This window comes from Streptomyces sp. NPDC091371, from assembly GCF_040684275.1.
GTDB lineage: Bacteria > Actinomycetota > Actinomycetes > Streptomycetales > Streptomycetaceae > Streptomyces.
Map to the genome: position 1 here is coordinate 225,978 of NZ_JBFBFP010000001.1, position 54,052 is coordinate 280,029.

General features: G+C 73.1%; 55 protein-coding genes and 3 pseudogenes (1 of these 58 running past the window's edge). 29 read left to right on the forward strand and 29 right to left on the reverse strand.

Annotated features, from left to right (window positions below):
* Positions 1–899, reverse strand: a pseudogene (locus AB0O21_RS01120) (hypothetical protein); the annotation flags it as partial.
* Positions 900–1,194: 295 nt separating this feature from the next.
* Between AB0O21_RS01120 and AB0O21_RS01125 the strand changes: the two are divergent.
* The gene (locus AB0O21_RS01125; RefSeq protein ID WP_365164649.1) at positions 1,195–3,279 is read left to right on the forward strand and encodes a PhoX family phosphatase; all 2,085 of its coding nucleotides are present in this window, start codon (positions 1,195–1,197) and stop codon (positions 3,277–3,279) included.
* Positions 3,280–3,349: 70 nt separating this feature from the next.
* Here the strand turns inward: AB0O21_RS01125 and AB0O21_RS01130 are convergent, their stop codons facing one another.
* The 4 genes from AB0O21_RS01130 to AB0O21_RS01145 form a co-directional block, all read right to left on the reverse strand.
* On the reverse strand, positions 3,350–4,612 hold the full coding sequence (locus tag AB0O21_RS01130; RefSeq protein WP_365164651.1) for a HAMP domain-containing sensor histidine kinase: 1,263 nt from the start codon (positions 4,610–4,612) through the stop codon (positions 3,350–3,352).
* Positions 4,600–5,331: a hypothetical protein gene (locus tag AB0O21_RS01135; RefSeq protein ID WP_365164653.1), complete on the reverse strand. Its 732-nt coding sequence runs from the start codon at positions 5,329–5,331 to the stop codon at positions 4,600–4,602. Before AB0O21_RS01135 ends, AB0O21_RS01130 begins: the two co-directional genes overlap by 13 nt.
* 104 nt (positions 5,332–5,435) lie before the next feature.
* Positions 5,436–7,430, reverse strand: a complete 1,995-nt coding sequence (locus AB0O21_RS01140; protein WP_365164656.1) for an FUSC family protein — start codon at positions 7,428–7,430, stop codon at positions 5,436–5,438.
* A gap of 53 nt (positions 7,431–7,483) precedes the next feature.
* Positions 7,484–8,311 (reverse strand): hypothetical protein, encoded by an 828-nt coding sequence (locus tag AB0O21_RS01145; protein WP_365164659.1) that lies wholly within the window; start codon positions 8,309–8,311, stop codon positions 7,484–7,486.
* A 110-nt stretch (positions 8,312–8,421) separates the two neighbouring features.
* Between AB0O21_RS01145 and AB0O21_RS01150 the strand changes: the two genes are divergently transcribed.
* From AB0O21_RS01150 to AB0O21_RS01160, 3 genes are all read left to right on the forward strand, one after another.
* Complete coding sequence (locus AB0O21_RS01150; RefSeq protein WP_365165414.1) at positions 8,422–8,895, forward strand: Rrf2 family transcriptional regulator; 474 nt, start codon at positions 8,422–8,424, stop codon at positions 8,893–8,895.
* Positions 8,896–8,923: 28 nt separating this feature from the next.
* Positions 8,924–9,319, forward strand: a complete 396-nt coding sequence (locus AB0O21_RS01155) for a RidA family protein (RefSeq protein ID WP_365164662.1) — start codon at positions 8,924–8,926, stop codon at positions 9,317–9,319.
* A gap of 72 nt (positions 9,320–9,391) precedes the next feature.
* Positions 9,392–9,796: a hypothetical protein gene (locus AB0O21_RS01160; RefSeq protein WP_365164665.1), complete on the forward strand. Its 405-nt coding sequence runs from the start codon at positions 9,392–9,394 to the stop codon at positions 9,794–9,796.
* Between the two features lie 187 nt (positions 9,797–9,983).
* Here AB0O21_RS01160 and AB0O21_RS01165 read toward each other — a convergent pair whose 3' ends face one another.
* From AB0O21_RS01165 to AB0O21_RS01190, 6 genes are all read right to left on the reverse strand, one after another.
* Positions 9,984–10,169, reverse strand: coding sequence for a hypothetical protein (locus AB0O21_RS01165; protein ID WP_365164667.1), 186 nt, complete (start codon positions 10,167–10,169; stop codon positions 9,984–9,986).
* Between the two features lie 65 nt (positions 10,170–10,234).
* Complete coding sequence (locus AB0O21_RS01170) at positions 10,235–10,573, reverse strand: hypothetical protein (protein ID WP_365164669.1); 339 nt, start codon at positions 10,571–10,573, stop codon at positions 10,235–10,237.
* 78 nt (positions 10,574–10,651) lie between these two features.
* Positions 10,652–11,266, reverse strand: coding sequence for a class F sortase (locus AB0O21_RS01175; RefSeq protein WP_365164672.1), 615 nt, complete (start codon positions 11,264–11,266; stop codon positions 10,652–10,654).
* A 372-nt stretch (positions 11,267–11,638) separates the two neighbouring features.
* Positions 11,639–11,818: a hypothetical protein gene (locus AB0O21_RS01180; RefSeq protein WP_365164675.1), complete on the reverse strand. Its 180-nt coding sequence runs from the start codon at positions 11,816–11,818 to the stop codon at positions 11,639–11,641.
* Positions 11,815–12,660, reverse strand: coding sequence for a hypothetical protein (locus AB0O21_RS01185; RefSeq protein WP_365164677.1), 846 nt, complete (start codon positions 12,658–12,660; stop codon positions 11,815–11,817). The genes AB0O21_RS01180 and AB0O21_RS01185 overlap by 4 nt, the downstream gene beginning before the upstream one ends.
* Positions 12,661–13,077: 417 nt before the next feature.
* Positions 13,078–14,301 carry a 3-oxoacyl-[acyl-carrier-protein] synthase III C-terminal domain-containing protein gene (locus AB0O21_RS01190; RefSeq protein WP_365164679.1) on the reverse strand — a complete coding sequence of 408 codons (1,224 nt, stop codon included), beginning with the start codon at positions 14,299–14,301 and terminating at the stop codon, positions 13,078–13,080.
* Between the two features lie 85 nt (positions 14,302–14,386).
* On the opposite strand from AB0O21_RS01190, the gene AB0O21_RS01195 reads away from it, so the two are divergent.
* Positions 14,387–16,294: a hypothetical protein gene (locus AB0O21_RS01195; RefSeq protein WP_365165416.1), complete on the forward strand. Its 1,908-nt coding sequence runs from the start codon at positions 14,387–14,389 to the stop codon at positions 16,292–16,294.
* 7 nt (positions 16,295–16,301) lie between these two features.
* On the opposite strand, the gene AB0O21_RS01200 is transcribed toward AB0O21_RS01195, so the two are convergent.
* The gene (locus AB0O21_RS01200; RefSeq protein WP_365164682.1) at positions 16,302–17,237 is read right to left on the reverse strand and encodes an AraC family transcriptional regulator; all 936 of its coding nucleotides are present in this window, start codon (positions 17,235–17,237) and stop codon (positions 16,302–16,304) included.
* Between the two features lie 87 nt (positions 17,238–17,324).
* Here AB0O21_RS01200 and AB0O21_RS01205 point away from each other — a divergent pair, with 87 nt between their 5' ends.
* Together AB0O21_RS01205 and AB0O21_RS01210 are read left to right on the forward strand one after the other, a co-directional pair.
* Positions 17,325–18,164 (forward strand): NADP-dependent oxidoreductase, encoded by an 840-nt coding sequence (locus tag AB0O21_RS01205; protein ID WP_365164684.1) that lies wholly within the window; start codon positions 17,325–17,327, stop codon positions 18,162–18,164.
* A gap of 71 nt (positions 18,165–18,235) precedes the next feature.
* Complete coding sequence (locus AB0O21_RS01210) at positions 18,236–19,882, forward strand: multicopper oxidase domain-containing protein (protein WP_365164686.1); 1,647 nt, start codon at positions 18,236–18,238, stop codon at positions 19,880–19,882.
* 1 nt (position 19,883) lies between these two features.
* Here the strand turns inward: AB0O21_RS01210 and AB0O21_RS01215 are convergent, their stop codons facing one another.
* Genes AB0O21_RS01215 through AB0O21_RS01225 form a run of 3 tightly spaced genes read right to left on the reverse strand, consistent with a single transcriptional unit; the run spans position 19,884 to position 21,206 of the window.
* Positions 19,884–20,126, reverse strand: coding sequence for a hypothetical protein (locus AB0O21_RS01215; protein ID WP_365164688.1), 243 nt, complete (start codon positions 20,124–20,126; stop codon positions 19,884–19,886).
* A gap of 32 nt (positions 20,127–20,158) precedes the next feature.
* Positions 20,159–20,950, reverse strand: a complete 792-nt coding sequence (locus AB0O21_RS01220) for a CbtA family protein (protein ID WP_365164691.1) — start codon at positions 20,948–20,950, stop codon at positions 20,159–20,161.
* Between the two features lie 43 nt (positions 20,951–20,993).
* On the reverse strand, positions 20,994–21,206 hold the full coding sequence (locus AB0O21_RS01225; protein ID WP_365164693.1) for a CbtB-domain containing protein: 213 nt from the start codon (positions 21,204–21,206) through the stop codon (positions 20,994–20,996).
* A 220-nt stretch (positions 21,207–21,426) separates the two neighbouring features.
* Here AB0O21_RS01225 and AB0O21_RS01230 point away from each other — a divergent pair, with 220 nt between their 5' ends.
* On the forward strand, positions 21,427–21,882 hold the full coding sequence (locus tag AB0O21_RS01230; RefSeq protein WP_365164696.1) for a histidine phosphatase family protein: 456 nt from the start codon (positions 21,427–21,429) through the stop codon (positions 21,880–21,882).
* 18 nt (positions 21,883–21,900) lie between these two features.
* On the opposite strand, the gene pucL is transcribed toward AB0O21_RS01230, so the two are convergent.
* The 3 genes from pucL to AB0O21_RS01245 all read right to left on the reverse strand — a co-directional run bounded on the left by pucL (position 21,901) and on the right by AB0O21_RS01245 (position 25,239).
* Positions 21,901–22,818 carry a factor-independent urate hydroxylase gene (pucL, locus tag AB0O21_RS01235; protein WP_365164698.1) on the reverse strand — a complete coding sequence of 306 codons (918 nt, stop codon included), beginning with the start codon at positions 22,816–22,818 and terminating at the stop codon, positions 21,901–21,903.
* A 230-nt stretch (positions 22,819–23,048) separates the two neighbouring features.
* Complete coding sequence (locus tag AB0O21_RS01240) at positions 23,049–24,410, reverse strand: aspartate aminotransferase family protein (RefSeq protein ID WP_365164701.1); 1,362 nt, start codon at positions 24,408–24,410, stop codon at positions 23,049–23,051.
* A gap of 88 nt (positions 24,411–24,498) precedes the next feature.
* Positions 24,499–25,239 (reverse strand): SDR family oxidoreductase, encoded by a 741-nt coding sequence (locus tag AB0O21_RS01245; RefSeq protein WP_365164703.1) that lies wholly within the window; start codon positions 25,237–25,239, stop codon positions 24,499–24,501.
* Between the two features lie 137 nt (positions 25,240–25,376).
* On the opposite strand from AB0O21_RS01245, the gene AB0O21_RS01250 reads away from it, so the two are divergent.
* The 5 genes from AB0O21_RS01250 to kdpC are packed head-to-tail and all read left to right on the forward strand — an operon-like array spanning position 25,377 to position 29,720.
* Positions 25,377–25,553 (forward strand): hypothetical protein, encoded by a 177-nt coding sequence (locus AB0O21_RS01250; protein WP_365164706.1) that lies wholly within the window; start codon positions 25,377–25,379, stop codon positions 25,551–25,553.
* A complete protein-coding gene (gene kdpF / locus AB0O21_RS01255) occupies positions 25,550–25,639 on the forward strand; it encodes a K(+)-transporting ATPase subunit F (RefSeq protein WP_365164708.1) in 90 nt (29 codons plus the stop codon). The genes AB0O21_RS01250 and kdpF overlap by 4 nt, the downstream gene beginning before the upstream one ends.
* Positions 25,640–25,645: 6 nt before the next feature.
* On the forward strand, positions 25,646–27,325 hold the full coding sequence (gene kdpA, locus AB0O21_RS01260; RefSeq protein WP_365164710.1) for a potassium-transporting ATPase subunit KdpA: 1,680 nt from the start codon (positions 25,646–25,648) through the stop codon (positions 27,323–27,325).
* Positions 27,322–29,061 (forward strand): potassium-transporting ATPase subunit KdpB, encoded by a 1,740-nt coding sequence (gene kdpB, locus AB0O21_RS01265; RefSeq protein WP_365164712.1) that lies wholly within the window; start codon positions 27,322–27,324, stop codon positions 29,059–29,061. The genes kdpA and kdpB overlap by 4 nt, the downstream gene beginning before the upstream one ends.
* A gap of 23 nt (positions 29,062–29,084) precedes the next feature.
* Positions 29,085–29,720 carry a potassium-transporting ATPase subunit KdpC gene (kdpC, locus tag AB0O21_RS01270; RefSeq protein WP_365164714.1) on the forward strand — a complete coding sequence of 212 codons (636 nt, stop codon included), beginning with the start codon at positions 29,085–29,087 and terminating at the stop codon, positions 29,718–29,720.
* Here the strand turns inward: kdpC and AB0O21_RS01275 are convergent.
* Together AB0O21_RS01275 and AB0O21_RS01280 are read right to left on the reverse strand one after the other, a co-directional pair.
* Positions 29,714–30,088, reverse strand: coding sequence for a hypothetical protein (locus AB0O21_RS01275; protein ID WP_365164716.1), 375 nt, complete (start codon positions 30,086–30,088; stop codon positions 29,714–29,716). The genes kdpC and AB0O21_RS01275 overlap by 7 nt on opposite strands.
* A 113-nt stretch (positions 30,089–30,201) precedes the next feature.
* Positions 30,202–30,405 (reverse strand): cold-shock protein, encoded by a 204-nt coding sequence (locus AB0O21_RS01280; RefSeq protein WP_073917174.1) that lies wholly within the window; start codon positions 30,403–30,405, stop codon positions 30,202–30,204.
* Between the two features lie 290 nt (positions 30,406–30,695).
* Here AB0O21_RS01280 and AB0O21_RS01285 point away from each other — a divergent pair, with 290 nt between their 5' ends.
* From AB0O21_RS01285 to AB0O21_RS01295, 3 genes are read left to right on the forward strand one after another with little or no spacing between them, the layout of a single operon-like run.
* The gene (locus tag AB0O21_RS01285) at positions 30,696–32,045 is read left to right on the forward strand and encodes an alpha/beta hydrolase (RefSeq protein WP_365164718.1); all 1,350 of its coding nucleotides are present in this window, start codon (positions 30,696–30,698) and stop codon (positions 32,043–32,045) included.
* Complete coding sequence (locus AB0O21_RS01290) at positions 32,042–32,554, forward strand: RNA polymerase sigma factor (RefSeq protein WP_365164721.1); 513 nt, start codon at positions 32,042–32,044, stop codon at positions 32,552–32,554. The genes AB0O21_RS01285 and AB0O21_RS01290 overlap by 4 nt, the downstream gene beginning before the upstream one ends.
* Positions 32,554–33,012 carry a hypothetical protein gene (locus AB0O21_RS01295; protein ID WP_365164723.1) on the forward strand — a complete coding sequence of 153 codons (459 nt, stop codon included), beginning with the start codon at positions 32,554–32,556 and terminating at the stop codon, positions 33,010–33,012. Before AB0O21_RS01290 ends, AB0O21_RS01295 begins: the two co-directional genes overlap by 1 nt.
* A 10-nt stretch (positions 33,013–33,022) precedes the next feature.
* Here AB0O21_RS01295 and AB0O21_RS01300 read toward each other — a convergent pair whose 3' ends face one another.
* Positions 33,023–33,763 carry a protein phosphatase 2C domain-containing protein gene (locus AB0O21_RS01300; protein ID WP_365165418.1) on the reverse strand — a complete coding sequence of 247 codons (741 nt, stop codon included), beginning with the start codon at positions 33,761–33,763 and terminating at the stop codon, positions 33,023–33,025.
* Between the two features lie 57 nt (positions 33,764–33,820).
* Here AB0O21_RS01300 and AB0O21_RS01305 point away from each other — a divergent pair, with 57 nt between their 5' ends.
* Complete coding sequence (locus tag AB0O21_RS01305) at positions 33,821–34,204, forward strand: hypothetical protein (RefSeq protein WP_365164725.1); 384 nt, start codon at positions 33,821–33,823, stop codon at positions 34,202–34,204.
* On the opposite strand, the gene AB0O21_RS01310 is transcribed toward AB0O21_RS01305, so the two are convergent.
* On the reverse strand, positions 34,201–35,151 hold the full coding sequence (locus AB0O21_RS01310) for an alpha/beta hydrolase (RefSeq protein WP_365164727.1): 951 nt from the start codon (positions 35,149–35,151) through the stop codon (positions 34,201–34,203). The genes AB0O21_RS01305 and AB0O21_RS01310 overlap by 4 nt on opposite strands.
* Positions 35,152–35,279: 128 nt before the next feature.
* On the opposite strand from AB0O21_RS01310, the gene AB0O21_RS01315 reads away from it, so the two are divergent.
* The 3 genes and pseudogenes from AB0O21_RS01315 (at position 35,280) to AB0O21_RS01325 (ending at position 39,136) form a co-directional block, all read left to right on the forward strand.
* Positions 35,280–35,915 carry a TetR/AcrR family transcriptional regulator gene (locus AB0O21_RS01315; protein ID WP_365164729.1) on the forward strand — a complete coding sequence of 212 codons (636 nt, stop codon included), beginning with the start codon at positions 35,280–35,282 and terminating at the stop codon, positions 35,913–35,915.
* Positions 35,916–36,123: 208 nt separating this feature from the next.
* A pseudogene (locus AB0O21_RS01320) lies at positions 36,124–36,705 on the forward strand (AfsR/SARP family transcriptional regulator); the annotation flags it as partial.
* A 1,471-nt stretch (positions 36,706–38,176) separates the two neighbouring features.
* Entirely contained in the window at positions 38,177–39,136 is a 960-nt protein-coding gene (locus tag AB0O21_RS01325; RefSeq protein WP_365164731.1) for a hypothetical protein, read from the forward strand.
* Between the two features lie 89 nt (positions 39,137–39,225).
* On the opposite strand, the gene AB0O21_RS01330 is transcribed toward AB0O21_RS01325, so the two are convergent.
* The 4 genes from AB0O21_RS01330 to AB0O21_RS01345 all read right to left on the reverse strand — a co-directional run bounded on the left by AB0O21_RS01330 (position 39,226) and on the right by AB0O21_RS01345 (position 43,060).
* A complete protein-coding gene (locus tag AB0O21_RS01330) occupies positions 39,226–40,041 on the reverse strand; it encodes an ABC transporter permease (protein ID WP_365164733.1) in 816 nt (271 codons plus the stop codon).
* Positions 40,042–40,099: 58 nt separating this feature from the next.
* Positions 40,100–41,065 carry an ATP-binding cassette domain-containing protein gene (locus tag AB0O21_RS01335; RefSeq protein ID WP_365164735.1) on the reverse strand — a complete coding sequence of 322 codons (966 nt, stop codon included), beginning with the start codon at positions 41,063–41,065 and terminating at the stop codon, positions 40,100–40,102.
* Positions 41,066–41,207: 142 nt separating this feature from the next.
* Entirely contained in the window at positions 41,208–41,855 is a 648-nt protein-coding gene (locus AB0O21_RS01340) for a response regulator transcription factor (protein ID WP_365164737.1), read from the reverse strand.
* Positions 41,840–43,060 carry a sensor histidine kinase gene (locus tag AB0O21_RS01345; RefSeq protein ID WP_365164739.1) on the reverse strand — a complete coding sequence of 407 codons (1,221 nt, stop codon included), beginning with the start codon at positions 43,058–43,060 and terminating at the stop codon, positions 41,840–41,842. The genes AB0O21_RS01340 and AB0O21_RS01345 overlap by 16 nt, the downstream gene beginning before the upstream one ends.
* Before the next feature lie 109 nt (positions 43,061–43,169).
* Here AB0O21_RS01345 and AB0O21_RS01350 point away from each other — a divergent pair, with 109 nt between their 5' ends.
* Complete coding sequence (locus AB0O21_RS01350) at positions 43,170–43,949, forward strand: ABC transporter ATP-binding protein (protein WP_365164741.1); 780 nt, start codon at positions 43,170–43,172, stop codon at positions 43,947–43,949.
* Positions 43,949–46,348, forward strand: coding sequence for an ABC transporter permease (locus AB0O21_RS01355; protein ID WP_365164743.1), 2,400 nt, complete (start codon positions 43,949–43,951; stop codon positions 46,346–46,348). Before AB0O21_RS01350 ends, AB0O21_RS01355 begins: the two co-directional genes overlap by 1 nt.
* Before the next feature lie 6 nt (positions 46,349–46,354).
* On the opposite strand, the gene AB0O21_RS01360 is transcribed toward AB0O21_RS01355, so the two are convergent.
* From AB0O21_RS01360 to AB0O21_RS01370, 3 genes and pseudogenes are all read right to left on the reverse strand, one after another.
* Complete coding sequence (locus tag AB0O21_RS01360; protein ID WP_365164745.1) at positions 46,355–47,254, reverse strand: NAD(P)-dependent oxidoreductase; 900 nt, start codon at positions 47,252–47,254, stop codon at positions 46,355–46,357.
* A 224-nt stretch (positions 47,255–47,478) separates the two neighbouring features.
* Positions 47,479–47,826: pseudogene (locus AB0O21_RS01365) on the reverse strand (MazG nucleotide pyrophosphohydrolase domain-containing protein); the annotation flags it as partial.
* Positions 47,823–49,145 carry a beta-ketoacyl-[acyl-carrier-protein] synthase family protein gene (locus AB0O21_RS01370; protein ID WP_365164748.1) on the reverse strand — a complete coding sequence of 441 codons (1,323 nt, stop codon included), beginning with the start codon at positions 49,143–49,145 and terminating at the stop codon, positions 47,823–47,825. The gene AB0O21_RS01370 and the pseudogene AB0O21_RS01365, both read right to left, overlap by 4 nt.
* Positions 49,146–49,407: 262 nt before the next feature.
* On the opposite strand from AB0O21_RS01370, the gene AB0O21_RS01375 reads away from it, so the two are divergent.
* The 7 genes from AB0O21_RS01375 to AB0O21_RS01405 all read left to right on the forward strand — a co-directional run.
* Positions 49,408–50,061 (forward strand): XRE family transcriptional regulator, encoded by a 654-nt coding sequence (locus AB0O21_RS01375; RefSeq protein WP_365164750.1) that lies wholly within the window; start codon positions 49,408–49,410, stop codon positions 50,059–50,061.
* A gap of 354 nt (positions 50,062–50,415) precedes the next feature.
* On the forward strand, positions 50,416–50,997 hold the full coding sequence (locus AB0O21_RS01380) for a diiron oxygenase (protein ID WP_365164753.1): 582 nt from the start codon (positions 50,416–50,418) through the stop codon (positions 50,995–50,997).
* Positions 50,916–51,272: a diiron oxygenase gene (locus AB0O21_RS01385; RefSeq protein ID WP_365164755.1), complete on the forward strand. Its 357-nt coding sequence runs from the start codon at positions 50,916–50,918 to the stop codon at positions 51,270–51,272. Before AB0O21_RS01380 ends, AB0O21_RS01385 begins: the two co-directional genes overlap by 82 nt.
* Positions 51,269–52,201 carry an iron-sulfur cluster-binding domain-containing protein gene (locus tag AB0O21_RS01390; RefSeq protein WP_365164758.1) on the forward strand — a complete coding sequence of 311 codons (933 nt, stop codon included), beginning with the start codon at positions 51,269–51,271 and terminating at the stop codon, positions 52,199–52,201. The genes AB0O21_RS01385 and AB0O21_RS01390 overlap by 4 nt, the downstream gene beginning before the upstream one ends.
* A 34-nt stretch (positions 52,202–52,235) precedes the next feature.
* Positions 52,236–53,051: an arylamine N-acetyltransferase gene (locus AB0O21_RS01395; protein ID WP_365164761.1), complete on the forward strand. Its 816-nt coding sequence runs from the start codon at positions 52,236–52,238 to the stop codon at positions 53,049–53,051.
* Positions 53,039–53,608: an alpha/beta fold hydrolase gene (locus tag AB0O21_RS01400; protein WP_365164764.1), complete on the forward strand. Its 570-nt coding sequence runs from the start codon at positions 53,039–53,041 to the stop codon at positions 53,606–53,608. Before AB0O21_RS01395 ends, AB0O21_RS01400 begins: the two co-directional genes overlap by 13 nt.
* Positions 53,598–54,052: the beginning of an MFS transporter gene (locus AB0O21_RS01405; RefSeq protein ID WP_365164766.1), read on the forward strand. Its footprint extends 769 nt past the window's final position; the window shows 455 of its 1,224 coding nt (coding positions 1–455); it begins with the start codon at positions 53,598–53,600; its stop codon lies beyond the right edge, outside the window. Before AB0O21_RS01400 ends, AB0O21_RS01405 begins: the two co-directional genes overlap by 11 nt.

Genomic DNA, 54,052 nt, shown 5'->3' on the forward strand with positions numbered 1-54,052 from the left:
TCGGGCTGCTCCGCAGCAGCGGCGACGGGCTCGGCCTCTGTCTCGGCGTCAGCCGCGTCCTGCGCCTGCGGCGCGTCGTCCTGCTCCGCAGCGGCTGCGACCGGCTCGGCCTCGGCGGCCACCGGCTCCGGCTCCGCCTCGGGCTGCTCCGCGGCAGCGGCGACGGGCTCGGCCTCTGTCTCGGCGTCAGCCGCGTCCTGCGCCTGCGGCGCGTCGTCCTGCTCCGCAGCGGCGACGACCGGCTCGGCCTCGGCGGCCACCGGCTCCGGCTCCGCCTCGGGCTGCTCCGCAGCGGCGGCGGCCGGCTCCGCCTCCGGCGCGCTGGCTTCGGCGGCCGGCTGCTCGGTCTGCTCGGCGGCGACCGGCTCCGTGGCCGGGGCGTTCGCCAGCGGCTCGGCCGTGGGCTCGGCAGCGGCCTGCTCGGCCTGCGCCAGCGGCTCGGCCTCGGGCTGCGCCGCAGCGGCGGGGGCCGGCTCTGCCGGGGGCTCCTGCTGGTCTTCGGCCGCGGCAGCGGCCAGCGGCTCCGCCGCGGCCGGAGTTTCGGCGGCAGCCGTGTCCTGCGCCTGCGGCGCGGGGGCTGCTGCGGCGGTCTCGGGCTCGGCGGTAGCCGGAGCGGTGTCCGGGGTGGGCTTCGCCGCAGGCGCGCGGCGGGCCTCCGGGACCGTGGGCTCCGCCGTGGGGGCGGGGGCCGTGAGGAGGGCGCCCGGTCCGCCGTCCCGCGGAGCGGACTGCGGCGGAACGGACGGGTTGTCGAACGACGCCGCTACCAGTTCGGCGGCCACGTCCAGCGGCGTGCGTTCCGCCTGGTTCGGGACAGCCGCCGAAGGGGCGTCCGTGGTCTCCGGAACCGGTTCCGCAGACCGTCCGAACACCTTGCGCAACAAGCTCCGAATACCCATGGGCCAGGCCTTTCGCATGAGTGCGTGCGTCATATGTCCGTGCTGCGCGGATGATCCCTGCCCAGAGTGGACACGTAAGGTTATCGGCCGCCCGGCTCGATCTTCGGCAGGGGCGCCCTTCGTGGCGTCCGCCCCTCCGGCGCCCGGAAACCGCCCCTCGAACTCCCGCTCCGACGTGCCGGGTTCACCGATCGTTCATCCCTCCGCCGCCGCATCGGCGCAACCCGCGCCTACCGTCACGGCTGGATTGTTCCGACACGTTGTCGGCGCCCACGCAGCTACTCGGAGGACACTCGTGCGCAAGCTTCTGCCGCTCATCGGCAACCCGCATGGGAGCGGTCGGTCCGCTCTCACCTGTCGCTACCGCTGTGGCGACGCATGCTTCCACGAGGTGCCCAACACCAGCGACAACGAGTACGCCGGCGACGTCATAGCCAAGGCCTACTCCCGCCGCTCGATGCTGCGTACGGCCGCCGTCGTGACCGTCGCCACCGCCGGCGGTACGGCCATCGCCCTCAGCGGCCCCGGCCAGAGCGCCAACGCCACCCCGGCCGGTGAGGCCGCCGCCGCGACCGAGGGTGCCGGCCAGGCCGCCCGCGGCCTGCGCTTCACCCCGGTCGCGCCGAACACCGCCGACCAGGTCACCATCCCCGCGGGCCACGACCAGAACGTGGTCATCCGCTGGGGCGACCCGATCATCAAGGGCGCCCCGGGCTTCAACTCCGACAAGCAGACCGCCGCCGCCCAGGCCGGTCAGTTCGGTTACAACAACGACTTCCTGAGCCTCCTCCCGCTCGGTGGGAAGTACGAGCGCCAGCAGCTGCTCGTGGCCAACCACGAGTACACGGACGAGAACCTCATGTTCAAGGGCTACGACCCGGCCAACCCGACCCGCGAGCAGGTCGAGATCGCCTGGGCCGCGCACGGCCTGTCCGTGGTCGTCGTCCAGGAGGACCACCGCAGCGGCAAGCTGACCGCCGTCTCCCGCCACGAGCTCAACCGTCGCCTCCACACGACGAGCGAGTTCAAGATGACCGGCCCGGCCGCGGGCAGCGCCCTGCTGAAGACCTCGGTCGACCCGAGCGGCACGAAGGTCCTCGGCACGCTCAACAACTGCGCCGGCGGCACCACCCCGTGGGGCACCACCCTCCACGGCGAGGAGAACTTCAACCAGTACTTCGGCAACGCCGGCAAGGTCACCGACCCGACCGCCGCCGCCCGCCTCAAGCGCTACGGCGTGACCCCGGGCGAGACCGAGCGCAAGTGGGAGCGGTTCGACAAGCGCTTCGACGTGGCGCAGGAGCCCAACGAGTCGCACCGCTTCGGCTGGGTCGTCGAGCTCGACCCGCACGACCCGAACTCGGTCCCGCGCAAGCGCACCGCGCTCGGCCGCTTCAAGCACGAGGCCGCGCAGCCCCGCCTGACCGAGGACGGCCGTCCCGTCGTCTACATGGGCGACGACGAGCGCTTCGACTACTTCTACAAGTTCGTGTCGAGCAAGCAGATGAAGAAGGGGAACAGCCGCGCGGCGAAGGAGCACAACCTGACGCTCCTCGACGAAGGCACCCTCTACGTCGCCAAGCTCACCGGTGACTCCCCGGCCGCCCAGGTCGACGGCTCCGGCAAGCTCCCCACGGACGGCGAGTTCGACGGCGCCGGTGTGTGGATCAAGCTGGCCACCGGCAACGTCTCGCACGTCGAGGGCATGACCGCCGAGGAGGTGTACATCTTCACGCGCCAGGCCGCCGACAAGGTGGGCGCCACCAAGATGGACCGCCCGGAGGACGTCGAGCCCTCCCCGCGCACCGGTCGCGTCTACGTCGCGCTGACCAACAACAAGGACCGCGGAGCGGCCGGCAAGGCCCCTGCCGACGAGGCCAACCCGCGCAACGGCAACAAGCACGGCCAGATCCTGGAGCTCGCCGAGTACTTCGACGACCCGGCCGGTGACGCCTTCGCCTGGAGGCTCTTCCTGGTCGCCGGTGACCCGAACGACCCGGCCACCTACTTCGCGGGCTTCCCGAAGGACAAGGTCAGCCCGATCTCCTGCCCGGACAACGTGGCCTTCGACCCGCACGGCAACCTGTGGATCTCCACGGACGGCAACCAGCTCGGCTCCCACGACGGTCTGTTCGGTGTCGCCACGTCCGGTGAGCGCCGCGGTGAGCTGAAGCAGTTCCTGACGGTCCCGCGCGGCGCCGAGACCTGCGGCCCGATCATCCAGGACAAGCGCGTCCTGGTCGCGGTCCAGCACCCGGGCGAGATCGACGGGGCCTCCGTCGAGAAGCCCCAGTCGGTGTGGCCCGACGGACCGGGCAAGATCGTCCGCCCGGCGGTCGTGTCGGTCTGGCGCAAGGACGGCAAGAACATCGGCGTCTGACCGATGCGTTGAGGGTTGACCGTTTCACGTGAAACATCCGATCCCGTGGATGTTTCACGTGAAACACTCCTCAACTCCCTTCGAGCAGGCGGCCCACGGGAAGCCGGAGCGTGGTGATCGCGCCCCCGTCCGGTGCGTTGGCGAAGCTCAGCTCGATCTCCAGTACCGCCGCCTGCCCGGCCACGATCGTCAGCCCCAGACCGTGGCCGCGTCCCCGCCCGGGGTCCCCGGTGCGGAAGCGCTGCGGGCCGTGCTCGATCAGTTCGGCCGGATAGCCGGGCCCGTGGTCGCGGACCACCACGACGGGCCCGTCCACGGTCACCTCCACCGGGGGCCGCCCGTGCCGGTGGGCGTTGGCCAGCAGATTCGCCAGGATCCGGTCCAGGCGGCGCCGGTCGGTCAGCACCGCCGCGTCACGGACCACCCGTACCGAGGCGGCCGGCGGCCTGGTCCCGGCGACGGCCCGTTCCACCGCCCGGCCCAGTTCCACCCGGGCCAGGTCGGCCCGTTCCACTCCGGAATCCAGCCGGGAGATCTCCAGCAGGTCCTCGGTCAGCCGGTGCAGGGCCTTGAGCCGGTCGTTGATCATCTCCTTGGGGCGCCCCTCCGGCAGCAGTTCCGCCGCGGCCAGCGAGCCCGTGAGCGGGGTCCGCAGCTCGTGCGCGACATCCGCGGTGAAGCGCTTCTCCGCCTCCAGCCGCTCCTGGAGCGACCCGGCCATCGAGTCCAGCGCCTGCGCCACGTCCCGTACCTCGTCCCGTGAGCGGGGCTGGCGGGGACCGTCGCTGTCGGCGGGGAAGTCCACGCGGGCGTCGAGGTCGCCGGCGCTGATCCGGCGGGCCACGGCGGCCGTGGTCGTGAGCCGCCGGCTGATCCGGTTGGCGAGGAACAGCCCGGCCAGGGCCACCACCCCGGCCGCGACCACCGAGGAGGCGAGGATCGCGGTGTCGATGTCCCGCAGCCGGTTCCGGGTGTGCTCGTAGGGGATCCAGACCGCGAGGGCCTTCTTGTCGGCGGGCCCGGCGGCCCACATCACGGGCTCGCCCTGGTGCTCGCCGACCATGCTCCCGGTGTCCCCGCGGGCGACGAGCGCGCGCAGCGGACCGGGCAGGTCCGGCGGGTCCAGCGCGACGTTCACATCGCCGTGCGTGGTGCCGTACTCGTAGTGGCCGAGGGCGTGGTCCAGGTCCCGGTCCACTTCCTTGCGGACCTCGCCGACGATCTGCCGGGCGACCACGTTGTGCACCAGGATCCCCAGCGCGGCGGCGACCATGCAGCACACCAGCGTCGTGGTCAGGGCGATCCGCCAGCGCAGGCTGCTCAGGGCGCGCATCGCGCCCCGCCTCCGTCGGTCGGCGTGTCGCCGCCGGCGCCGGGGCCGGGGCCGGGGCCGGGGCATTCGTCGAGGGTGAGCTGGGACAGGTTCATGGTCCCGGTCTCCGGATCCCACACGTAGTCGGAGACGGCGACGTACGCGGGGTTCGAGGTCGGCTCGCGGACGGCGAGGTGCTCGGCGGCCACCTCCACGCCCTCCAGCACCGCGTGCCGGGACAGGATCCGGGCCACGCGGCCGTCGTCCTGGACGGTGTAGACGCGGAGCTCGCTGAGCCGGCCGTCGAGGTCCAGGGCGGTGATCAGCTCCTCCCGGCCGTCGCCGGTGAGGTCGTGCAGGACGGGCGGGCGGACCGGGCAGCCGGGACCGCCGTCCACAGCCTGTGTGCAGAGCGCGAGCCGCTGGGGGGCGCGGGGGTCGACGAGACGGCCGGTCCCGCCGTCCTGTGCGACGGCGGCGGTGACGTCGGCCCGTACGACGGACAGGGCGTTCACCCCGCGCATGCCGGGGCCGGCCACCTTGGGGATCCCGGGCACGACGGCGGCCGTTCCCGGCTGCTGGCCGGGCTCGGGCGGGTCGGGGCGGAACTCCTTCCACAGGGTCTGCGGGGCGTGAACGGTGCCGAGGTCGCCGGCGTCCTTCAGGCCCTCCACGTCGGCGCAGCCCGTCAGTACGAAGAGAGCCAGGAGCGCTCCGACGTGCTGAGGGATGGGTCGCATGCTCTGATGCTCCCGCGTGGGGTGGGACCCGGCCCGGCCGTGGGGCCGTTCGGGGGACCCCGGGCGGTCCGTCCCCGGTCCTCAAACGCCGGACGGGCTGGGGGTCAGGGGGCCGGGCGGGTGATGGCGCGGGCTGCTGCTACCTCCTGGTGGACCGGGGCCAGGACGCTTGATTCGTCGGCCTGGGGCTCCACCTCGACCCGGAGCGGGATCGTGCTGCTGCGTACGCCCTCGGCAAGGGACCGGAGCTCGCGCGCGATCCAGTCGACCTCGCTCGCCGCAGGCGGCACCGCGCCGTGGTTGACGCGGACGCGGGCGGCCGTGGTGGCGTCCACGATCCGTTCGACGGCCACCACCAGCGGCCACCACGCGGCGGCGCGGGTGCCGGTCGGCGGGGGTTCGGTCAGGGCGCGCTGGAACTCGCTGCGCACGCCCGACAGGTCCCGGTAGATCCGCCGGCGGGCCTGGAGGCGGGACTGCCGGGCCACCCGGAGCGCGGCCTCGTCCGCGACCGGGGCGAAGGCCCGCTCCACGTACCGGGCGGCGTCGTCCACGGCGTCGGCGAGCCGGTCCCCGATCCGGGTGTGCCAGCTCTCGGGCCAGAGGAGGTAGCCGAAGACCAGCGTGATGGCGCAGCCGATCAGGCTGTCCAGCAGGCGCGGCCGGATCAGGTCGAAGCCGGAGTGGTTGAGCAGGTCCGAGAGGAGGAGGATGACCGGGGTGATCGCCGCGGTCTGGAAGGCGTAGCCCTTGGCGGAGAACGCGGGGATCAGGGCCGCCAGGACCATCATCACCGGTACGTCCCACCAGCCGCGCGGGACTTCGGCGAGCACGGCGGCCGCGATCACCAGGCCCGCCGCGGTGCCCAGCGCGCGCAGTACCGCCCGGGAGAACACCGACCCGAAGTCGGGCTTGAGGACGAAGGTGACGGTCAGCGCGACCCAGTAGGACCGCTCGACCTCGATCAGGGAGACGAGGGACTGCGCGAGCCCGATGCACAGGGCGAGCCGCAGGCCGTACCGCCACGACGCGCCGGACAGCATCATGTCGCGGACCGCCCGCCGGGCGCGCACCCGCAGGGCGGCGGGCCGGCCGAGGCGGTCGTCGACGTTGTAGGGGTCGGGCTCGGCCAGCAGCACGATGGTCGCCGCGTGCCGCAGCGCGGCGTCGACGGCCCGCTCGTCCGGGGTGTGCGGCTCGGGCAGGTCCAGCACCGGTGTCCCGGTGCGGCCTTCCTCGATGGCCGTCGCCAGTTCCCGTACGGCCGCCGGGATCTCGGGCGGTACCGGCCGACGGCGCAGGTGCGCGGCGGGCACGGCCTCCACCAGCGGGATCACCACGTTGAGCTGGGCCAGCATCCGCACCAGCGCGGGACTCCGGCCGTGCACCCGGGCCCGTCGGCCGAGCACGAGGTCGTAGGCCTGGTTCAGCGTCTGGGTGACCCGCTGACGGCGCTCGTCGAAGGCGGCGCCCGGCCCGCCCGCGGCCTCCAGGGCGTCGGCCAGGGCCCGGTAGGTGGCGGCCACGGCGGCCCGTTCCGGCTGCCGGCCGCGCAGCGGCCAGCCGAGCAGGGTCAGCGCGAGGACGAACAGCCCGCCCGCGGTCAGCAGGAGCGGGGCCGTCCACCAGGGCTGGGGCATCGGGAGCCCGGCGCCGACGACGGCGTTGAGCAGGAGCAGCAGCCCGGACGCGGAGGCGACCGTGCCGATGGAGGAGATCATCCCGGAGACGAGGGCGATGAGGGTGAGGGCGCCGACGGCCACCCAGCCGTGCCCGAAGACCAGGGTGCCCAGCGCGATGCCGACGGCGCCGAACAGCTGCGGGACGGCGATGTTCAGGACCCGCATCCGGTACGCGTCGGCGGTGTCGCCGATCACCCCGGCGAGGGCGCCCATCGAGACGAGCGCGCCGTACTCGGGCTCGTCCAGCGCGAAGCCGACCGCCAGCGGGGCGGCCAGCGCGATCGCGGCCCGGACCACCGCGGCCCAGGGGATCGGGGCGGAGGTCGGCTTCAGTCCCGAGAGCAGCCAGTCGGGCGGGGCCAGCGAGTGGTGCCGGGCCCGCCGCGACGCTATGTGTTCGGTGCGTTCGGTGCTCATTCCCGTTTCCGTGCCGCCGCTCGCGAATCGGTTCTTCTGGGTACCTTCCGAGCTTATGGGGTGCGGCGGACTCGGCCCGCCACCCAGGCCGTCAGCGCGGCGGCGAGGCCGACCGCCAGCACCACCCAGGCGGTGGTGCGCAGGAACGCGGTGAGGGCGTCGTACACGGCCCCGGCGGCCGCCCGGTCGACGTCGGCGGGCAGATCGTCGAGGGTGAGCCTCCGGCACAGGTCCACCGCGATCCACAGCAGGCCCGCGCCGATCGCGAGCCCCAGCCCCGTGGCGATCACCGCGCGGCGCCGCCGGACGGCGACCGCGATGGCGGCCACGGCCAGGGCGAGGGTCAGCACGGGGAGCCAGACACCGGCGATCTGGAGCATGCGGAACCCCTTCCGGAGGGCGCCGAGGTTGTCGTACTCCATGACCTCCACGGACAGGTGGGTCACCGGGATCCGGTCGGCGAAGGGCACGCCGTCGTCGACGAGTTCCTCCTTGACCTGCGCGATGACGGGGGCGAGGTCGATGGTGACGGCGTTGCCGTCGCCCGTGGTGAGCGCGTCGAGGAAGGCGGCGTGCGCGGCGCGGTTGGCGGCGTCCCAGGCGGTCCGGTAGGCGGGGGTCCCGGCGAAGGAGCGCAGGGCCTCGCCGAGCAGGGCGTCGACCCCGCTCTGGAAGGGGCCCGCGTCGATCTGTCCGGCGAGCGCGCGGGTGGCCTGGGTGACGACGAGGTCCTGCACGGCCGGGTCCTCGGCGAGCGGGGACATCGTGGCGGTGTAGCGGTCGGCGTCCCCCAACTCGCGGTCGGCCCAGTACGCGACGGCGCTCGCGGGCACGAGCAGGGTCACGAGCACGATGAGTACCGCCGACAGGATGGTGCGCACGTCACCAGGGAAAGCGAGTGCGGGCCCCGGCGCGAGCGGTGTTGCTGCGGGCGGGTGGCGTGGTGCGCTTGCGCGCTAGATCCTGGATATTTAATATCCAGAATATGAAGATGAGCGAGGGCGTCGAGTGGGCGCTGCACAGCTGCGTCAACCTGGCCTGGAGCGGCCCCGATCGGGCCGTGTCAGCGGCCCGGCTGGCCGCCTGGCACGAGCTGCCCGCGGCCTACCTCAACAAACAGCTCCAGGCGCTGGCCCGGGCGGGCATCCTCACCTCCGCCCCGGGCCCCCGCGGAGGCTTCCGGCTGGCCCGTCCGCTCACCGCCATCTCGCTCATGGACGTGGTCGCCGCCGTCGAGGGGCCGGAGGAGGCCTTCCGGTGCGCGGAGATCCGCGGGCAGGGCCCCGGCGCGGCGCCGGAGGAGGGGAGGGGCGCGGAGTGCGCCATCGCGCACGCCATGACCCGCGCCGAACTGGCCTGGCGGCGGGCCCTCGCCGCCCAGAACCTCGACGAGATCCGGCAGCAGGCCGAACGGCAGGCGCCCGAGGCCCCCGAGCGGCTCCGCGCCTGGCTCGCGGAGCAGTAGTCAGTCCACGGACAATCAGGAGATCGGCATGACGCGCAGCATCATCAACCCCGCAGGACTCCACAACCCGACCGACTACGGATACAGCCACATCGTCTCCGCCCCCGGCGAGCAGGTCTTCATAGCCGGCCAGTACGGCTCCGACGAGAACGGGCACGTCGTCTCCGAGGACTTCGCCGACCAGGTCGAGCGGGCCTTCGCCAACCTCCTCACCGCCCTGGCGGCCGTCGGTCTCGGCCCCGGGGACGTGGTCCGCATCGGCACGTACGTCGTGGGCCACGACCAGGGCAGGCTGGAGGTGCTCCTCAAGCAGCTGCACGCGACCTGGGGCACCGAACTGCCCGCCCAGACCCTGATCGGGGTCGCCGCCCTCGCCCTGCCCGACATGCTCTTCGAGATCGACGCCGTGGCCGTGCGCGGCTGACCCGCACGGGTGATCCACTTGCCGGTCGGGGGTGCCGGGTGTGCCCTGGATGATGGGAGAGAGGAGCCCGTCATGGCACATGCGGCACCCGCTGCCCATCGGCAGCACCGGCAGATGACGGACATGACCCACCTGAGCAAGTTGGCCTACGCCGGGCCCCTGCTCCTCGGACTCGTCTACGGAGTCTGGGCCGCCTACATCGAGCGGCAGGCGGGCCCGGTCGACGCGGCCAACGTGTTCTACGGGATCCTGTGCGGCGTGCTTTTCGCCGGGATCGCCTTCGGCCTCGACCGGATGGGCCCGAGCGTCATGCAGGAGGTCCGCGCCGCGGCGTACGGGGCCTTCGGCGGCATCGCCGTGGGCTACCTGCACAGCCTCACCAACCAGTCGATCCTCAAAGCCGTCGTGGTGGGCCTCTTCGCCGGCATCGGCGTCGGCGTGGCGGCGTTCTACCGCTTCCACACCCACGAGGACTGAGACGGGTCTCGTAGGCGGCGGTACTTTCGGCCGGGGCGGGTCGGTACTTCCGCCCGAGGCGGCCGGGGGTCCGCACAGCACAGACTGAACAGTGGCGCCGGTTCCCGTGCCGTGGTCGAACCTCACGTGACCACTCTCCGTTGCCGAGGGCACGGGAACCGGCGCTCTTCACCGTCCTGCGACGGGTCTACGCGGCCGGGTCCCCGGCGGCGGCCTGCCGCTGTTCACTCTCGGGCGCCGCGGTCGCCGCGGGTGCTGCCGGTGCGACGGGCTCGGCCGGACGCACCGGCTCGGTCTGCCGGACCGGCGGGGTGAAGCGGGCGGCCTCGGCGCGGAGCATGGCGTTCAGTGCGGCGTACGGGTCGATGGGCATGACGGAACCTCACGGTGTGGGGGTGGGGGCGAAGTGGGGGGATGCTGCGTCAGGGCTCGGCCCGGTCAGCAGCGCAGGACCACACTTCGCGCCGTCCCCGTGGACGGCACCGCTCCGATCGGCCCGCGCGCGGGGGCCGCGGCATGTTTCACGTGAAACACCGGAGCCGGCCTCAGCCGTACGCCCGGGATCCCGCGCGCGACCAGCCGTACGGCGGCTCGTGCCTCGGGATCGGCGGCCGGATCGGACGGCCCCTCGGCGGGTTCCGCGGGGGCGCTGGAGGCGGGCCGCGGCTCGGCGGCCATCGCGGCGGCCGGACCGGCGCCGAACACGCACAGCAGCACGACGCAGGCCGCGGTCAGGGCCCGGGTCAGTGCCGTTCTGGCGTAGTGCCTCCCGCTCATGCGAGGGGTGTGCCCAGGTATCCACGGCGACTCCCGGACACGCCGCGAGAAGCCCCCGACCGGGGGAGGAAGACCCCCCTAGCGGGTGCGGCGCTGACCCGTCAGCCGGGCCAGTACGGCGGTTTCGCCGCCGGTCAGGCGCAGTTGGGGCCGCCCGGCCGGGCCCTCGTCCCCAGAGGCCTCGCCGGGGGAGACCCGTACGACGGTGAACACGGCCGTACGACCGTCCGCGCGCGGGATCTCGACGGTCCGGCCCGGCCGCAGTTCGCCGAGGCGGAGCCCGGCCCCGGTGACCACGGCGGTGCCGGCCGACCCGGGCGGCGGGCCGCCGGCGTCCCAGGAGGGGCCCGGGGCCGCCCCTTCGCCCTCGGCCAGCGGCACGTCGACGTGCAGGCTCGGGATGCGCAACCGCAGCGGCCGCGCGGGCCGGAGCGGACCGGTGACCGCCCGCAGCGGTCCGGGGGCGGTCCTCGGCGACCGGGCCCCCTTCCCGGGGGCGTGCTCGTCGGGGCGTTCCAGTTGCCGGACGAGACGGCGGTGGCCGGACAGGCCCAGGGCCCGCGAGGGCAGCGAGTCGTCGGTCGTCGCGGTCGAGGCCGAGGGGTGGGCGCCCTCGGTGCTCTGCAACACCCCGATGCCGGTGCACAGCAGAGTCACCGTCAGCGCGGCGACGACCCACTTGGCGCGGGGCATGGCGATCCCTCCTGTCCGGCGCGGGCGGCCGGGTCATGTGAGCAGTGGACACCTCCTCTGCCCATCCACACCCTGTGAAACACCAGGGACTGACGGGGCGTCACGGGCGTGTCGTCCCTTGGCCGGGGCGTCTTCGCAGATGGCGCCCGTTCCGCCGGTCGGGACGGGGTGTGGGGGATGTACGCCCGAACGGGTGAGATGCGTGGTGACGCCTTCGGGCGTGTCGGGGCGGTGGCACGTTCTGCCACATGCGAAAACCTGTCAAACAGGGGTGCCGGGAGTGGGGTTGGCGTGAGTTGCGGGGGTCCGTTCATCCCCCTTTCGTTGAGGCATGAATGATCCTTTCGCATATGCCCTTGCCATGGGCGCCCCTCACTTCGCGCCGGAGTCCGGGCCCCGCTCCGGCCCCGGCGACGCCATAGCGGGGGCGGCGGTCTTCGGTGCCGTCGCCGCCCCGCTGCCCAGGACCCGTTCCGCGGCCGCCTCCCGCAGGGCGCCCGCCAGGCCGTCCACCACCCGCCGCTCCCGCCAGGGGTGCCCCGCCGTGCTCATGCGGGCACCGCTGAACGCAGCGCCGGCAGAACCGGAGCCGCAGCCCGGGTGAGGTACCCGGCAGCGACCGGCGGCAGGGTGATCGCGGTGGTGGGCGTCGTCGGCTGGAGGGCCGAGAGGCGCCGCAGCAGCCGGGCGCCCAGCTCCGGACCGACCGCTTCGGCCACCACCTCGGCCGGGGTGGGCCGCGAGTGCACCCAGCCGATCCGGCGCAGCCCCGACCAGCCCGCCTGCTCGCCGGCATCGGCCAGGGCCCGCGCGGTGGCGGAGAGCGGCAGCAGGTTCACCGCCGCCGGTACCGCTGCGAGGGCCTCCCCGGCGGCCTCGCCCGGGGCGGGCCGGGTCGCCTCGGCGACGGCGATCCGGGTGAACGGCGGCCGGGGCAGCTCCGGATGGTCGGCGAGGTCGCTCACGGTCGGGGCCAGGCAGTGCACCCCGGCCGGGAACCCGTCCCGTACGGCCGCGGCCGCCACCGCCCGCCCGGCCGGACCCGCGTCCCCATCGGTGACCAGGTGGAACGCCGTACGCCGCTCCCCTCCGGCGGCGAGCGGCAGCAGGGCGGCCACGGCCCCGGCCGCCAGATCCACGCACCAGACGGCGTCGAAGCGGGCGGTGGAGCGGGGATCCAGGGCATCGGCGGCCCGCCGCGCGTCGAGGCGGACCGCGAGGAGGTCGACGTACGCGGGATACAGCCCGGTCAGGGTGAGCTGACGGGCCAGCAGGAGGCGCGCCTGCCGTACGTCGGTGGCGGTGAGCAGGGTCAGGTGGTGGCCGCGGCCGAGGAGTTCCGCGGCCAGGCGGATTCCGGTGGGACCGGCCGCGCCGGCGAGGGCGATGTGCACGGCTGACTCGTTTCGGAGGTGGAAGCGGTGCGTCTACGCGGTGGCGGTGGCGGAGACGGCTACGGGGGCCCGCCCCGGCCCTCCTGGGTGGCCCAGGCGGGCCGGGCGGGCCGGGCGGGCCGGGTGACCTGGGCGGCCCGGGTGGGTCGGGTGACCCGGTTGGGCCAGGCAGCCCGGGCAGGCCGGGCAGGTCGGGCAGGCCGGGTGGGTCAGGCGGGCCGGGTGACCTGGGCGGCCCGGGTGGGTCGGGTGACCCGGTTGAGCCAGGCGGGCCAGGCGGCCCGGGTGACCCGGGCGGGCCAGGAAGGCCGGGTGACCCGGGTGGGCCGGGCGGGCGAGGTGGCCCGGGCGAGCCGGGTGGCTAGGGTGGCCCGGACCGTTCGGGTGGGCCTGGTGGGCCGGTGGGTTGGGTGTGAGTCAGGATGTTGCCGCGCTTGCCAGGCGGGTTGCGGGGGCGTCCCCGGGCCCCGTCGTTCGCGCGGCGAGCGCCACGGCCGGGACGGGCGGCAGCGGCTCGGTCACGGTGACCTCGCCCGCGATGGCCACCCGGGCGAGGAAGGCCCCGCGCTCGGGGCCCGCGCCGATGACGGAGAAGGCGGCGGTGTCACCCTCGCCGATCAGGCCGTTCACCACGTCCGTGTAGAAGAGCACCGGGGTCGCCGACGTGACGAGGTTGCCGAGCTCACGGGCGTGCGCCGGGGCCTTCGTCTCGTCCAGACCGGCGAGCTGGTGGTAGTCCTCGACCAGCGCCGGGCCCGCCTGGTGCGTGTAGATGCGCCTGACCTCGTCGACGAAGCCGGGCCGGTGCGCTTCCATCGTCAGCTGGTTGAGCATCATCCCGCGCGAGTAATAGCGGGCCAATTCCGGACCGTTGAGGCCGAACGCGGAGAGTTCCGCGGAACCGGGGAAGCCGGGCGGGTGCGCGGCGCCACCGCCGGGGTAATGGATGAGCGGATCGCTGAATCCCGGCTCGCCGCCGAATTCGAGGGAATCGCGCGAATAGAAGCCGAGCCCGTCGAAATCCTCGTCCCGCTCCAGGACGAGCGCGGTGGCGGCGTCGGAGAACAGCGCCCCGGAGCACCACAGGGTGTGCGCGAAGGGGTGCTCGCCGTTCCCGCCGCCGTAGGAGGCGATGATCCCGTTGTCGTCGATCCCGATCGGGCTGGCCGCGTTGTAGGTGACGACGAGGGCCCGCTTGGCGTCCGTCCGGGCCAGGTGCGCGGCCACCCGCGACAGGCCGCCGCAGCCGGCGCCGAGCTGGAACGGGGGCACGCTGTCCGGGATGCGCAGGTGCCGCAGCAGGTTGAAGGCGTCCTGGTCGAGCATGATCTCGTACGGGGTGCAGGTAGCGACGAAGACGGCGTCGATGTCCGCGGGCTCGGCGTGGGCGGAGCGCAGCGCCTGCCGCGCCACGGGGACGACCGCGTCGAGCGCCCCGAACCGCTCCCGGTCCCAGCTCTTGGACACGACCCCGAGGATCCGCTCGACGTCGGCGCCCCGGAGCTCCTCGCCGAGGCGGCGGCGGTGCGGGATGTGGGCGAGACGCGCCCAGTCGTCCACGGAGATGATCTCGCCTATCTGGGCTCCGATTCCGGAAATCCGGTACGGAAAGTCGTATGCGTGGGTCGTCGCGGAAGTCATGGTTCTCCGGTCCGTCGTTATTCCGAAGGGGACGGATTCAGAGAACACCAGGGCGTGGACCGGAAGAAGGAAATGCGTGACCGGAATGGTGAAAGCGTTGAACGGCGGCGACGCGGGGGATGGCGGCGGCGGGGGTGGCCGGCGCCGGCGGGCGCCGAACGACAGGCTGGCGGCGCTGCTGGCCGAAGCCGGGTGCACGGGGGCCGAGCTGGCCCGGAGCGTCAACGCCCTCGGGACCCTCCAGGGGCTCGCCCTGCGCTACGACCGCACCGCGGTGGCGCACTGGCTGTCGGGCACGCGCCCGCGTCCGCCGGTGCCGACGCTGATCGCGGCGGCGCTGACCGACCGCTGCGGGAGGCTGGTCACACCGCAGGAGGCGGGCCTCGCGGAGGCCGGGCCGGCGGACGGCGCCGCGTCCGGCGAGGGCTCCCCGACCGGTGACGCCGGTGCGGGTGCCGCCGCCGGTGCCGGGGCCGGGGCCGACTCGGAGGGGCTGCACCGGCTGGCCGTCCAGACCCTCGCGGACACCGACCCGCGCACCCGCCCCGGGCTGTTGCGCAGCCCGTACCGGCCGGGACCGGTCGTGGCCTGGCGGCCGGCGCGGGCGACCCCCGCACCGATGCCCGGTACCGCGCTCGCGCAGCTCGCGGCCCGGCGCCACCTCGCGGGGCACGCGGAGCAACTGCGCGCGCTCGTCCACAGCTTCGCCGGGCTGTACCTCACGCACGGCGGCGTCCACACCCGCGCGGCCCTGGCCGCCTGGCTGGCCCAGGACGCGGGCGCCTTCGCCGCACGCTGCCGGGCCCTCCCGGGGGGCTCGCCGGCCCACGGCCCCGGTCCGTCCGGCGCCCAAGTCCCCGGGGGCGGCGCTCCGCCGGCGGGTCCCGCTGCGCGGGCGGGGCGGGTGGCCGGTCCGGGGCTCGGGGCCGGTTCGGGTGGTGCCCGGGGTCTCGGTGGCGGGCTTCCCTCGGCGGGTGCCGGTGCGCGGGCGGGGCGGGCGGCCGGTTCGGGGCCCGGGGCCGGGCTGGCTCGGGATGGGGGTCTCGGCGGCGGTGGGGTTCCGGCGGCGGGTGCCGCCGGGCGGGCGGGGCGGGTGGCCGGTCCGGGGCTCGGGGTCGGTTCGGGTTGGGACGGGGGGCTCGGTGGCGGGGTTCCGCCGGCGGGTCCTGCCGCGCGGGCGGGTACGGGCGGCAGGGGGGCCGGGTCGGGGTCGGCCTCCGGGGCCGGGGCTGGGGCCGGGGCCGGGGACGATGCTCGGGAGGTGTTGTGCTGCTATGCCCAACTCGCGCACCTGCTCGCCGATATGACCGCCGACGCCGGGCACCACGGCCTGGCGCAGGAGTACCACGCCATATCCCTCGGGCTGGCCCGGCAGGCCGGGGACCGGCGGATGTACGCCATCACCCTGCGGGCCATGAGCACGCACGCGGGCCGGCTCGGGCAGCCCGCGCACGCGGACCGGCTGGCCCGGCTCGCCGTGGACACCGCGACCGGCGACGGGGACCCGGCCGTGCGGGCCTACCTCCTCGCCCAGCGCGCCGCGGCCCGCGCCCACGCGGGGGAGCGCTCCGCCGCCCTCGCCGATCTGGCGGCCGCCGACGAACTGCTCGCCCGCGCCCCGCAAGAGCCCGGGCCCTTCGACTCGTACGGCAAGGCCGACCTCGACTTCGCCCGCGCCCGGACCCACCTCGCACTCGGCGAGTACCCGGCCGCCGCCGACGCGCTCGAACAGTCGCTGCGCGCCCGGCCGCCCGGCCACCACCGGCCCACCGCGCTCACGCACGCGCTGCTCGCCGAGACCGTCCTGCGGCTCGGGCACCTCACCCGCGCCTGCGAACACTGGCGGGCCTTCCTCACCGCGCTCCCCGCCGTCCACTCCCGCGCGGCCCGCGAGGCGCTCGGGCGGCTGCTGCGCGACCTCACCCCGTACCGGCACGTCCGCGAGGTGGTCCCCACCCTGGCCATGGCCCGTGCCTTCGCGGAACGGCTCTGAGCAACGGCTAACGCCCGCGGTAGCGCCCTGGCGGTGTCCCGTACGCCCGCTTGAACGCGTGGGCGAAGGCGTACTCCGCGGTGTAGCCGGAGCGGCTCGCGATGACCGAGAGGGGAGTGTCGGTGGTGCGCAGCAGGCGCGCGGCCGTGGTCATGCGCCACCACGTGAGGTACGCGAGCGGGGGCTGCCCGACGCGTTGGCGGAACCGGCGGGCGAAGGCGGCCCGGGACAGCCCCGCCCGCGCGGCGAGGGCGGCGACCGTCCAGGGGTGGTGCGGCTCGCCGTGCATGGCCGCCAGGGCAGTGCCGACGGCGGGGTCGGCGAGCGCCGCCGCCCAGCCGCTTCCGCCGGGTGAGCTCCCGCCGGGCGAGCCCGCATCGTCCACGTGTGCCCGCAGTACGTACAGCAACAGCGCGTCCAGCAGCGCCGGCAGCAGCGTGTCCGTCCCCAGCCCGGGCGCCTGCGCCTCCCGCGCCAGCAGGGCCACCGCCTCGGCCACCCCGGGCCGCCCGCCGGGAAGGTGCAGCACCTCCGGGAGTTCCCGCAGCAGCGGGTGCGCGTGTTCGGGGTCGAGGCGGTAGCCGGCGCACAGCGTGACGGTCGCCGGTCCGTCGCCGGGTTCCCCGACGGTGTCGCGGACCAGCAGGGCGGGCCGTCCCGCGGGCAGCACGGGCGGCCCGGCCACGGCCGCGGAGGCGTCGGAGGCCAGCGCGTAGCCGTGCCCGTGCGGCAGGAACAGCACGTCCCCGGCGTTCAGCCTCAGCCGCACGGGACTCGCGGGAGCGTCCGCCACCAGCAGACAGCTGCCGCTCAGCACCACCTGCACCCCGGCCGACCCGGGGACCGCCGGGAACATCTGGCCCCAGGGCGCGTGCCACCGTACGAGCGCCGATGTGGGCTCGCCCGTGCGCATGAGGGCGATGACATCGCTGAGTACGTCCACGGCGCGCAGCCTAGCGGGAGACGATCACGCAGGAATCGGAGACCCTCACGCATGGATCGTCCACATCCCGGCCCCTAGCGTCGAGGCATGAACGAAAACGGCACCGACACCACCATGCGAGCGGCCCGCTTCCACGCCTACGGGGGCCCCGCCGTCATCCGCTGCGAAGAGGTCCCGCGCCCGGTCCCGGCCCCCGGCGAGGTGCTCGTGGAGGTGGCGGCCACCTCCTTCAACCCCTCCGAACTCGCCTTGCGGGCGGGGCTGTTGCGGACCGTCCTCCCGCTGGACCTGCCGCACACCCCGGGCTGGGACCTGGCCGGCACGGTCGTCGCCACCGGCGAGCGGGTGATCGGGCGGCTCGACGGGGGCGGCGCCGCGGCCCGGTACGTGGCGGTGGACCCCGAACTCCTCGTCCCGGCACCGCAGTCCGTCCCGCTCACCGCGGCGGCCGCGATCCCGGTGGCCGGACTGACCGCCTGGCAGGCCCTGTTCGAGGGGGCCCGGATCGGCGCGGGGGCCCGGCGCAGCCGGATCCTGATCGTCGGGGCGAGCGGCGGCGTCGGATCATTCGCGGTGCAGCTCGCGCGGTGGGCCGGGGCCACGGTCCTCACGGCCCCGGACGGCGAGCCCCTGGACGTCGTGCTCAACCTGGCCCCGATCACGGCCGAAGCGGCCGCGGCCCTGCCCGCGCTGCTGCGCCCCGGCGGGACGGCGGTGTCCGTGGCGACCCCGATCCCCGGCGGGATCCACCTGGTGGCCCGCCCGGACACCGGGCAGCTGTCGCGCCTGGTCGCGCTGGTCGACGCGGGCGAGCTCGCGGTGAACCCCGCGGCGGTCCGTCCGCTGGCCGAGCTGGCCGACGTACACGCGGAAGCGGAGGCGGGAACTCTCCCGCGCGGGAAGACGATCCTGGTCCCCGTCCCGTAGGGGCCGGGTCAGGGGTGGACCGGGGGAGGGCCCGGATGGCCGGGCGGGAGGCCGTCCGTAGCGTCGTGGACATGCCGAATTACGGGAAGACCGGGAAGAGTGAGAGCGAGAACGGCGCGCACGGCGAGGGCGGCGCGCACGGCGAGAGCGGCGCGCACAGCGGGAACGGCCCGCACCGGGCGGACGGACAGAAGCGCCGGATGCCGCGCTGGAAGAAGGCACTTGTGGCCCTCGGAGCCGTCGCCGGCGTGTTCGTCCTCGCCATCGGCGGGCTTTTCACCTGGCTCTACACCGGAGCCGAGGTGTCCACCGTCGGCGCCGTGGACTTCCACAACGCGCTGCGCGTGCCGCCGCTCGCCCCGTCCACCGTCGACGCCGACGGGACGCGCGTCTTCGACCTGCGGATGCAGCAGGGGCGGACGGAGTTCGAACCCGGCGTCCAGACCCCCACCTGGGGCTTCAACGGCAGCTACCTCGGCCCCACCCTGCGCGCGGCGAAGGGCGAGAAGGTCCGGGTCAAGATAGCCAACACGCTCCCGGAGGAGTCCACGGTCCACTGGCACGGCATGCACCTGCCCGCCAAGATGGACGGCGGCCCGCACCAGATGGTGCCCGCGGGCGGCAGCTGGGCACCGGAGTGGATGGTCAACCAGCCCGCCGCCACCCTCTGGTATCACCCGCACCCGCACGGTGCCACCGAGACGCACGTCCAGCGGGGCCTCGCGGGCATGTTCCTCCTCGACGACGAGGAGAGCGGCAGGCTCGGCCTGCCGGGCATGTACGGGGTCGACGACGTGCCCGTCATCGTGCAGGACGTGCGGTTCGACGGCGCGCGGTTCGACCACGGCCACCAGCTCATGCGGAACGTCGGGTTCCTGGGCGACCGGACGATGGTCAACGGCACCCTCGACCCGTACCTCACCGTCGGCGACGAACTGGTCCGGCTGCGGCTGCTGAACGCCTCCACCGCCCGCGTGTACACCTTCGGCTTCGACGACGGCCGCCCGTTCCAGCAGATCGCCTCCGACGGCGGCCTCCTCGAAGCCCCGCACACGACCGACCGGCTGCGGCTGTCCCCGGGGGAGCGCGCGGAGATCGTCGTACGGATGGAGCCGGGCGGGCGGACCGTCCTGCGCTCCTACCCCCTGGACGCCGGACTGGACTTCTGGAACCAGCGCTTCGGGGGCGGCGACGACTCCTTCGACGTCATGGAGCTGCGCGCCGCGCCCACCCTGCGCCCCTCGCCGGCCGTCCCGGCGGCGCTGACCCGGTCGGCCCTGCCCACGGGCGGGGACTCGGTCCGCAACCGCTTCTTCGAGCTGAAGATGTCAGGGATCAACGGCCGGAAGATGGACATGGCCCGGGTGGACGAGACGGTCACCCGGGGCACCGCCGAGACCTGGACGCTGCGCAACGAAGACGGGATGCCGCACAACTTCCACGTCCACGACGTGCAGTTCCGCATCCTGGATGTCGACGGGAAGACCCCGCCGCCGCACCTGCGCGGCCCCAAGGACACCGTGTTCATCCCGTCCGGTTCGACCGTCCGCATCGCGATGCGCTTCGACGGGCCTGCCGATCCGGACGTCCCGTACATGTACCACTGCCACCTGCTGTACCACGAGGACGAGGGAATGATGGGCCAGTTCGTGGTCGTGGACCCGGGCGGCACCGCGGGCACCCCGAAGCCGCCGGCCGGCGGCTCGCACCAGCACTAGCTCACATCACGACGAGGGCCACCGCCGCCCCCATCGCAACGGCGGCGAGGTGCACGGCGGGGTGGCCGTAGTCGCCGGACCAGAGGTGGCGGGCCAGGCCGCCGAGCGCGGCCAGAGCGGCGATGACACCGATCTGGCCGAACAGGGTGACGGCGGTGAAGGGGGCCAGGAGCAGCAGGAGCGAATTCAGCCAGAACGGGGCGGCGCCCGTCCATCCTCGCCATTCCCTGATCGCCGTCGGCATGTACTACCGGCCCCCTCGATGTGGAGTTGTCGTCAACTCGCAGGCTGCAAAGCCTCCTTGGGAGCGGCCGACGGCACAAGAGCGCGTTCGGCGAGAAAACCGAAGGCGAGGCCGAAAGTCGTCCACAGCGCGGTCTGGATGGCCAGCGACGCGAGGCGGAACTCCCAGATCAGCGCGGCCGGGAAGTCCGCCGGGACCTCGTTGATGCCGGGCAGGACGGCGTACGAGATTCCGACGAGCAGGACGAAGCCCAGGCCGGCGACGACCGAGGCGTTCCAGTTGCCGAGCTTCGGCGCGAGCCGCCGGCCGAGGATCAGCGCACCCGCCGCGAGCAGTGCGCTCAGGGCGATCATCAGCAGGTACAGGGCGGTCCGCCGGGCGGCCGTGTCGGGGTCGCCGACGGCCGGCGGGTTGGCCGGGTACTTGAAGAACGGCACCAGGGTGACCGTGACGAACAGGCCGGTGGTGACCAGCGCGGCCGTGGCCCGCGGGCCGAACCGGCCGATGCGGCCCAGGGCGTAGCAGTAGACGAGCGCGGCGATGCCGCCGAGCGCGACCCCGTAGAGCAGGACGCCCGTGCCGAGGCCGGCCGTCGCCTGGAGGGCCCGGCTGACCGGGGCCTCCTCGCCGTGGCTGTGGGCGGCCGCGGCGTCGGCGGCGTGCTCGTGGGCGGAGGCGGCGGCCTGGCCGGCCTCCTCGATGGCGATGGCCGCGTCCACCTTGGCCTCACCGAGGAGGTAGGCGACGAGGAACGCGACCGCGCCGGCGAGCAGGCCGGCGAGCATGCCCCGGACCAGCAGGGTGCGGGGGGAGACAGGGTTCATGGAGTTGTGTTCCCTTGCGGAGACGGGGGATCAGGCAGGGGAATCAGTGGCAGGGGAAGCCGAGCAGGTGGCGGCCGTCGTGCAGCCACTCGTGCACGGTCTCGCCCTCGAAGACGGCGGTGGCGCCCTGCTCGATGCCGATGAAGTACAGCAGGACCAGCATGAGGACGGCGACGAAGGCCGCCCAGGGGGCGAGCGCGGAGAGCGAAATCGGGGCGACGGCGGGAGCCGTCGTGGGCACGGCGGAGTGGGCCATGGCTGAAACCTCCAGAGGGAACACGCGTCCCGGTCAGTGGTGCTCGCGACGACGGTGGCGGGTCTGACTTACCTCCCCCTCCGGGAGGATTCACAGTGGCGCGACCGTGCCGGATTCTCACCGATGCTTCCGTCGTACCGTCGTCATGTAGTTATGTCGTCCGAGACCGTACCGCGCTTACGCTCCCCTTATGAACCCCCCATCGGTACGAGTTCATCTCGTGAGACCCCCACTGGACGCGGCTGCCCGCCAGGGACGCTTCGGAAACCCTGAATCCGGCGGCATCGCGGGCCCCGACGGGCTGCGCGGCCTGGACGCGGGGGAGTGGGCGGGGCGGACGCTGGAGGAGGTGGCGGCCGCGGATCCGGCGGGGGTGCACGCCTGGCTGACGGATCCCGCGTACGCGCCGCCGGGCGGCGAGTCGGTGGCCGCGCTGATCGCGCGCGTCGGGGCGGAGCTGGCCGGCCTGGCGCCGGGCACGCACCGGTTCGTGGTCGAGCAGGCCGTCGTGCGCGCGGCCGTGGTGCACGCGCTGGAGCTGCCGGCGCCGGCCTTCTGGCGGCTCGACGTACGGCCGGAGTCGGTGACCACCCTCACCGGGCGGGCGGGCCGCTGGAACCTGCTGGTCGGACAGCAGAACGGCCCGGACCCCGCGACGCGGTCCGGGCCGAACTGAGGTTGCCGAGCAGCGGTCCTAGGCGACGATCCAGTCGGAGGTCGCGATGACCGGCTGGACGCCGTCACGGTGGATGGTGCCCTCGATCAGGCCGTACGGGCGGTCGGCCGCGAAGTAGACCTCGTTGTCGTTCTTGAGGCCGAAGGGCTCCAGGTCGACGAGGAAGTGGTGCTTGTTGGGGAGGTTGAGGCGGACCTCGTTGACCTTGGGGCAGGTGTCGAGCACGCGCTCGGCCATCTGGTTCAGGGTCTGCTGCAGGGAGTACGAGTAGGTCTCCGCGAAGGCCTCGAGCATGTTCTTGCGGACCTTCTTGTACGACGCGTCCCAGTCGTACTCGGTGTCGTCCGCGGCGAGCGCCGAGTGGGCCCAGCGCGCGGTGACCTTGGTCGCCAGGATGCGGTCGTACGCCTCCTGCAACGTCGTGTACTTGTCCTTGATGTAGCCGTGGAACTCGGAGTTCGTCGAGTTCATCACGGTCAGGTCCTTCAGACCCGAGATGACCTGGAGACCCGTGGACTCGCTGTAGGTGATCTGCGCGGTGCGCACTTCCTGGCCCTTGCGGGCGAAGGAGTGCTGCTCCTTGCGGGTGGGGACGGGGAGCCGCTCCCAGGCGAACTCCTCGATGCGGATCTGCGCCTCGCGGATCGGCGACTGGGAGGAGACGAAGTGCTTGGCGAGCAGGATGCCGAACGCCTCGGGAGAGGAGATGCCGTGCTCCTTGCCGAACGCGTACACCGTGTTCTTGGTGGTGTCGGTCGGCAGGCAGTTGGCGTTGTCACCGGTCAGGTGGACGTCGCGGAACTCGCCGCGCAGCGCCACCGAGACGTTGAGGTCGCGGATCTCGTGCCAGGAACCGTCGCTGCCCTTGCGGGTGACGTGGACGATGCGGTTCTCGGCCTTGCCGTACTGGTTCTGGCCCAGGACGTGCTTGCTCATGGCTGTCTTCCTTCGGGTACACGGAGTCCGACTGACTGGATCCCGTACGCCCGGCGTCCAGCGGAAGGCCCGCTCCCCGCCGTTCGGTCACGGAGGACCGCCCCGGGACTGACGTGCATCCCGGTCCGTAGGTGCTCTGTCGGATTTCAGCACGTTCACGTGGTGTTCGTAATGGCGCGGAACGTCCAAGACAGGCACCCACGGCTTGGGCGACCCTACATTTTCGCAGGTCAGGCCATGTGCGCATCGGCCACGGAGAGGGCCTCGTCGAGGATCTCCAGACCGCGCGCGACATCCTCGGCCGAGATGTTGCAGGGCGGTGCGACGTGGATCCGGTTGCCCGCGATCAGCGGCCAGAGCCCGCCCTTCTTGCAGGCGGCCCCGAAGGCGGCCATCGGCGCGTTGTCGGCCCCGGCGGCGTTGTACGGGACGAGCGGCTCGCGCGTCTCCGCGTTCCGTACGAGCTCCAGCGCCCAGAAGGTGCCCAGGCCCCGGACCTCGCCGACCGAGGGGTGCCGCTCGGCGAGCGCGCGCAGGCCGGGGCCCAGCAGCTCGGAGCCGGTGCGGGCGGACTGCTCGACGACGCCCTCCTCGGCCATGACGCTGAGGGTGGCGACGGCGGCGGCGCAGGCCAGCACGTGCCCGGAGTACGTCAGTCCGCCCGGGTAGGGGCGGGTGGCGAAGGTCGCGGCGACCGCGGGCGAGATGGCCACGCCGCCGAGGGGCACGTAGCCGCTGTTGACGCCCTTGGCGAAGCAGAGCAGGTCGGGGACCACGCCCCAGTGGTCGGCGGCGAACCAGGCGCCGGTGCGGCCGAAGCCGACCATGACCTCGTCCAGGACGAGCAGGATGCCGTAGCGGTCGCAGAGGGCGCGCACGCCGGGCAGGTAGCCGTCGGGGTGCACGAGGACGCCGGGGGCGCCGCCGACGGTCTCCAGGACGATCGCGGCGATGGACTGCGGGCCCTCGAAGACGATGGTGTCCTCGAGGTGGCGCAGGGCGCGCTCGCACTCCTCGGCCTCGTTCGCCGCGTAGAAGGGCGAGCGGTAGGCGAAGGGCCCCCAGAAGTGGACGACGCCGGCGGTGGCGGTGTCGTTGCCGAAGCGGCGGGCGTCACCGGTGAGGTTGATCGCGGTGGAGGTGGCCCCGTGGTAGGAGCGGTACGCGGACATCACCTTGGGCCGGCCGGTGTGCAGCCGGGCCATGCGGACGGCGTTCTCCACGGCCTCGGCCCCGCCGTTGGTGAAGAAGATCTTGTCGAGTTCGCCCGGGGTGCGTTCGGCGATCAGCCGGGCCGCCTCGGAGCGCACGTCGACGGCGAAGCCGGGCGCGACGGTGCACAGCTTGGCCGCCTGCTCCTGGATGGCCGCGGTGACCTTGGGGTGCTGGTAGCCGATGTTGGTGTAGACGAGGGCGCTCGAGAAGTCGAGGTAGCGGTTCCCGTCGTAGTCCCAGAAGTACGATCCCTCGGCCCCGGCCACGGCGAGCGGGTCGATGAGCTCCTGCGCCGACCACGAGTGGAAAACGTGCTTCCGGTCTGCAGCCTTGACTGCGTCTTTTGCGGCGGCGAGGGCGTCGGCGACTGTGTTCATAAAGAGAGGGTAGTCGTCCAGGATGTGGACACGGGGTCGTGTCCACACCACGGGACGGCCCCGGGCGCCGCCGATCTGACCAGGGGGGTCACACGATGTGTCGGCCGCCGTCGACGGTGAGGACGTCCCCCGTCGTGTAGGCGGCGTTGACCAGGTAGAGGGCGGCTTCCGCGACGTCCTCGGGGGTGCCGACGCGGCGCAGCGGGGTGTTCTCGGTGATCCAGTCGCGGGAGCTCTCCCAGACCTGCTCGGCGTCCTCGTACCAGGGGGTGTCGATGAGGCCGGGGGCCACCGCGTTGACGCGGATGGCGGGGCCGAGCTGGGAGGCGAGCAGGCGGGTCATGTGGTTGACCGCGGCCTTGCTGACGGCGTACGGGACGGAGCTTCCGAGCGCGCGGGCGGCCGAGACGGAGGAGATGTTGACGACCGAGGCCGATCCGGACTTCCGCAGGTGGGGAGCGGCGGCGGTGATCATCTGCCAGGCGCCGATGACGTTGACGTCGAAGATCTCGCGCCAGGCGCCGGCGTCCGCGGCCTCCAGGTCGTCGAGCGGGATGAAGCGGGTCACGCCCGCGTTGTTGACCAGGATGTCCAGGCGGCCGTGGGCGTCGACGGCGCTCTGCACGATCCGCCGGGCGTCCGCCGCGTCGGCCACGTCGCCCTGTACGTAGACGGCTCCGGGCAGCTCGGCGGCCAGTGCCCGGCCGGCGCTCTCGCTGCGGGCGGAGTTGATGACGACGCGGATGCCTTCGGCGCTCAGCCGGCGGGCGATGGCGGCGCCGATTCCGGACGAGGAACCGGTGATCAGGGCGACGCGGATCTCGGCCATGGGTCTTCCTCCTGGGCAGTCCTTGATCGTGGCGGGCGGACGCGATCTTAACTTACCGCATCGCGGAATTTTGTTTCCGAGATGTGAAAGTTCTGGGGTGGGCGTCAGGGAGTCGTCAAGGGCGGGTCCGTGGGCGTATGAGGCCCGTCAAGGGGAGCTGTGAGCGCCGGAAAAGGAGGTCCACTCGGAGTTGTCCGATTTTCACCCCTCGCACCCTCCGGGAGCTCACGATGGCCGACCTGGCCTTCGTCGCCGCCACGATCGCGCTGTTCGCGCTGGTGGCCCTCATCGCCAAGGGGGTGGCCAAGCTGTGAGCGTCGAAAGCGTCGTCGGTCTGCTGGTCGCCGTCTCCCTCCTGGGCTATCTCGTCCTCGCCCTCGTGTACCCGGAGAGGTTCTGAGCACTGATGAGTCCCGTCCTCGCCGGGGTGCTCCAACTGCTCGCGCTGGTCGCGGCACTGGCCCTCGCCTACCGCCCGCTGGGCGAGTACATGGCCCGCGTCTACTCCTCGCCGAAGCACTGCGCACCCGAGAAGTGGATCTACAAGGCGATCGGCGCCAACCCCGACGCCGAGATGCGCTGGCCGGCGTACCTGAGGAGCGTCCTCGCCTTCTCCGCGGTGGGCGTCCTCTTCCTCTACCTGCTCCAGCGCGTGCAGGGCGTCCTGCCCGGCTCCCTCGGCTTCGCCTCCGTCAAGCCGGACCAGGCCTTCAACACCGCCGTCTCCTTCGTGGCGAACACGAACTGGCAGTCGTACGCCGGTGAGCAGACCATGGGCCACGTCGTGCAGACGGGCGGCCTGGCGGTGCAGAACTTCGTGTCCGCCGCGGTCGGCATGGCCGTCGCCGTGGCCCTCGTACGGGGCTTCGCCCGCTCCCGCACCGGCGAACTGGGCAACTTCTGGTCCGACCTGGTGCGCGGCACCTTCCGCATCCTGCTGCCGCTGGCCGTCGTCGGTGCGGTCGTCCTGGTCGCCACCGGCGTCATCCAGAACTTCGCCGGCATCCACGAGGTCGGCCAGTTCTTGAATGGGCACAGCGCGGGCGGCACCCAGCAGTGGAACGGCGGCGCGGTCGCCAACCAGGAGGTCATCAAGGAGCTGGGCACCAACGGCGGCGCCTACTTCAACGCCAACTCCGCCCACCCCTTCGAGAACCCGACCCCCTTCTCGAACCTCTTCGAGATCTTCCTGATCCTGCTGATCCCCTTCGCGCTGACCCGCACCTTCGGCCGCATGGTCGGCTCCGTCAGGCAGGGCTACGCGATCCTCGCCACCATGGCCACCATCTGGCTCGGCTTCACCGCCCTGATGATGTGGACGGAGTTCGCCCACCACGGCCCCGCGCTCCAGGCCGCGGGCGGCGCCATGGAGGGCAAGGAGACCCGGTTCGGGATCGGCGCGTCCGCGATCTTCTCGGTCGCGACCACGCTCACCTCGACCGGCTCGGTCAACTCCTTCCACTCCTCCTACACCGGGCTCGGCGGCGGCATCCAGCTGCTGGGCATGCAGCTCGGCGAGATCGCGCCCGGCGGCGTCGGCTCCGGCCTCTACGGCATGCTGATCATGGCGGTCATCGCGGTGTTCATCGCAGGCCTGATGGTCGGCCGCACTCCCGAGTACCTGGGCAAGAAGATCGGCACCCGCGAGATCAAGTTCGCGGCCTGCTACATCCTCGTCACCCCGGCGGTCGTCCTCGGCCTCACGGCCCTCGCGATGGCCCTGCCCACGCCGGTCCACTCGATGGCCAACGGCGGCGCGCACGGCTTCTCGGAGGTCCTCTACGCCTACACCTCCGCCGGGAACAACAACGGCTCGGCCTTCGCGGGCCTGAACGCCGACACCCAGTGGTTCAACACGACCACCGGCATCGCGATGCTGCTCGGCCGCTTCCTGCCGATGGTCTTCGTCCTCGCGCTGGCCGGCTCGCTCGCCGAACAGACGCCCGTCCCCGTCACGGCGGGCACGCTCCGCACCGAGAAGGCGCTGTTCACGGGCCTGCTCGTCGGCACCATCCTCATCGTCACCGGCCTCACCTACTTCCCGGCCCTCGCGCTGGGTCCGCTTGCCGAAGGGCTCGCCTCATGAGCACCATCACCCCCACCCGCGCGCCCCGCCAGGACGCACCCTCCGGCCACGCGGAGCCCGACCAGGGCCGGGTCGGCGGGGGCCTGTTCGACCCGAAGCAGCTGCTGAAGTCCTTCCCTGACGCCGTGCGCAAGCTCGACCCGCGCGTGATGGTCAAGTCGCCGGTCATGTTCGTCGTCCTGATCGGCTCGGTGGTCACGACCGCCCTCGCGCTGAAGGACCCCACCGACTGGTTCGGCTGGGCCATCACGGCCTGGCTGTGGCTGACCACGATCTTCGCGAACCTCGCGGAGGCCGTCGCCGAAGGCCGCGGCAAGGCCCAGGCGGACACCCTGCGCAAGGCCAAGACCGACACGGTGGCGCGCAGGCTGACCCGGGACGGCACGGGCGAGGAGCAGGTCCCCGGCACCGAGCTGCGCATCGGCGACCTGGTGGTCTGCGAGGCCGGCGACGTCATCCCGGGCGACGGTGACGTCGTCGAGGGCGTCGCGTCCGTGGACGAGTCCGCCATCACGGGCGAGTCCGCGCCGGTGATCCGCGAGTCGGGCGGCGACCGCTCGGCCGTCACCGGCGGTACGAAGGTGCTGTCGGACCGGATCGTCATCAAGATCACGACGAAGCCGGGCGAGACCTTCATCGACCGCATGATCAACCTGGTCGAGGGCGCCGCCCGGCAGAAGACCCCCAACGAGATCGCGCTCAACATCCTCCTCGCCTCGCTGACCATCGTCTTCCTGCTCGCGGTCGTCACCCTCCAGCCCTTCGCGATCTACGCGGGCGCCAAGCAGTCCATGATCGTGCTGACCGCCCTGCTGGTCTGCCTCATCCCGACCACCATCGGCGCCCTGCTCTCCGCCATCGGGATCGCGGGCATGGACCGCCTCGTGCAGCGCAACGTCCTCGCCATGTCGGGCCGCGCGGTGGAAGCCGCGGGCGACGTCTCGACCCTGCTGCTCGACAAGACGGGCACCATCACCCTCGGCAACCGCCAGGCCTCCGAGTTCGTACCGGTCAAGGGCACGACGGCGGCGGAGCTCGCCGACGCCGCCCAGCTGTCCTCCCTCGCCGACGAGACGCCCGAGGGCCGCTCGATCGTGGTCCTGGCGAAGGAGAAGTACGGGCTGCGCGAGCGCCATCAGGGCGAGCTGGCCCACGCCACCTGGATCGAGTTCACCGCCCAGACCCGTATGTCGGGCGTCGACGTCGACGGCAGGCAGACCCGCAAGGGCGCCGCCGGATCCGTCATCAGCTGGGTGGGGGAGCAGGGCGGCGAGGTCGCCGAGGACGCGGAGCTCCTCGCCGACACGATCTCCGAGGCCGGGGGCACCCCGCTCCTGGTCGCCGTCAAGGACGACAGGGGAGCCAGGATCCTCGGCGTCATCCACCTCAAGGACGTCGTCAAGGAGGGCATGCGCGAGCGGTTCGACGAGCTGCGCCGCATGGGCATCAAGACCGTCATGATCACGGGTGACAACCCGCTGACCGCCAAGGCCATCGCCGAAGAGGCGGGCGTCGACGACTTCCTCGCGGAGGCGACTCCCGAGGACAAGATGGCCCTCATCAAGCGGGAACAGGCCGGCGGCAAGCTCGTCGCGATGACCGGCGACGGCACCAACGACGCCCCCGCCCTCGCCCAGGCCGACGTCGGCCTGTACGGCGTGGGCGGCCTGATCGCCCCGTTCATCGGCATCAAGCTCATCGACCTGCTCCTCTCCCTCATCCCCGGGCTCGCCTGAATTTAGGAACGTGCTGATCTGCGATGAACAACTCTGTAGGAAACACCGTACGGTTGATCGGCGCGGGCCTTCGCGCCCTGCTCGTCCTGACCGTCCTGTGCGGGGTCCTCTACCCCCTCGCCGTCACCGGCATCGCCCAGGCCGCCTTCGCCGGCAAGGCCAACGGCTCCGAGGTCAAGGACAAGGGCGGCCGGGTCGTCGGCTCCGCCCTCATCGGCCAGACCTACGGTGACGACCCGCGCTGGTTCCAGCCGCGGCCCTCGGCCGGACTCGCCCGGAACACCAACAACACGCAGTACGAGCTGCTGGTCTCCGGCGCCTCCAACAAGGCCGCCGACAACCCGGACCTGGTGAAGGCGGTGAACGAGGCCAAGGCGAAGGTGCTGGCCGACAACACCGTCCCCGGCTACGCCCCCGAGGCCTCACAGGTCCCGGCCGACGCCGTCACCTCCTCCGGCTCCGGCCTGGACCCGAACATCTCCCCGGCCTACGCGGAACTCCAGGTCCACCGGGTGGCCGTACGCAACGGCCTCCCGCCGGCCCGGGTCGGGCAACTGGTCGCCGAGCACACCGAAGGCCGCACGCTCGGGTTCATGGGCGAGCCCAGGGTCAACGTCCTGGAGCTGAACACGGCCCTGAAGGACCTCACCGGTCAGTGATCCTGATCCGAATACCTGAAGTCCCCCACGGTCCAGGCGTCGACGTCCCCGACGGCGATCCGGTACATCCCGCCGGTCTCCGGGATGCCCAGCGTGCCCTGGAGGATGCGGGCCACGTGGAAGTGCAGGTGGGAGGGCGGCGAACCGGTGCGGTCGGATTCGCCGGGGGCGCTGAAGATCTCGGAGAACGGTCCCAGCTGATCGGAGTCCCGGAGGACTTCCGCGACGCGCTGGCGCCAGACGCGCTCCGGTGCGAGCCGGCCGGTGATGACGGCGCCGTGGACCACGACGGTGAGGGACATCTGATTGGTTTGCTCCGACTCGACCATCGCGGCGAGATCGATGAGCAGCTCATCAGGAATCGACATGGCCAGGCACTCTAGCGGGATTCGGGGGCGCGGGCAGCGCAAACCGGCCGGGGACCGCACCGAATGGTGCGGTCCCCGGCCGTGGTGCGGGCGTTTCCGGTGTTTCAGATGTTTCAGGCGGGAACGATGTTCTCGGCCTGCGGGCCCTTCTGGCCCTGGGTGACGTCGAAGGTGACCTTCTGGCCTTCCTGAAGCTCACGGAAGCCGGACGCGGCGATGTTCGAGTAGTGGGCGAACACGTCGGCGCCGCCACCCTCCTGCTCGATGAAGCCGAAGCCCTTTTCCGCGTTGAACCACTTCACGGTGCCAGATGCCATATGAATTCTCCTTCAAAAGCACAATATCTTTGGGCCGCGATTGCGGATGTCGGCACATTAGCACGGGGAGGGTCGCGGCTGCGGAAATCCGAAGTCAAGGAATTCCACACCTGCGGTAATTAAAATCCGCGTGTGAAAGTCCTATGAACTGGGCCGTCGGTGGTAAAGGGGGCAACGCGCCTGCCCGCAGCCGCGGGCGCGCCCTCTTGCCCGCACGTGACGCAGGTCACGGGGAATGTCCGGCCGGTCCGCTGCCTCTTCCCTCCTGAGACGCCGTCAAGGAGGAGCCGATGAGAACCCCGTGGATCCGTACGTGGACAGCCGCGCGGACCGGAGCGGTCAAGCGCCGGTGCGGCGCGGTGGCCGCCGCGCTGGTGTTCGCCGGGAGTGCCGCGCCCGCCGCCGCGGCCCCCGCGGAGGAGGTGCGGGTGCGGGAGGCCTACGTCTCCCTGCGCGGCGCCGACGCCCCCGGCCCGGCCGCCGCCGACCGCATCCGGGTGCTGAAGGCGGGCTCCCCCCGGGCGCGCCAGGTGTTGGTCCTGGAGCCGGGACAGTTCGCCGCCGCCGGCAGCCTCGCCCCGGTGGCCCGGGAGTTGGCCGCCCGGCTGCCCGACACCGAGGTGTGGGCCGTCGACCGCCGGGAGCAGAACCTCGCCGACCTCGACGGCTTCCGCCGCCCGCCGGACCGCGCCGCCGACCACTACCTCGGCGGGCACTACCGGTCGCGGACCCCGCAGAGCGTCCCGTACGTCGGCGAGTGGGGCCTCGCCCTCGAACTGGCCGACCTGCGCGAGGTCGTGTCGGCGGCGCGCGACGGCGGCCGCCGCCGGGTGGTGCTCGGCGGCCACTCCTGGGGCGGGACCATCGCCCTCGCGTACGCCGGCTGGGACTTCGACGGCCGCCCCGGCTACCGCGACCTGTCCGGCCTCGTCCTGCTCGACGCCGGCGTGCACGACGCGTTCGCCGGGGAGGGCGTCACCTACCGGCTGACCGCCGAGCAGGCGCAGGCCTGGCGCGCCAGGATCGAAGGCGGCGAGGTCTTCGACGAGGCGCTGAACATGGGCCGCACGGAGACCTACGCCATCCTCATGCAGCTCGCGGGCGGTTACGCGAACGCCGCCCCCGACCGGCCGTCGACGCTCGTCGCGCACCTGCCGTCCTGGCTGCGCCCGCCGGACGGGACCGCGGTGACCAACCTGGGCCTGGTCGAGTGGCTCTACGCCACCCACCCGATGGTGCCGGACATCAGCATCAACCCCGAGTTCACCCCGCCCGCCACCCTGGCCCGCGCCCTGGCGAGCCCCGAACCCGCCCTCTACCAGTGGTACTGGCCCAGCCGCCTCACCCTGGACCTCCAGGCCGCCGACCCCTTCGACGACACGGCCGTCGCCCGCGGACTGGGCCTGCGGCTGCGGCACACGCGGGAGATCGACGTACCGCTGTACTCCTTCCAGACCGGCCTGACGCACGGCACGGTCAACACCTCCGCGCGCTGGGTGGTGGGGCAGTCGCGGATCACCTCGGCGACGTACGCCGAGAATGAGTCCATGACGCACCTGGACCCGCTGTTCGCCGCCCCGGGCCGGAACACGTTCGTCGACACGGTCGTCCCCTTCCTGACGGGGCTCGGCCGCCGGTGACCACGACCACCGAACCCGAGGCGGTGGCCGGGCTCGTACGGGCCGCGCAGCGCGGCGACCGGATGGCCGTCCAGGAGCTGCTGGACCTGCTCACCCCCTACATCGGCCGGCTCTGCGGCCCGATCGCCCTCCAGGACGGCCCGGACGCCACCCAGGAGGCGCTGATCGTGATCTTCCGCAGCCTCGGCCAACTGCGGGAGCCCGCCGCCCTGTTCGGGTGGGCGCGGGTGATCGCCGTACGGGAGGCCGTGCGCATCGCCCGCAAGGCGGCCCGGAGCGTGCCGGACCCGCTCGACGACGTGCCCGCGCGGGACGATCCGCAGCTCGCCGCCGACGTGCGCGACGTACTGGAACGGCTGACACCGGCGCACCGGGCCGTACTGGTCCTGCGCGACCTCGAAGGGCTGGACGAGCGCTCCGTCAGCGCGCTGCTCGGCGTGCCCGAACCCACCGTACGGACCCGGCTGTTCCGGGCCCGTCGCAACTTCCGGAAGGCGTGGGGACGTTGATGGAATCCTGGCCGGTCGCCGAACTCGACCCCGTCCGCAGGCTCCGCGTGATCGCCCGCACCACACCCGGCACGGGGTACGCCGAGCACCTGATCGACGCCCCCTTCGACCGGGTCTGGGCGCTCGCCTCCGACCTGGAGCGGCAGATGCCCATGCTGATCACCGACATCAGCGCCTTCACGGTCACCGAGGCCGACGGCGACCGCCTCGAAGCCCGGGCCCGCAGCCCGCTCGGCATGCGGGCGCGCTTCGACGTCGTCCTGCGCCCCGGCTGGTGCCTGATGCAGAGCCGCTTCGTGATCGGCGGGATGGCCGCCGTACCGGAGGGGGAGGGGACCCGGTTCGCCTTCTTCGGCGGCCTGCGGCTCCCGGGCATCCGCCTCGTCGACGGGGCGCTGCGCCCCCTGCTGGCCCCGCTGGGCGCGCGGGCGCTGAAACGCTTCACGGACCAGCTCTGAGGGCCCCGGGCTACGCGTTGACCCGTACCAGCGCGAGGGTGATGTTGTCGGGGCCGCCGGCCTCGATGGCGGCCTTCCACAGCTCGAAGGCGGCCTTGCCGTCGTCGTGGACCCGCAGCAGCCCGTCGATCTCCTCGTCGGGCAGCGGGTCGGTCAGCCCGTCGCTGCACAGCAGGTAGCGGTCGTCCCCGGACAGCGGGAAGGCCGCCATGTGGGGGGTGACCGAGCTGTACCCGCGGCTGCCGCCGAGCACCTGCGTGACGAGGGAGGTGGTGCGCCGTCCCGGCTCCGGCGGCGGGCTGTCGTCCACGCTGACCTGGCGCAGCCCGCCCTTGTCCGCGTGGTACACCCGGCTGTCGCCGACGTTGAAGGACAGCAGGGACTCCCCGACGAGGAGCGTGCCCGCCACGGTGGTGCCCATGGAGGTCAGCTCGGGTCGGCCGTCGGCGGCCGAGTACACCATGCCGTTGCACAGGTTCAGCGCGTCACCGACGCTCTCCTCGTCCTCCAGGGAGGGGCCGAGGGAGGCGAGCTGGCGCACGACGAGCGCACTGGCCACCTCGCCGGCCGGCTGCCCGCCCAGCCCGTCGGCGACCGCGACGACCAGGGGGCGGCCGAGCGGGAACAGGAAGGTCTGGGGGCTCTCGGTCACGGTCCCGCACAGCGTCCACGGCCCGACGACCAGGCTGTCCTCGTTGTGGTCGCGCACCAGCCCGGTATGGCTCAGGGCGGTCACGGCTACGTACGACACCACGGCGTCCCGCCTCTCCTCGGCAGAAGCGTTCCTCACCCCCATTGTCCGCTCGGCATGCGCGGTGCCGCCCGCCGGAGCACCCTGGTCGTGGAGCTGCCCGTCCCAGCCGGGCCGCCCGGCCAGGAAGGGAAGCCGGAGATGTTCGCGAGGCTCAGCACCTACCAGGGATCTCCGCTCCCGGCGGAAGGGGACGTGGCGGCGCATTCGGAGGCGATCGTCGAGCAGATCCGCGACGCCCCCGGCTTCCGGGGCGCCTACTACCTCGTCGACCGGGCCTCGGGGAAGGCGAAGTCGCTGACCCTGTGGGAGGACGAGGAGACCATGCTGGCGAGCGAGGACCGCGCCGCCGCGATCCGGGCGGAATCCGCCCGGCGCGAGGGGCAGCGGATCATCACGGTCGAGCGCTTCGAGGTCGGCTTCGCCCACCTGGAGCCCTAGGAGGCGGCCGGCCCCTGGGCGGTGGCCGGGTCGAGGGAGTCGGCGTCCTCCATGAAGCCCAGCATCCGGGCGTTGACCACGTCCGGGTGGTCGATCTGCGGTCCGTGGCCCGTCGCGGTGATGATCTCGGCGCGGGCCCCGGCGACGAGGCGCGGTACGCGTTCCAGCTGGCGCTTCGGGTGCACGAGCAGGCTGTGCTTGCCCATGATCACGTAGAGCGGGGTCCGGATGGACCGCAGCGCGTCCTCGGCCAGCGGCAGGGGTGCGGGGCGGCGGATCCGGTACGCGCGGGCGCCGAGCTGGATCCACTTGCGCATCTCGGGAACGGCGATGACCGGCTGGTCCAGCCACTTGGCGAGCCGGGGGCGCAGCGCCTTGGGAGCGAAGGTGGCGAACAGGCTGATGAAGACCCAGGCGAAGAAGCGCAGGCCGACCTTCTCCAGGCCGCCGGGGTCGAGGGCGGTGACCGAGGCGAGCCGTCCGGGGCGGCGGTGGGCCTGGTTGAGCACCAGCCAGCCGCCGTAGGAGGAGCCGACGAGGTGGACCCGGTCGAGGCCGAGCGCGTCGAGGGCCTCGTCCATCCACTGGGCGGCCCGCTCGGGCTGCCACATGGGCTCGCGGTGGACGCTGCGGTTCGCGTCGCCGGGGGTGTCGAGGGCGTAGACGGGGCGGTCGAGGCTGAGCCCGGGGGTGTTGGGGTACCACATGGCGGAGGAGTAGCCCGCGCCGTGGATCAGGACGATCGGCGTGCGGGACTCGGCTGCGGGGTCCGTGGGGCCGTACCGGTAGACGTGCGTGGTGCCGAAGCTGGTCTCGACGTCCGTCTCGGAGCGCAGGGGCGCCCCCATCGCGTAGAGGACGTCGGCGGCGGCGAAGTAGCGGTCGCGCAGCTCGTCGTTGACGTAGCGGCCGACGTCGCGGCGCACACGGGTCGTGTTCTCGGGCACGGGGCACCTCCGGGAAGATCATCCGTTCTTCGTGATACGACCGTACCATGATGTTGGTATGGCGGTACCATAAAGAGGTCCGGGGAACGGACCGCGAACCCACCACCGACGGGCGGAGACACCGGAACATGCCGAAGCGTGTGGACCACGAGGAGCGGCGCGCCCAGATCGCCGAGGCGCTCATCCAGGTCGCGGGACGGCGGGGGCTGCACGCCGTCGGCATGCGCGACGTGGCCGCGGAGGCCGGCGTATCGCTCCGGCTGGTGCAGTACTACTTCGAGACCAAGGAGAAGCTGCTCTTCTACGGACTCCAGCACCTGACCGCACGCTTCACCGCGCGGGTCGGCGCCCGCCTCGCCGCCGCCGGACCCGACCCGGGCCCGCGCGCGACCATCGAGGCGCTGCTGCTGGCCTCCCTCCCCACCGACGGGGAGAGCCGCACCTTCCACCTCCTCTACAGCTCCTACTCGATCCTCTCCGTGACCGACGAGGCGCTCGCCGCCCAGCCCTTCATCGACAACCCCGACGCCGCCGAGAACGCCCTGACCGGCCTGATCGAAGGGGCCCAGGCGGCCGGCCTGGCCGACCCGGGCGCCGACGCGCGCACCGAGGCCATCAGCCTGCTCGCAATGGCGGCGACGATGGGCACCAGCATCCTCGTCGGCCAGCGCGGCCCCGAGTCGGCCATCGCGGTGCTCCGGCACCACCTCGACCGGATCTTCTCGAACGGTGAGACGCCCGCGAACGGGATGGGCCGGGCCTGACCGGGCGCGGGGCCGTCCGGCGCCGAATGCCCTTTACCAGGGGCATGAGTTGGGTGATGCTGACCCGGCGTTGGAAGCAAGATCGACACGGTAGGGGCCGGGTCGGTCGGAGGGGGAGGCCGCCGTGTTGCGCGTGGAGCTGCTGGGACCGGTTCGGGCGTACGCCGAGGACGGGACACCGGTGGAGGTGGGCGGCGCACGGCTGCGGATGCTCCTCGCCCGGCTCGCCCTCGAAGAGGGCCGGACCGTGTCCGCCGACTCCCTCGTCGACGGCCTGTGGGGGGAGGAGCCGCCCGCCGACGCGGCCAACGCGCTGCAGGCACTGGCCTCCCGGCTGCGCAGGGCGCTGCGCGGGTGCGCGACGGTGGAGTCCGCGGCGGGCGGCTACCGGCTCTCGGTACGGCCCGAGGACGTCGACGTACACCGCTTCGAGGACCTGACCGCCCGGGGCCGGCGGGAACTCGCGGCCGGGCGGCCCGGCGAGGCGGCAGCACAGTTCGGGGCCGCGCTCGGACTGTGGCGGGGTGCGGCGCTCGCCGACGTCCCGGGCGCCCCCTTCGCCGGGCCCGTCGCGACCCGGCTCGACGACCTGCGGACCGCCGCGGCCGAGGACCGCTGCGATGCCGAGCTGCGCCTCGGTCGGTACGGAGAGGTGCTGGCCGACCTCGAAGCGGCCGGCGCCGAACGGCCGCTCAGCGAGCGGGTCGCCGGGCTGCGGATGCGGGCGCTGTCCGCCGCCGGACGGCAGTCCGACGCCCTCGCCGTGTACGAGGCGATACGGGAGCGGCTCGGCGACGAACTCGGCGTCGACCCGTCGGCCGAGCTGAGCGAGATCCATCTGACCTTGCTGCGCGGCGAGTTGGAGACCCCGGCCGAGCGGGCCGAGGCCGCCCCGAGCCGGCTCCCGGCCCGGCTCACCAGCTTCGTCGGCCGCGACGGCGAACTGAGCGGGCTCGCCGGGCAGTTGGCCCACAGCCGGCTCGTCACCATCGTCGGCCCCGGCGGCGCGGGCAAGACCCGGCTCTCCCTCGAAGCGGCCACGCGGGACCGCGCCCACGCGCGCGGCCGCGTCTGGTTCGTGCCGCTCGCCGGTGTGAGCGCCCCCGACCAGCTGGCCGACGCGGTACTCGGCGCCCTCAGCTCCACCGACGGCCGCCTCTACGAAGCCGGGCCGGGGCAGCGGGCCACCCCCGTCGAGCGCATGGCCGGGCTCTTCGGCAGCGGCGACGCCCTGCTCCTGCTCGACAACTGCGAGCACCTCGTCGAGGCGGCCGCCGAACTCGCCGCCGAACTCCTCGACCAGCTCCCGGAACTGCGGATCCTCACCACCAGCCGCGAGGCCCTCGCCATCACCGGCGAGGCCCTGTGCCACCTCGGCCCGCTCGACGTCCCGATGGGATCGCCGGAGCCCGCCGAGGCCGCGCAGTCGCCCGCCGTCCGCCTCTTCACCGACCGGGCCGCCGGCGTCCGGCCGGACTTCACGCTGGACGACTCGACCCTCGACGCCGTGGTCGAGGTCTGCCGCCGGCTCGACGGCATGCCGCTCGCCCTCGAACTGGCTGCGGCGAAGCTCCGCTCGATGAGCGTCGAGCAGATCGCGCGCCGCCTCGACGACCGCTTCCGCCTCCTCGCCTCGGGCAGCCGCACCGCCCTGCCCCGCCAGCGCACCCTGCTCGCGCTCGTCGAGTGGAGCTGGGACCTGCTCGACGAGCCCGAGCGGATCCTCGCCCGCAGGCTGTCGGTGTTCCCGGGCGGCGCGACCGTCACCGCGCTCGAAGCGGTCTGCGCGGACGACTCGCTGCCGGCCGCCGACATTCCGTACGTCCTGGACGCCCTCGTCGAGAAGTCGCTGGTCACCGCCGTCGACGAAGGGACGGGCGAGCCGCGCTACCGGATGCTGGAGACGGTGCGCGCGTACGCGGGGCGGCAGCTCGCCGCGGCCGAGTCCGGGGACGCCGTCACCCGGCGCTTCGCCGCGTACTTCCTGGCCCTCGCGGAGGAGTGCGAACCGCGCCTGCGCACCAGGGAACAGCTGCGCGCGATCGAGGTCTTCGACGCCGAACACGACAACCTCGTCCTCGCGCTGCGCTCGGTCGCCGACACCGGGGACGGGGACCTGGCCGCGCGCTTCGCCCGGGCGATGTACTGGTACTGGGGCATCAGGGGGATGAGCACCCACCTGGACACCCACCTGGCGCAGGCGCCCGCGCCGGCCGAGGGCGAGTCCGCGCGAGTTCCACCCGGCCGTCCTGCTCCTGAGGATGTCCCAGGTCTCCTTCGCCGGGAGCGCGTCGGGACCGGGCTCCGCCGCGCACCAGGACCCCCTCGAATCACCCGACCCCTGGGTCCGGGCCAGTGCCCACCTGGCACGGGACTTCGCCCTCACCGAACAGGGCGACCTGGTCACCGGCGCCGGGTCCCGGTCCGAGGCGCTGCGCGGCTTCGAGGAGGTGGGCGACCGCTGGGGACTCGTGATGAGCCTGTTCCCGATCGGCCGCGACCACTCCCTGCGCGGCGAATACCCCCAGGCCATCGCCACCTTCGAGCGGACCGTGGCACTCAGCTCCGAACTCGGCACCGAGGACTACCTCTACCTCAGCAAGGCCCGGCTCGCCCGCGAACGCCGCCGCAGCGGCGACCTGGAGGGCGCCTTCCGGGACCTGCACGCCGCGCACCGGCAGGCCCGCGAGCGCGGACAGCTGCGCCTGGAGGCCAACATCCTCGTGGGCCTGGCCAACGTGCACCGCAGGGCCGGCGACCTGGCGCAGTCCGACGCCACCCTCGACCGGCTCGAGGCGCTGAGCGCCCGGCGCCCGTCCCTCAGGGAGCTGGCCCGCGACCTGATCGTCAGCACCCGCATCGAGAACCGTCTCGCCGAGGGGGACGCCGCGGCGGCCAGGGCCCTGCTGCCCGAGGCGGCCGGCGCCCTGTTCGGCCAGGGCGCGGGCGCCGCGCTCGCCTGGGTGGCCGAACTGCTCGGCGGACTGCTGACCTGGGAGGGCGCTCCCGAGGAGGGCGCCAAGTCCCTCGGCATGAGCCAGGTGATGCGCGGCGCCTTCGACTGGGGCGAGCCGGAGTGGCGCGAGCTGGTCGACCGCATCGTGGCGGCGGTCGGCGAGGACGGCTTCAAGAAGGCGTTCGAGGACGGGGCCTCGTACTCCCGCGAGGACGCGCTGCGGTGGCTGGAGGCGGAGACCCTGCGGGCGGTGCAGCGGACCTGACGGGGCACGCGGTCATGTGGACGGCCGGGCGGGGTCCGCCTCACCCCCGTGGGTGCGGACCCCGCCCGGCCGGGCTCACCACCGGACTGTCACCCGGCGTTCTTGCGGTAGGCGCGCATGGCCAGCGGGAAGAACACCACGATCACGCCGGCCATCCAGGCGGCGGTGCCGGCCAGGGAACCGGCGACCGGGCCGCCGTTCAGCAGGCCGCGGACCGCGTCGGCCACCAGGGAGACGGGGTTGACGTCGGACCAGGCCTGGAGCCAGCCGGCCATGCCCTCCCGGGGGACGAAGACGTTGCTGGCGAAGGTCAGCGGCAGGATCAGGATGGTCATCAGGCCCTGCACGGAGGCCGGGTTCTTGATCAGCATGCCGAGGTAGACCGAGATCCAGGAGAAGCTGAGGGCGAAGCCGATGAGCAGGGCGAGCGCGGCGAGCGAGGCGACCGGGCCGGTCTCGACGCGGTAGCCCATGACCAGGGCGAGGACGACCAGGGTGCCCAGGCAGATCACGTAGCGGACGATGTCGGCGAGCACGGCGCCGATCAGCGGGCTGGAGCGGGCGATCGGCATGCTGCGGAAGCGGTCGAAGATCCCGGTACTGGCGTCCGCGCAGAGCGAGGCGCCGATGCCGACGCTGGCCTGGAAGACGGCCATGACCATGACGCCGGGGACGACGAGCCGCAGGTAGCCGTCGGTGTCGCCGCCCGACATGGCGTCCCCGAAGAGGTAGATGAACATCAGCAGGCTGATGATCGGGGTGAGGATCACGTCGACCAGCTGGATCGGCGACTTCATGAACTTGGTGATGCCGCGGCCGGCGAGGGCGAGGCTGTGCCGGCCGGTCTGCGCGAGGCCGATGCGGCCGGGGAGCGGGGTGCGGGCGGCGAGGGGCTGGGTGCTCATGACGGGGGTCCTCTCGGGAAAGTCAGTGCGGAACGGGGCAGCCGGGGGAGGCGAAGGCTCAGACGGCCACGGGCTGGTTGGCGGCGGCGGGGACGGCGGGGGCGTGTCCGGTCAGGGCGAGGAAGACCTCGTCCAGGCTGGGCAGCCGCAGGCCGAGTTCGTCGGCGGTGATGCCGGCGCCGTCCAGGCGGCGGGCGACCGCGGCGACGACCAGCGGGTCGTCGGCCGGCACGGTGAGCACCCCGGAGTCCTGGGCGGGGGCGTGTCCGGTCAGCTCGGTGAGGATCCCGGCGACCTGCGGCACGTCCGACGCCACCGTGGGCCGGACCTGGAGGATCTGGCCGCCGACGCGGCGCTTGAGCTCACCGGGCCGGCCCTCGGCGACCTTGCGGCCCTTGTCGAAGACGGTGATGGAGTCGGCGAGCTGGTCCGCCTCCTCGAGGTACTGGGTGGTCAGCAGCACCGTGGAGCCGTCCGCGACCAACCGCCGTACGACGTCCCAGACTTCCTGCCGGGCGTGCGGGTCCAGACCGGTGGTGGGCTCGTCCAGGAAGAGCACCTCGGGCCGGCCGACCAGGGAGGCCGCCAGGTCCAGCCGCCGCCGCATGCCGCCGGAGAAGGTGGCGATCGGCTTGCGGGCCGCGTCGGTGAGGGAGAAGTTCTCCAGGAGCTCGGCGGCCCGCACCTTCGCACCGCGCCGGGACAGCCCGAGCAGCCGCCCGATGAGCACCAGGTTCTCGAGGCCGGACAGGGTCTCGTCCACGGAGGCGTACTGGCCCGTCAGCCCGATCAGCTGCCGCACCTTGACCGGGTCCTTGACGACGTCGTGGCCGCCGATGGTGGCGTGCCCGGCGTCGGGGCGCATCAGCGTGGCCAGGATGCGCACGGTGGTGGTCTTGCCGGCGCCGTTGGGGCCCAGGACGCCGACGACCTTGCCGGCCGGGACCTCCAGGTCGACGCCGTCCAGGGCGGTGAAGTCCCCGTACTTCTTGACCAGTCCCTCGGCCCGGATCGCGTACGCCATGGTCAACCACTCCTCGTCAGGTCCTCGTCGTTCTCGACGACCGTGACGATGCCGGGCCCGCCTGACAGCCCCCGGGCAGCCCGCTGACAGCGGGCGCCGGCATGTGTCAGGTGCTGTCAGGCGGGGGCGGGCGGGGGCCGGTTCACGCCCGCAGGAAGGCGAGGACCGCGAGCACCCGCCGGTGCCCCTCGGTGTCCACCGGCAGGTCCAGCTTGGCGAAGATGTTGCCGATGTGCTTGTTCACGGCCGCCTCGCTGATGAACAGGTGCGCGCCCAGCTGGGCGTTGGAACGGCCCTCCGCGATCAGGCCGAGCACCTCGCGCTCCCGGGGGCTGAGCCGCTCCAAGGGGTCCGGGCGCAGCCGTACGAGCTGGTGGATCACCTCCGGGTCCACCACCGTCCCGCCCGCGGCGACCCGTTCGATCGCGGCCGTGAAATCGGCCACCGCGCTCACCCGCTCCTTGAGCAGGTAGCCCACCCCTGCCCCGCCGCCCGAGTCCAACAGGCCCAGCGCGTACGAGCGTTCCACGTACTGGCTGAGCACGAGCACGGGCAGCCCGGGGAACTCCTCGCGCAGCGCCACCGCCGCCCGCAGCCCGTCGTCCTTCAGCGACGGCGGCATCCGCACATCGGTGACGATCAGGTCCGGCCGGTCGGCGCGCACGGCCGCGACCAGGGCGTCCGCGTCGCCCACCGCCGCCACCACCTCGTGGCCGACCCGTTGCAACAGCCCGACCAGGCCCTCGCGCAACAGCACGGCGTCTTCCGCCACGATCAGGCGAAGCGACACGGAACCTCCACATGCAGCAGGGTGGGACCACCGACCGGGCTGGACACGCGCATCCGGCCGTCGAGCGCCGCGACCCGGTCGGCGAGTCCGGTCACCCCGCTGCCCGCCGCCGGATCGACGCCGCCGCGGCCGTCGTCCGTGATGTCGAAGATCAACAGGTCGGAATGGTAGCGACCGCGCACCTCGGCCGCCGTGGCCCCGCTGTGCTTGGCGATGTTCGTCATGGCCTCGTTGATCAGGTAGTACATGGTCGTCTCCAGCTTCCTGGGCAGCCGTTCGGGCAGCCGCAGGTCCACCGTCACCGGGATCGGGAACCGGCCGGCGTAGTCCTCGACCGCCGCGACCAGCCCGTGATCGGCCAGCACCGGCGGATTGAGACCCCGGATCAGCGCCCGCAGCTCCTGGTGGGCGGTGGAGAGCTGGGCCTCGGCCTGGGTGAGCAGCTCGGCCTGGGGGGAGCCCTCCGGGGTGTCCAGCCGCAGCATCGCCAGGGTCATCCCCAGGGAGACCAGCCGCTGCTGCGCCCCGTCGTGCAGATCGCGTTCGATCCGTACCCGCTCGGCGTCGAAGGAGTCCAGCAGGCGGGACTGCGAGGCGCGCACCTCGCGCAGCTCCTCGCCGAGCTCCCGGTCGCGCGGGGCGAGGAAGGTGCGGGCCATGGCGGCCCGCGCCCCCGCCCACGAGGTCACCGTGTAGGGGGAGGCGAGCAGCACGAGCACGCCGAAGACCGTCCAGGGCCAGGTCTCGCCGTCCGTCGAGGCGATGGTCAGGGCGGGCAGCCCGAAGGAGAAGCCCAGGACCAGCAGGTCCAGCCACCACAGCGCGGCCGCCGAGACCAGCGTGAACACCAGCTCGCGCCAGGTCGCCTGCTCGCCGAGCCGGGTGGCCGCCCAGCTCCTCAGCCCGGGCGCGTCCGGCGCGCGGTGCGGGTCGGGCAGGTGGTCGAGGTCCACCAGCCGCAGCCGCCGGCGTTCCACCGAGGCCACGACGGTGGAGGCGAGCACCAGCCCCACCAGGGGCGCGATGCCGATCAGTACCACCAGCAGCGCGATGCCGGCCGCCAGACCGGCGGCGAAGACCACGACGGCCGCCGCACCGACCACGACGCCCCCGGCCAGATAGCCGAGGGACCGCCATGGCCAGGTCGAGGTCAGGAAGCTCACGGGACGCTGAGCCATGGCCTGCCAGGCCGTTGTGGGGCGCATCCGCCCACCGTAACCCGGCCCTTCGGGTCGGCGCGGTAGAGCCTGCTCTACCCCGGGAGTAGAGGCTGGGTCAGTGCCCCGGCCACCCTGCGGGGCGTGGAATCGACCCATGACGACAACGAGGCACACCTCCCCGCAGGACGCGGTCGAGCTCCAGGGCGTACGGAAGGTCCACGGCGCCGGCGGCCGCTCGGTGACCGCCCTGGACGGCGTCTCCATCGGCTTCCCGCGCGGCACCTTCACCGCGATCATGGGGCCTTCCGGCTCCGGGAAGTCCACCCTGCTGCAGTGCGCGGCCGGACTGGAGCGGCCGACCGGTGGGCGGATCGTCCTCGCGGGCGTCGACATCGGCCCGCAGAGTGAGAAGGAGCGCACCAAGCTCCGCCGCGACCACGTCGGATTCGTCTTCCAGGCCTTCAACCTCGTCGAGTCCCTGACGGCGGCCCAGAACGTGGAGCTGCCGTCCCGGTTCGCCGGCCGCAAGGTCAGCCGCGAGCAGGTCGCGAACGCGCTCGCCGCGGTCGGCCTGGCCGAGCGGGCCGGCCACCGCCCCAGCGAGCTCTCCGGCGGTCAGCAGCAGCGCGTCGCCCTCGCCCGCGCCCTGGTCACCCGGCCCGACGTGCTCTTCGCGGACGAGCCCACCGGCGCCCTGGACACCGAAACCTCCAAGGAGGTGCTGCGGATGATGCGGATGCTCGTCGACCGGGAGGGCCAGACCACCCTGATGGTCACCCACGACCCGGTGGCGGCGGCCGTGGCCGACGTCGTCGTCTTCCTCAAGGACGGCCGGATCGCCGACCGCGTCCCGCTGGACCGGGGCCCGGGCGGCGCCAATGCCGCCGGGACCGCCGCCGAGATCGCCGCCCACATGGCCCGGCTGGAGGCGTGATGCTGATCCTCGCGAACGTCCGCGCACGCTGGTCCGGATTCCTCGGGGCCTTCATCGCCGTCCTGGTCGGCGTGGCCCTCATCACCACCACCCTGGTCGTCTACGACTCCTCCCGCCCCACCGTCCAGCCCCGGTACGCGGGCACCGCGGCCCTGGCCCTGCCCCCGCAGGCCGTCGACGCGGACGGCAGCCGTGCGGACCGGATCCCGTGGAGCGGGGCCGAGGCGGCGCCCCTCCTGGCCGGACTCGACGCGGTCCCCGGAGTGGCCGCCGTCGTGGCGGACCGCTCCTTCTACGCCCAGGCGATCGTCGGCGGCGAACCCGTCACCGACGAGGGCGCCCTGGAAGCCGGGCACGGCTGGGACAGCACCCTGACGGCCCCCTACCGGCTGGTCTCCGGCCGGGCCCCGAGCGGCGACCGCGAGGTCGTGGTCGACCGCGCCCTCGGCGCGGCCGCGGGCAGCGAACTCACCGTCAACATCACCGCGGGCCGCGAGCGGTTCACCGTCGTCGGCACCGTGGACGGACCCGGCTACTACTTCAGCGAGGCGTTCGCCGCCCGGCAGCAGCCCGGCGTCAGCGCCATCGCGCTGATCGCCGACCCGGGCGCCTCCGCCGACGCGATCGCCGCCGGCGCCAAGGATGTCCTCGGCGCCGAGGACGCCGGGGGCGCCGGGGGCACCGTGGTCTCCGGCGACGGCCGCGCCGCACTCCAGCCCGCGTACATCGAGCACAAGCGCTTCCTCGGCGTCCAGCTCATCAGCGCCATGGCCCTCCTCGGCCTGTTCACCACCGTCTTCGTCGTCGCCTCCATGCTGGTCCTGGCGACCGGCATGCGCCGCCGGGAGATCGGCCTGCTGCGCACCATCGGCGCCGGCCCCGAGCAGGTCCGCCGCATGATCCTCGGCGAGGCCGCCGTGGTCGGCGTGCTCGGCTCGATCGCCGGCTGCCTGGCCGGGGTCGCCGCCACCCCCGTGCTGCGGGACATCCTGCGCGGCCTGGACGTGACCCCGCCGGGCATGGGGACCACCGTCTCCGCCTGGCCGCTGCTCACGGCCTGCGCGATCGGAGTCGGCGTCAGCGTCACCGGCGCCTGGGCCGCCGGCCGCAAGGCCGCGCGGGTGGCCCCGATCGAGGCGCTGCTCGACAGCCGGTCGGCCAACACGGCCATGGGGCGCGGTCGTTGGATCACGGGCCTGGCCGTCCTCGGTGCCGGTGCCGTCCTCGCCGTCGGCACCGCCACCAGCACCGCCGACAAGCGGATCAACACGGCGATCCTCGCCACCATGGCCCTCGTCGTCGCGGCAGCCCTGCTCGCCCCCGTCTTCGTGGGCCCCGTCGGCCGCGTCCTGACCGCGCCGTTCCGGCGGCGGGGTTCGGCCGGCCCGCTGCTGATCCGGGCCGAACTCGTCGCCAACCCCCGCCGCGCGGCCTCCCTGGTGGCCCCCGTGATCGCGGCCGTCGGCTTCGCCGTCCTGCTCAGCGGCATCGTGGAGACCATGCGGGTGGCCTACCCGGCGGGCGAGGCCCTCAAGGTCGCGGGCCAGACGATCGTCACCCCGGCCGGCACCCCCGGCAACACCGACGAGGCCGTCGCCGCCAACCCGGTGGGCAAGGCCGCCCTGCCGACCCGCGCGTTCATCACCACCACCGCCGGCAAGCCGACCGTCCTGGACGTCCTCGGCACCCGAGACCCGCGCTGGAACCAGCCCGGCGAGGCCGTGCTCGGCACACGTACCGCCACGGACCTGGGCCTGGAGCAGGGCCAGAGCGTCACGGTCCGGTTCGCCGACGGCGCGAGCGTCCCCCTGCGGATCGGCGCGGTCCTGCCCGACGACCCGGCCCGCGGCGACTTCGTGGTCCCCCGCGACCTGGTCCGCGCCCACGACCCGGCCGCGCTCACCGACGACATCTTCGTCCCGGCCGGGACCGAGGCCTCCGACGCCGTCCCCGGCACCGCCCTGCACGACGCCGCCGCGTACGCCCTGGCGGACTACGACACCGACGCCAGGCTCACCGACAGCCTGGCCGCCATGCTCATCGCCATCGCCGTCGGCTACAGCGTGATCGCCGTCGCCAACAGCATGGCCATGGCGGCCCACGGCCGGCGCCGCGACTTCGCGGTGATGAAGTCCGCCGGCGGCACCGTGCGCCAGCTGCTCCTGCTCTCCGTGGGCGAGAGCGCGACGGTCGTCACCGTCGGCGCCGCCCTCGGCGTGCTGGTTACGCTGCCCCCGCTGGCCGGCATGGCCTCCGGCCTCTCCCAGACCACCTCGGCCGGCGTGGGCCTGCACCTGAACACCGCTGCCGTCGCCACCGCGATCGCCGGCACCCTGCTGGCGGCGGTCGCGGCCGGCGCGGTGGTCACCTGGAGGACGGTGCGCGGACGGTCCTCGTAGAACGGATCAGGCGGCGCGCATGCCCGACCGGTGGTCCGGGCGGCGGGGGGTCCAGCCGAGTTCGCGGGTCGCCTTCTCGTGCGAGACCCGCAGCCGGGTGTCGAGCATGAGGGCGCCGAGGTACGGGACCATCAGGCGCAGCGCCCACCCGGGCAGCAGGACCCGCCGTCCGCCGCGCGCCGCGGCGAGCTCGCCCCAGTGCGACGGCCGGTCGTCGACGATGTTGTACGCCTCGCCCGCCCGGCCCCGCGTCAGCGCGGCGACGGTGGCCTCGGCCGCGTCCTCGACGTGGACCCAGGGCACCACGCCGCCCCCGCCGAGCGGGACCGGGGTGGCCCGGCTCCCCGGGGTGGGGTCGAACCAGGTCCCCGGCCCGTAGAACACCCCGTACCGCAGCGCCGTGCCGGCCACGTGCCCGGCGGCGAAGAGCCGCCCCTCAGCCTCCAGGAGGCCGGTCATGACGTGGTCGGCGACCGTGCCGCCGGGGACGCCGAACGGGTCCTCCTCGGTGAGGAACCGGTCGCCGTGGTCGCGGTAGCCGTAGCCGAGCACGAGGGACTGGGTGAGGAACCGGCCCGCGCCGAGCACACCGGCGGCCTCCAGCAGGTTCGCCGTGCCCCGGACGCGCAGCACGTTGCTCGGGTCGTCCGCGGTCAGCGTCCGCTTGGGCGCCTTGAGCGCGGTCAGCTGGTGGATCACCGCGTCCGCCGCCAGACCGTCGAGGGAGCGCAGCAGGCCGTCCCGGTCCAGCGCGTCGGCACGTACGGGAGCCGCGCCGAGGGCGCGCACCGCGGCCGCGGAGACGTCCGTCCGGGCGAGGGCCAGCACCTCGTGGCCGTCGCGGACCAGGGCGCGGGTCAGCGGACGGCCGATGGCACCGGTCGCTCCGGCGAGCAGGACTCTCATCGTCAACCTCCTGGGACGGCCTCACGGCCTCGTGCGTACGACTAGAGGACAAGACGGCGGGCCCGGATGTGACGGGCCACCCGCCCCGGCCGGAGTGAGCCGCGTCACGGTGCCCGGCGGTGCGGTGTCCCTGGCAGATCGGCCGACAACCCCAGTCGCGGTCAGGATCCCTCCTGGCGGGCCAGGACCTCGGCGATCCGCGGGGGACGGTACGAGGGGCCCTAGAGGACCTTGCCGTCCTCCCGCAGGACGGGGCGGCCGTCGGGGCCGAGTTTGGACATGTTGGCGCGGTGGACCTCGGCCAGGACCGCGTCGAGGTCGATGCCGTGGACGGCGGCGGTGCCGTACGCGATGTAGACGACGTCGGCCAGTTCGTGCGCGAGGGCCGCGAGGCTGCCGGACTCCGTCGCCTCGGCGACCTCGGCCACCTCCTCCTCGAGGAGCACCTGGCGGTGCCGGGCGAGTTCCGGCGGGACGGGGGCCGGGCGGCCGGGGCCGAGTCCGAGGCCGAAGGCCCGGTGGAACTCGCGGACCAGGTCCTGGGGGGTGGGGGCGGGGACGGGAGCGGTCATGCGGCGCTCCTCTCGCGGCGCAGGGCGAGCACGGCGTTGTGGCCGCCGAACCCGAAGGAGTTGCTGAGCACGATGTCACCGGTGGTCGGCAGCGGCCGCGGCACGTACGTGACCACGTCCATGCCGCACGCGTCGTCGAGGTCGTCGCAGCCGATCGTGGGCGGAATGCGGCCGTGGTGGAGCGTGAGGGCGGACACCACGGCCTCCACCGCTCCCGCCGCTCCCTGCAGGTGGCCCAGGCTGCCCTTGACGGCCGTCACCGGGACGCCCGGTGCCGCCCCGCCGCGCTCGTCCAGGAACCGCCGCAGCGCCGTGGCCTCGGCGAGGTCGCCGTCCACGGTGGCGGTGGCGTGCGCGTTGATGTGGACGACGTCGGCCGGTACGGAACCGGCGTCGGCGAGCGCCCGGCGCAGCGCGCGGAGGATCCCCTCGCCCGAGGGGTCGGGCGCGCAGATGTGGTGGGCGTCGGCGGACAGGCCCCAGCCGGCGGCCTCGCAGTAGATCCTCGCCCCACGGGCCAGCGCGTGCTCCTCCGACTCCAGGACGACCAGGCCGGCGCCTTCACCGTGGACGAAACCGTCCCGGTCCTTGGCGAAGGGCCGCGAAGCCCGGGCCGGCTCGTCGTTGCGCGTGGACAGGGCCCGCATCGCGGAGAAGGAGGCCATCACGGCGGGGGTGACGGCCGCCTCCGTGCCGCCCGCCACGACGACGTCGAGGCGGCCGTGGCGGATGCGGTCGATCGCCTGCCCGATGGCCTCGGTGCCCGAAGCGCAGGCGCTCACGACGGTGCGTGCCTCGCCGGTGATCCGGAGGTCGAGGGAGACCTGGGCCGCCGCCTGGGAGCCGACGGTCATGGGGGCGGTGAGCGGGGACACGCTGCGCGGGCCCCGGTCGCGCAGCCGCCGGTCCCCGTCGACCAGGACGGGGGCGCCGCCGATGATGGTGCCGAGGCAGACCCCGACCCGCTCCGGGTCCAGGCCGCTCTCCACGGTTCCGGACGGATCGAGGCCCGCGTCCCGCCACGCCTCGCGGGCGGCGACGACCGCGAACTGGGCGGCGCGGTTCATGCGCCGGGCCCGGGCCGGGGGCAGCAGTCCGGCGGGGTCCGCCGGCACGGTCGCGGCGATGCGCACGGGCAGGTCGGAGAACTCCTCGCCCTCCAGCGCCCGCACACCGCTGCGGCCCTCGACGAGCCCTTGCCACAGGCCCGGGACGCCGACGCCGAGCGGGGTGATCGCGCCGAGGCCGGTGATCACGACCCGGCGAGGTGTCGTCTGGGTCACTCGCGACCGGTCGCCGGGCAGGGGCGGCTGCTGCATGGGGTTCTGCTTTCGTGTTGTCGCAGTCTCTCAACTACCCTGCTTTTGGCGGGCAGTTGAAATCCATGAAAGCCATCCGCCGGAGATCCGCGCAAGGCCTTGAGATACTCGTCACCCTCCTCGCCCGCTGTAGACTCGCGCTCATCGGGGGAGGGAATTCGAGGTCATGGAACTGCCGCATCTGCTGCGGGTCTGGCGAGTCGACGCAGGCGTAAAACTCGGACGGGAAAAGGCGCTTCCACAAAAGGAAGTGGCCGAGCTCATGGGTGTGAGCGAGCGCTGGTACCGCAGCCTGGAGTCGGGGGACTCCGTATCGCTTTCCAGCGACATATTGAGCCGCCTTTCCGAGGTGCTCGTCCTGGGGCCCGACGAACGGATGGTCCTGTACAGCCGCGCACTCGCCGGTGCCGCCGGAATCGCCCTCGCGGACGAGACGGGCGAGACCGAGAGCCAGCTCGCGCTCTTGCGCCTGGTCACCGCGCAGACCCTGTTCCCCGCCTATCTCACCGACGGCTCCTGGAACATGCTGGGTTACAACACCCTCATGGCCACCTGGTTTCCGTGGGTGCGCGAGCCGGCCGCCAATCTCATGCGCTGGGCGCTGACCGACCCCTCGGCCCGCGAGGAAATGCTCGACTGGCAGGAGCACGCGGAGGTGTACCTCGCGATGCTCCGGTTCGCCCTGGCCACGAGTTCCGCCCGCAAGGCCTCACTCGAGAGGCTCCTCGAAGGCGTCCTGGCGGATCCCGAGTGCCGCCGGCTCTGGGAGCAGGGGCCGAAGGTCGTCGCCTTCCGCCAGGGTCACCGGTACCGGCTGAATCTTCCGCATGTCTCGCCCGAGCAGATCACCGTGACCTCCCAGGTACTCCTCCCCGCATATCAGCACGGCATCCGCTGCGTCATGCTGCTGCCGTAGTCCTCACCCTACACATCGAATGCACCGTGTGAACCGGCAAGTTTTTGCCGGTTCAGACGGCAGGCGACCGGCAATTTATTGCCGGTCGCCTTTCTTTTTGCTCCCCCCTGCCGAGCGGCAAACTTTTGCCGCTTGACGGCCAGTTGAGGCTTTGGCAGCATCCTCGTCTCGCGAACCGTTTTCGGACAATCCCGAAGGTTTAACAAGGCAATGGCATTGCAATTTGCGAGTACGGCCAACCGGACCGTTCTCGCCCGCCGTCACCAGAATCGTCTCGACCAGGCGCTCACCACATCCGAATACCGCAGCCGTTTCCGTACCTGGGAACGCGTTGCCACCGTCCGGAACAGCCCGATGCGGGCACTGGAGGCCGACGGTGAACTCTTCTTCAGCCCCGAACTCGTCCCCGCCTTCTCCCACCCGCTGCTCCAGCGGGCCGAGCCGCACGTCCGCGAGGCCGTACTGATCCACCGGCTCTACGAGTACCTCAGGTTCACCATCGACCTGGAGCAGAGCGCGGTCATCCCGGTCACCGGGCACATCAGCCGCGGCATGTCCGGGCTGGACCTGCCCGAGCCGATGCGTGCGGACGCGTTCAAGATCGTGACGGACGAGGCCTGGCACGCCCAGTTCACCTACGAGATCCTCAGCCAGGTCCGCGCCCGCACCGGTGTCGCCCCGGCCCTCCCGGAGGCGCCCACGTTCACCTCCGAGCTGGCCCGCATCCACGAGGCCCTGCCGCACGAGATCCGCGGCCTGGACGAGATGCTCTTCGCCATCGTCAGCGAGACGCTCATCTCCTCGGTGCTGGAGGACCTGCCGCAGGACGAGCGGCTCCCCGAGGGGTCCGCGAGATGGTGGCCGACCACGCGGTCGACGAGGCCAAGCACCACACCTATTTCTCCACGCTGCTCAGGCACCTGTGGCCCGCGATGACGCAGCGGGAACGGGAGTTGGCGGGCCCGTACATCCCGCAGCTGATCTTCGCGTTCCTGGAGCCGGACTACACGAGCGCGGCCCTGGGGCTGCGGGCGGCCGGCCTGGGAAGTCAGGAAGTGGAACAGATCATGAGCGACGTCTACGCCCGCGACAGGATCGTGGAGGACGTGCGCCGCGGCGCCGGGCCCACGCTCCAGTACTTCATCGAGGCCGGCGCGCTGCGGCACGGCGCGACCCTCGAGGCGTTCCAGGAATCGGGGCTGATCGCGTGAAGGCGGCCATGGTCCGGTCGGCGCACGCACTGACGCCGACGGTCACCCAGTACTGGATCACCCGGCCGCCCGGCGGCGCGCCGCTCCCGGCCGCCGAGCCCGGCCAGCACGTCACGATGCGCGTCGGGCCGCGCGTCAAGACCTTCACGGTCGTGGCCGTCGACGCGGACGGCTACGAGCTGGCGATCCGCAACCGCCACCGCGGCGACCGGCGTGACCACCTCTCTCCGCGCCTGCACGCCGGAGCACCCGTCCGGGTCTCGGCCCCGGCGGGGCGGTTCACCGCGGGGCACCCGGCGCCCTTCACGCACTTCCTGGCCGCCGGCGTGGGCATCAACCCGGTCCTGGCGGTCCTGGCCGGCGGGCGGCTGCGCGGCTGGCGGCTCGTCTACGTCGACCGGGGCGCGGCGGAGTTCCCGTTCCTCGCCCGCCTCCGGGAGCTCGCCGGGGAGCAGGACGGCACCGTCGTCACCGTCGACACGGAAGCCGGGGGCCGCCCGGACTGGGCCGAGATCGTCGCCGCCGTCCCGGCCGGCAGCACCATCGGCGTGTGCGGCCCGCCCCCGATGGTCGAAGCCGTGCGCACCGCCGTCGACCAGGCCCCCGGGACGCGGCAGCTGATCGCGGACGGGCCCGCGTCGGGAGGCAGTGCCGACGTGTCTCCCGCCGTGGAAGTGGAATGCGTCAAGACCGGCATCACCTTCGAGGCCACCCAGCACCAGCCGCTGCTCGACGCGCTGAACCGCAACGGCGTCGCCGTCCCGTCCTCGTGCCGTCAGGGCATCTGCGGGACGTGCGAGATCGAGGTCCGCACCGGGCAGATCGACCACCGCGACGAGGTGCTCACCGACCAGGAGAAGGCCGACTCCAGCTTCATGCTCCCGTGCGTCAGCAAGTCGATCGGCCGCCGCCTCGTCCTCAACGTCTGACGCCCGTCCCCCCACCCCCAGCAGAAAGACCCCTGTGAACCAGCTCATCGCCGGCTACACCGGCCGGATCGGCTTCGACGCGCCGCTGGAGCCGACCCTCGGGTGCCTGCGGCACCTGCACGAGGCGCACCTCTACAACGTCCCCTTCGAGAACTTCAGCATGCACCGCAACGCCGAGCGCGGCCTCACCGAAGAGGCGCTCCGCGAGGTGATCGTGGACCGCCGCCGGGGCGGGATCTGCTTCGAGACGGGGCGGATGATGCAGTCGCTGTTCGACGCCTGCGGATTCGACTACGAGATCCGGCTCGGCAGCGGCTGCGCACCGCACCCGACCCCGGCGACCCACCAGGTGTTCACCGTGGCCCTGGACGGCGAGCGCTGGCTGTTCGACATCGGGTACGGGGCCCGCGGCCCCCGGGGCCCGGTCCGGCTCGCGGACGGCGAGGAGCTGGCCCACCCGGCCCTCTCCACCAGGGTCCGCCTCGACCAGGCCGCCACGGCCCCGGTCTGGACGGTCTCCGTCAAGGAGCACGCCGTCAACGCCCCCGAGTGGCAGGACATCTACCGGTTCGTCGACGCCCCGGCCCACCCGCTCGACCTGGAGATGGCGCACTTCTACACCACGTCCTCGCCCGACAGCCTCCTGAACCGGCACAAGGTCGCGAGCATCCCCACCCCGACCGGCCGCGTGAGCGTACGGGACGGTCACCTGACGGTCGTCGCGGACGGCACCAGCACCACCACCCCCATCGACGACGGCGCGGAACTCCAGGAGCTGGTCGGCCGGTACTTCGGCCTCACCGTCTCCCCGCAGGACCTCGCCCGGAAGGCAGAGCAGTGCACTTTCTGACCGTACCCGGCTACACCGGCTCCGGCCCGGACCACTGGCAGACCCACCTGGAGAACACCTACGAGGGCTTCTCCCGCGTGGTCCAGGACGACTGGGCGAGCGTCGACCGCGACCGCTGGGTCGCCAGGCTCGACGAGGCCGTGCGCGCCGTCGACGACGAGGTCTTCCTCATCGGCCACAGCTGCGGCGCGGTGACCGCCGCGCAGTGGGCCGCGACGCGCTTCGACACCCGGGTCGTCGGCGGCATCCTGGTCGCCCCGGCCGATGTCGAGGCGGCCGACGCGCTGCCCGCCATCAGGCCCCAGGCCCCGCTGCCCGCCGTCGTGCTGCCCATGCGGGCGCACCTCGTGCTCTCCGACGACGACCCCTTCCTGCCGCTGGAACGGGGCCTGGCACTGGCGGACACGTGGGGCACCACCGTCGAGATCGTCCCGGGCGGCGGGCACCTGGCCACCCGGGACGGCTACGGGCCGTGGGACCACGTGGCCACGCTGATCGCGCGGCACTCCGGAACCGCACTCGTACCGGCCGAGGGACGTGTCCCCCTTGCGCGGTAAGTTCGCGGCGGTGCCCCGGCCCGTCTACTTCTACCTGGCCGCCTCGTTCTTCATGGGGCTCGCCAACACCATCTTCGACGTGGTGTTCAACTTCTACCTCGCCGAGCGCGGCATCAGCGAGGGCGACGCGGGCGTGATCTACGCCATTGCCACCGGCGCCATGGCGGTCGCGGTCATACCGCTGCTCCTCCTGGGCCGGTACGTCTCGCAGCGGACCCTGCTCATCGGGGCGTCGCTGCTCTACACCCTCCCCTTCGCGGGCCTGCCGTTCGTGTCCTCGGTGGCCTCGGCCTCCGTCGTGCTGAGCCTGATCCTCGCGGGCATGCTGGGCCTGCTCTCGGTGGGCAACGCGATCGCCGGCGCGCAGGTCCCGGAGTCCGGGCGCACCCGGCTGTTCAGCACCTTCTTCATCTGCTACCTGGGCGCGGGCGTCATCGGGTCCGC

Excerpts from the sequence above, each read along its gene's own strand:
- AB0O21_RS01130 (WP_365164651.1), bottom strand. The coding sequence starts at position 4,612 with ATGCGCGCCCTGAGCAGCCTGCGCTGGCGGATCGCCCTGACCACGACG.
- AB0O21_RS01135 (WP_365164653.1), bottom strand. The coding sequence starts at position 5,331 with ATGCGACCCATCCCTCAGCACGTCGGAGCGCTCCTGGCTCTCTTCGTA.
- AB0O21_RS01140 (WP_365164656.1), bottom strand. The coding sequence starts at position 7,430 with ATGAGCACCGAACGCACCGAACACATAGCGTCGCGGCGGGCCCGGCAC.
- AB0O21_RS01150 (WP_365165414.1), top strand. The coding sequence starts at position 8,422 with ATGAGCGAGGGCGTCGAGTGGGCGCTGCACAGCTGCGTCAACCTGGCC.
- AB0O21_RS01155 (WP_365164662.1), top strand. The coding sequence starts at position 8,924 with ATGACGCGCAGCATCATCAACCCCGCAGGACTCCACAACCCGACCGAC.
- AB0O21_RS01160 (WP_365164665.1), top strand. The coding sequence starts at position 9,392 with ATGGCACATGCGGCACCCGCTGCCCATCGGCAGCACCGGCAGATGACG.
- AB0O21_RS01165 (WP_365164667.1), bottom strand. The coding sequence starts at position 10,169 with ATGCCCATCGACCCGTACGCCGCACTGAACGCCATGCTCCGCGCCGAG.
- AB0O21_RS01170 (WP_365164669.1), bottom strand. The coding sequence starts at position 10,573 with ATGAGCGGGAGGCACTACGCCAGAACGGCACTGACCCGGGCCCTGACC.
- AB0O21_RS01175 (WP_365164672.1), bottom strand. The coding sequence starts at position 11,266 with ATGCCCCGCGCCAAGTGGGTCGTCGCCGCGCTGACGGTGACTCTGCTG.
- AB0O21_RS01180 (WP_365164675.1), bottom strand. The coding sequence starts at position 11,818 with ATGAGCACGGCGGGGCACCCCTGGCGGGAGCGGCGGGTGGTGGACGGC.
- AB0O21_RS01190 (WP_365164679.1), bottom strand. The coding sequence starts at position 14,301 with ATGACTTCCGCGACGACCCACGCATACGACTTTCCGTACCGGATTTCC.
- AB0O21_RS01195 (WP_365165416.1), top strand. The coding sequence starts at position 14,387 with ATGGTGAAAGCGTTGAACGGCGGCGACGCGGGGGATGGCGGCGGCGGG.
- AB0O21_RS01205 (WP_365164684.1), top strand. The coding sequence starts at position 17,325 with ATGAACGAAAACGGCACCGACACCACCATGCGAGCGGCCCGCTTCCAC.
- AB0O21_RS01210 (WP_365164686.1), top strand. The coding sequence starts at position 18,236 with ATGCCGAATTACGGGAAGACCGGGAAGAGTGAGAGCGAGAACGGCGCG.
- AB0O21_RS01215 (WP_365164688.1), bottom strand. The coding sequence starts at position 20,126 with ATGCCGACGGCGATCAGGGAATGGCGAGGATGGACGGGCGCCGCCCCG.
- AB0O21_RS01220 (WP_365164691.1), bottom strand. The coding sequence starts at position 20,950 with ATGAACCCTGTCTCCCCCCGCACCCTGCTGGTCCGGGGCATGCTCGCC.
- AB0O21_RS01225 (WP_365164693.1), bottom strand. The coding sequence starts at position 21,206 with ATGGCCCACTCCGCCGTGCCCACGACGGCTCCCGCCGTCGCCCCGATT.
- pucL (WP_365164698.1), bottom strand. The coding sequence starts at position 22,818 with ATGAGCAAGCACGTCCTGGGCCAGAACCAGTACGGCAAGGCCGAGAAC.
- AB0O21_RS01240 (WP_365164701.1), bottom strand. The coding sequence starts at position 24,410 with ATGAACACAGTCGCCGACGCCCTCGCCGCCGCAAAAGACGCAGTCAAG.
- AB0O21_RS01245 (WP_365164703.1), bottom strand. The coding sequence starts at position 25,239 with ATGGCCGAGATCCGCGTCGCCCTGATCACCGGTTCCTCGTCCGGAATC.
- AB0O21_RS01250 (WP_365164706.1), top strand. The coding sequence starts at position 25,377 with ATGAGGCCCGTCAAGGGGAGCTGTGAGCGCCGGAAAAGGAGGTCCACT.
- kdpA (WP_365164710.1), top strand. The coding sequence starts at position 25,646 with ATGAGTCCCGTCCTCGCCGGGGTGCTCCAACTGCTCGCGCTGGTCGCG.
- kdpB (WP_365164712.1), top strand. The coding sequence starts at position 27,322 with ATGAGCACCATCACCCCCACCCGCGCGCCCCGCCAGGACGCACCCTCC.
- kdpC (WP_365164714.1), top strand. The coding sequence starts at position 29,085 with ATGAACAACTCTGTAGGAAACACCGTACGGTTGATCGGCGCGGGCCTT.
- AB0O21_RS01275 (WP_365164716.1), bottom strand. The coding sequence starts at position 30,088 with ATGTCGATTCCTGATGAGCTGCTCATCGATCTCGCCGCGATGGTCGAG.
- AB0O21_RS01280 (WP_073917174.1), bottom strand. The coding sequence starts at position 30,405 with ATGGCATCTGGCACCGTGAAGTGGTTCAACGCGGAAAAGGGCTTCGGC.
- AB0O21_RS01285 (WP_365164718.1), top strand. The coding sequence starts at position 30,696 with ATGAGAACCCCGTGGATCCGTACGTGGACAGCCGCGCGGACCGGAGCG.
- AB0O21_RS01295 (WP_365164723.1), top strand. The coding sequence starts at position 32,554 with ATGGAATCCTGGCCGGTCGCCGAACTCGACCCCGTCCGCAGGCTCCGC.
- AB0O21_RS01305 (WP_365164725.1), top strand. The coding sequence starts at position 33,821 with ATGCGCGGTGCCGCCCGCCGGAGCACCCTGGTCGTGGAGCTGCCCGTC.
- AB0O21_RS01315 (WP_365164729.1), top strand. The coding sequence starts at position 35,280 with ATGCCGAAGCGTGTGGACCACGAGGAGCGGCGCGCCCAGATCGCCGAG.
- AB0O21_RS01325 (WP_365164731.1), top strand. The coding sequence starts at position 38,177 with ATGTCCCAGGTCTCCTTCGCCGGGAGCGCGTCGGGACCGGGCTCCGCC.
- AB0O21_RS01330 (WP_365164733.1), bottom strand. The coding sequence starts at position 40,041 with ATGAGCACCCAGCCCCTCGCCGCCCGCACCCCGCTCCCCGGCCGCATC.
- AB0O21_RS01335 (WP_365164735.1), bottom strand. The coding sequence starts at position 41,065 with ATGGCGTACGCGATCCGGGCCGAGGGACTGGTCAAGAAGTACGGGGAC.
- AB0O21_RS01345 (WP_365164739.1), bottom strand. The coding sequence starts at position 43,060 with ATGCGCCCCACAACGGCCTGGCAGGCCATGGCTCAGCGTCCCGTGAGC.
- AB0O21_RS01350 (WP_365164741.1), top strand. The coding sequence starts at position 43,170 with ATGACGACAACGAGGCACACCTCCCCGCAGGACGCGGTCGAGCTCCAG.
- AB0O21_RS01355 (WP_365164743.1), top strand. The coding sequence starts at position 43,949 with ATGCTGATCCTCGCGAACGTCCGCGCACGCTGGTCCGGATTCCTCGGG.
- AB0O21_RS01360 (WP_365164745.1), bottom strand. The coding sequence starts at position 47,254 with ATGAGAGTCCTGCTCGCCGGAGCGACCGGTGCCATCGGCCGTCCGCTG.
- AB0O21_RS01370 (WP_365164748.1), bottom strand. The coding sequence starts at position 49,145 with ATGCAGCAGCCGCCCCTGCCCGGCGACCGGTCGCGAGTGACCCAGACG.
- AB0O21_RS01375 (WP_365164750.1), top strand. The coding sequence starts at position 49,408 with ATGGGTGTGAGCGAGCGCTGGTACCGCAGCCTGGAGTCGGGGGACTCC.
- AB0O21_RS01380 (WP_365164753.1), top strand. The coding sequence starts at position 50,416 with ATGCGGGCACTGGAGGCCGACGGTGAACTCTTCTTCAGCCCCGAACTC.
- AB0O21_RS01385 (WP_365164755.1), top strand. The coding sequence starts at position 50,916 with ATGGTGGCCGACCACGCGGTCGACGAGGCCAAGCACCACACCTATTTC.